A 57671-nucleotide genomic window follows, 5' to 3' on the forward strand; every position below is an offset into this window, starting at 1 on the left:
TTACCCGCAGTCCCCTCGTCAACACCCGCGCCGCCCGTCGTTGCGCCGGTCACGACGCCCATGGTGGTTTGCGCGCCCAAGATCGGAATAGACATAGAGGCGTCAATCGAATGGGATCTCGTCGTGGTCACATTGTTTTCATCTCCCCCGGCTTCGCCGTCTTTTTCATCATTTTTGTCGACTCCGTCATCGCCTTTGCACATGCCATACATGTAGGGATAGCTACCGTCATCACCGGTGCCCCAACATGTGCCCGCACGGACATCGCTCATCAGTCCGCACCCCCATACACCCAGCGCAGACAGGATCGCCAGTCGCAGCGCACTCTGGCGCATCAACGGAAAGGTCACGCGGCGGGCAGAGAACGACGTGGATGGTTTCTTCATGATGAGGGCAATCTGAATAAAAAGGAGGCTTCCTTTCCGCGCACCGCTCCACATGCAGAAAGGTCTGGATACGAGATTCTGCGTTTTCATTGCAGCAGCGCAATATTTTTTCGACGAAACCCAGGTTTTTATCGATGAAATGCGGCGTACCGTTCAACGAAACAACATGGCGAATTCTTTTTTCGACAGTTGGGATGTTTTGTGCTTGCGCCAAAGTACGAGCCGGCAGTCTTGACACGACAATATCGTTAGATATATCGTACGATATATGAAAGATACTCAGAAACGCACGACACGCCCTACGCACCCTGACGATCTGCATCGATCAGGCTCGCGCCATACCTCGCCCACTCAGAATGCCGACGGCCACCATGGCCGACACGGTGGCCACGGCAAAATGCGCGGTAGCCACGGCATGGGGGGTGACGGCATGATGCGGGGCGGTCATGGCATGGGTGGTGACGGCATGATGCGCGGCCGCAAATTCAGCGCCGAAGACCTGCAATTGATGCTCTTGGCCTTGATCGAAGAGCAAGCCCGCCATGGCTATGAACTGATCAAGGAAATAGAGGCTCGTACCAACGGCTACTACACGCCCAGCCCCGGCGTGGTCTACCCTGCTCTCACCTATCTCGAGGAACTCGACTACACCACTGTCGAGACGCACGGCACTCGCAAACGCTATCACCTGGCCGATGCTGGCCGCGCCCATCTGGACAGCCAACGCGACCGAGTCGAACTGCTGCTCGCAGGCCTGCAACATGTGGCGCGCAAGATGGCCTGGATGAAACAAGCCTGGCAAGGCGATCCCGGCGCGCAAGAAGCCGTCCAGGCCAGTGGCTGGCTGCGGGAATACGTCGAGGCTCGCCGCGCCCTGCGCGAGGCTCTGGTACGCCGCTCTGATGCTGATGAGGCCGAACAGCGCCGCATCATCGTCATCCTGCAACGCGCCACGGCGGACATTCTGAGCCAGGCAGCAAGATCCTGTGATCCCGTCGCTGACTGACGCCACTGATACAAGGATATTTATGGACACCGCATCCACCGAACGCTATGCCGTACAAAAAGTCCGGCATCCTCTGAAGTCCCGCATGCTGCAAGTCAGCCGCGTGCAGCCGCTGAGTGCACACATGGTGCGCATCACGCTGACCGGCAATGATCTCGAGGGCTTTGTTTCCGCTTCGTTTGACGATCACGTCAAAGTCTTTCTGCCCGAGGGCGATGCCCTGCCCATCATCCCCACCATCGGCCCCAACGGGCCGGAATTCCCCGCTGGCGTCGCGCGTCCTCAGGCGCGTGATTACACGCCGCGCCGCTATCGTCCCGATACCAAAGAGCTCGATGTCGATTTCGTGCTGCACGACCACGGCCCTGCCGGTACCTGGGCAGCGCAAGCGCAACCTGGCCAACATTTAGGCGTTGCCGGGCCGCGCGGTTCATTTGTCATCCCGCATGATTTTGATTGGCACCTGTTGATCGGCGATGAAACGGCATTGCCCGCTATCGCGCGGCGCCTGGAAGAGCTCCCCGCAGGCAAACGCGTCCTGGCGGTCATCGAAACCCGCGGTCCCGATGCCCGCATCGACTTACCTACACAAGCCGACGCGACGGTGCAGTGGATAAATGGCGGCACCGATGCCGAGGGCTCCGAATCCGTGTTGGAACGCGTGATTCGCCGTCTGCAACTGCCCGAGGGCGAAGGCTATATCTGGGCCGCTGGCGAGTCCGCCGCGATCCGCGGTGTGCGGCAGTATCTGGTCCACGAACGCGGCATCGACAAAGCCCGCATTCGCGCATCCGCCTATTGGCGGCGAGGCAACCAAGGCGCGCACGAAGTGCTGGAAGATTAAGCCGCGGTGGCAAAGCGCCGTCGATACGGCGCCTGCCACACCGTTCAATTGATCAGCGTCACTCTCGTCTGCACATTGGTGTATTCCTGCAGCCCCTCCATGGCGTTCTCCACACCGATTCCAGACTGCTTCTGTCCGCCGAATGGCGCGTTCGGCGACATCACATGTATGTGATTGACCCAGACCATTCCTGTTTGCAGACGCCCCGCGATCTCGTAGGCCAAGTTTTGATCCCGGCTCCAGACGGAACCTCCCAAACCATAATCGCTATCGTTGGCGCGACGCACCACCTCATCAATGTCGCGGTATTTCAATAGCGGCAACACGGGGCCGAATGCCTCCTCTATCACGGACCGTGAGTCATCCGGCGGATTATCCAGAATGCACACCGGGATGAAGTATCCCTTGCCCTCGGGCACACTGCCTCCCAGCAAAAACTTCACACCGGTGCGGTGCGCATCTGCGATCAGATCTTTTACCCGTTCATACTGCATGCGATTCTGAATCGGGCCCAAACCAACGCCAGGCGCGGCACCGTTGCCCATTTCGACGGTACGCGCGTAGGCCACAAGCTCGCGGCTGAAATCGTCGTAGATGCTTTCATGCACATACATGCGTTTCGTCGCCAGGCAATACTGCGAGCTATTGCGAAATGCGCCCCAGAACAAAGCGCGTGCGGTCTGCGCCACATCGACATCCGGCAAGACGATGGCTGCGTCATTTCCGCCGAGCTCCAGGGTAATTCTCTTGAGCCTGCTGGATGCGCTTTGCATAACGCGGCGCCCGGTAGCGGTCGACCCCGTAAAGCCTATTTTGTCGATGCCAGGATGCTCGGTCAGCCATGGCCCCAAACGATCGGAGCCACTGACTACGTTCAACACACCGGGCGGCAACACATCGCGAAACAGCTCACCCATTTTGAGCGATGTCAGCGGTGTGAATGGCGAGGGTTTCAATACCACGGTATTGCCTGCCAATAACGCGGGCGCGACCTTCCAGATGGCCAGCGTCATGGGAAAGTTCCACGGTGCGATGGCGGCCACCACACCGATGGGAACATGGTGCGTCTCAAAAAGATGTCCCGCACCGTCATCATGCCGCGACACAGGTAAGGTTCGTTTCGCGTATTCGCGCAGCCAATGCACGCAGCGGCCCACTTCGGCCTTGGCATCGGCGTGAGGCTTGCCCTGTTCACGCGTCAACAGACGCATGAAGTCGTCCGTATGCGATGCCAGCAAATCGGCCATCGCATCCAGCGAGTGCTGCCGCCGGGCTAGCGGCAGCGCTGCCCATGAGGCTTGTGCCCGCCGCGCTGCGGCGACTGCGTCATTCAGTTGATCCAGCGAGGCATCCGGTACACGCGCGATGCACTCTTCTGTTGCAGGATTCAGCACATCCATGCTTTCTGATGACAGCGTCGCGCGGCCATCAATGGTCATGGTGTAATTCGAATCGAAACTCAGGGTCATGATGCTACCGTCGCTGAATCATTCATGGTGGGGCAAAGAATCAAACGTCCCACCACGCGCCCTTGCGACAAGTCCTGCAACGCACTGGCCGCGTCGTCCAGGCAACGGCAGGATGTCGGAATCAAGGTCGGCTGTTGCTCCCGCACCAGACGCATCAACGACTGCAGTTCGCCCAGATTGCCGATATAGGAACCTTGGACCGTCGCCGCGCGCATGGGCAGCAAGGCCGACGACAGCGTCAGTTCGCCGCCAAACAATCCCACGACAATCAACTGGCCGCCTTTGGCCAGCAGATCCAGCCCCTGTTGCACCGTCGTGCCGTGGCCAACGCAATCAATCACAGCCCATACGGGACCGCCTGCAGCGGCGCGTATCTGGTCCAACGCATCCGGCGCTCCGGCATCCACTGCACATGTCGCGCCTGCGGCGAGTGCCGCGCCGCGCCGTTTACCGTCTGGCTCCAGCACAATCACACTGGTGCAGCCCATCGCACGCAGCAAGGTGACGCACATCAATCCGAGCCCGCCAGCACCGATCACCAGCACCGCCTCTTGCGCCAGCACGTCGCGATCGATTTTGTTGATGGCACTGTAGGTCGTCAAACCCGAACATGCATACGGCGCGGCCTGCTCGGGGGTCAATGTGCCGATATCCACGAGATAACGCGAGTGCGGCACCAGCAGATGATCGCTGTAGCCGCCGGCCCGGAATATGCCTAGAAAACGCGGTTGCGTGCACAGGTTTTCTCGGCCCCGCAAACATACCCGGCATTGTCCGCAACCTATCCACGGATAGACCAGCCGGCGATCGCCCGGCCGGACATCGGTCACATCGGGTCCAACGGCGACCACCTCACCCACCGTCTCGTGGCCCAGCGTCAACGGTAGACCAACGCCACGATCGGCCATGCTCAACCGCTTGCCGCCACCGAGATCGTAAGAACCTTCCCATGTGTGAATATCGGTATGGCAGACGCCGGCGGCCAACACGCGCAACAGCACCTCATTGCCCTGCGGTTGCGGCGTCGCGCGCTCAATGCGCTGCAACGGTTGTCCAAAGGCCACCACATCCTGGCTGATCATGTCTGTCCTCCTGTTATTTCGCCAACGGGCAAGCGCCCTGATTCAGCGGTCGAAACGCCACATCCCCGGGAATCACACCGATCTGCTTGTACAGATCCCATTCATTTTTCGACTCGGCAGGCGTTTTCACCTGGAACAAGTACATATCGCGCACCACGCGTCCGTCAGTGCGCAGCTTGCCGTCACGCGTCATGAAATCATTGATGGGTGTCTCGCGCATCTTGGCCATCACGGCGTCGGAATCCTTGGTCCCGGCGGCCTGGACAGCCTTGAGATAATGCATCACTGCACCATACGTGCCAGCCTGTGTCATCGTCGGCTTACGTCCGACTTTATCCTGAAAACGTTGGGACCATTGGCGCGTCGCATCGCTCTGATCCCAGTAGAAGGCCTCGGTCAAGAGCAGGCCCTGTCCCAATTCCAACCCGATCGATTTCACGTCCGAGAAAAACGCCAGCAACGCCACCAGCCGCTGCTTGCTGTCGCCACGTCCAACGCCGAACTCGGCGGCCTGCTTGATCGCATTGATCAGATCCCCGCCTCCTAGTGCCAGCCCCACAATGCCTGCGTTCGAAGCCTGCGCCTGCAACAGATAGGAACTGAAATCCGGCGAGTTCAACGGCGAACGCACGGCGCCTACCACTTTGCCTCCACCCCGTTCAATCACCGCGCTGGCGTCGGCCTGCAGGGCATTCCCAAACGCATAATCGGCGGTGATGAAATACCACTGTTTACCGCCTTGGCGAGTGACCTCTGCGCCCGTGCCGCTGGCCAAGGCATAGGTATCGTATGTCCAGTGCACGGTATAGGGCGAACATGCTTTGCCCGTCAGATCCGAGGTGGACGCACTGGTGACCATGATGATTTTCTTTTTCTCGCGCCCGACCTCGCTGACGGCCAAGGCGGTCGCCGACGTAGGCAGATCGGTGATCATGTCCACGCCATCCTGATCGAACCAGCGGCGCGCCGCCGCGCTGGAGACGTCCACCTTGTTCTGGCCGTCGATGTAGACCAGCTCGATAGGCTTGCCCAGCACTTGGCCGCCAAAATCCGCGACCGCCATGCGCGCGGCCTCGACCAGGCCGCTGCCGCCGATATTCGAATATACCGAACTCATGTCGGTCAATACGCCGATTTTGACCGGCGCCTGTGCGGGCGCAGACCAGGCCGCAGCGCAGTAGAACATCAGGCCGGACAACGCCAGCATCGCCTTGGAAGTTTTCACGAGTTGTCTCCGATCATTATTTTTTCAGGCGCAATGCGGGTACACGCCATTGCCCTGTACAGGTTCTTTTTGTATCTTAGGGACCCGTTTTGCGTCTTCGTCCGAACGGGTGATTTTTCGGCAAGACCCGGGTTTACCCGATCCCTATCCTCACGTCTTCGTTTCCAATACAGGTCGTTATGCAGTTACCCGCCACGCTGCAGACCACCTTGGTCAGCGGCAAACTGAATGCCCCTGTGGTGTCTGCTCATCACGTGACGCGGCATGCGTTGCGCGAACAGATATGTCAGCACGCACCGGGGAAAGTGGTGTTGCTGCGCGGCCCGGCAGGGTATGGCAAGACCTCATTGCTGGCGCAATGCCGCGACCAGATGCTGAGCGCATCGACGTCCGTCACCTGGTTGACCCTGGACAGCGCGGACAACGATGCAGTTCGTTTTTTGCACTGCCTGGGCATGGCCCTGCAAAAGCTGGCGCCACCCCAGGATCAGACATCGATGAAGACGGGTGTGCCGGCGCGCGGCCCAGCAACGGATGTGAGGAATTTTTCTCGTCCTCCGCATACCGACATCCTTGAACTGGCTCTCGCCGTCAAAGCGCACATTGCCTCGCTGGCGCATCCATTCGCCTTGTTTCTGGATGATTTTGAATCCATTACCGAACGCAGCGTGCTGGACCTGGTTCAGGATCTGATCGCGGATTTGCCGCATCATGGCAGCCTGCTCATCGGCACGCGGCATGTGCCCGCGCTCCATCTTGGCCGACTGCGCAGCCGCGGCAAACTGCTGGAGATCAACGCGGCACAATTGTGTTTTTCACACGAGGAGACGGCCAGTCTGTTCGCCGGCATGCAGCAGCCCTTGCTCCCCGCGGATATTGATCAGCTGCATCGCAAAACAGAGGGCTGGATTGCCGCGCTATGGCTGGTGTCCTTGTCGCTGCCCCGGCATGCAGACCCTAGCGCCTTTGTCGCGCGATTTTCCGGTACCGAGCAATCCATCGCAGAATACCTGGCACAGGACGTCCTGGCAGGGCTGCCTGAAGAAGCACGCCATTTCCTGCTGCGCACCAGCATCCTGAAGCGATTGAACGCACCGCTGTGCCGAGCCCTGCTGCCAGACCTGCCATGCGAAACCTTGCTTGCGCAGTTGGAAAGCACGCATTTGCTGCTGGGCAGCGATGCTCTCGATGACCACAGTTATCGCTATCACAGCCTATTTGCCGCGTATTTACAGGCGCAATTGCGCGCCGCAGCTCCCACGGAGATCACCACGCTGCATCGGCGCGCATCGGCCTGGTTTTTACAGCAGAATCGCCCCGTCCCTGCTATCGATCATGCCATCGACGGCGGAGATTTCCAGCTCGCGATCGACCTTTTGCAAACCCATGCGGCCCGCCTCGCAGCGGAGGGCCGTATGGGCCTGCTGGCCCGCTGGTTCAATCAGATTCCACCGACCGCGCTTGCCACGCAACCTGTTCTGCAGGCCCTGCAGATCTGGGCCACGTGCATGACGCGCGGGCCGAGCGAAGCCAGCCTGCTGATGACCGAACTGAAACTCGCTGACCACAACGATCCCGCGGTGCAACGGCATGTGCGCACGCTGCGTCCGCTGCTGCTGTCCATGATGGACTGTCATGAACAAGCCTACGAGATCGGCATGCCCAGCATTGCAGCCTTGCAAGACAAGCTCTCCTTTGCGGAAACCGCCTTGCTCAACGCGATGGCCAATGTTGCAGCCGTACTCGGACGCTATCAGGAAGCCCGCCGTTGGCTGGACACGGCACGGCGTGCCCAGGGCGTTGCCGCCAGCCGTTTCAATCACATGTATTCCGAAGCCGTCGAGGGCATCATCGATCTGCAGGAAGGACGCCTGCGCCAGGCAGGCGCGCGTTTTCTGACTGCGGTGCATGCCACGCATCGCGACATGCCAGGCCCGGTCGGCGGCAACGCATGGGCGGGCGTGCTGTATGCCGCCTGGGTCTACGAAACAGGAGACCTCGCGCAAGCCTCACGTTTGCTGGCCGTCTATGTTCCCTTGGGCCGAGACGTTGCCCTGCCCGATCACATGATCCTGGGCTACGTCATGCTATCGCGCATCGCATTCCTGAATGGAGATACTGACCGCACGTTTTACCTGTTGGGCGAACTGGAATACCTCGGACACCAAAGGCGCCTGCCGCGCATCGCGGCCAGCGCTCGAGTTGAACGGGCGCGGTTCCTGCTGCTGCAAGGCCACAGCAGCGCCGCACGCGATGAACTGCTGCGCGCCGAGGATGATGACCTGTGGCAACGCGTAGAACGCCTACGCCTGCCCGCCAATGATCTGCTTTATCCGCGGCTGGGAAAACTGCGCTGGGCCTGTTATGCCGGCAATCATAGCGACCTGCAGTGGGCGATCGCCGAGCTGGAACGCGACACTGCCGCTGCGATTGAGGCTCGCAGATATCGCCGGGCGTTCAAGATGCGCCTGCTGACAGCGGTCGCCTACGAAAGACTGGGACAAGACAGCAAAGCCTACACCTTGCTGACGCAAGTTTTGCAAATCGCCGTCAACGAGGATCTGTGCCGTGTCATCGCCGACGAAAGAGCCGCCGTCGCTGAACTGCTCACACGATTTCACGCTGCACCGGCAGGCCAGCGCTGGCTGACGGAGGAGCCAGGAGCAGGAGCGTGGCTGCAGAAATACCAACAGCGAACCGGCCTGAGCCTTGCTCCTCAGGCGGCAACGACGCCCGTCGTTCTGGCAGACCCGCTAACCACCAAAGAAACGCGTGTGCTGGAACTGCTGGCCGAAGGCCACTCCAATATTTCCATCGCGCGCAAGCTGTTCGTGTCGGAAAATACCGTGCGCACGCACCTGCGTAATTTGAACATCAAGCTGCAGGCGGCCAATCGCACTCAGGCCGTGGCACAGGCGCGCAAGGCTGGACTGCTATAGGCACCATGCATCAAATGCGATAGCGCAACGCGCGCGCCATAGGAGTCATGGGCACGTGACCGGCAAACGGGTCACGCGCCCGCCAGGAACCGTTCGAACAGATCTTCCGTGCCCATTTGCCCGCCTTTGAGCATGACCTCCATGCCCTCGAATTCAGGCACGTCGCTGTGCAAGCGACATAGCGCCACGCCTGGCTGGACACGGGCGATGTGGGACAGGCCCCATGCATCGAGAGCCTGCATTGCAAGGCTGGAGCTGTCGCCACCTGCTACGCCCAGACGCTTTACAGGCGCACGGCGCAACACCGCATCCAGCAAGCGGCCGCCCGCAGTGGCCAGGGCCTGGCTTTGTACGCCGGCGGTCCGCTGGCCGTGAGCATTGTCCATCCAGGCCAGGACATGCTGGCCTTCGCGCAGCAGGTTGGCGAGTTCGGCCACGACGGCGGCTTGATAAACGGCGTCCTCACTGGCCAGCCGCAGCGGGTCCAAACGGATCTTTCGATACGAGGTGGCAGCCTGGACTTGTCTGGCCGTCATGGGCGATAAGCTGCCTGCCAATAACAGCACGGGCCCTTGCGCGGCAGCAAAAGAATCGTGCGCGGTATGTTGCCCGGCACCGCCCCATTGCGTCCCGAGGGCTTCGACCACACTGCTGGCGCCAACCGCCAACAAGGACTCAGTCGCAGAGGCCTGCGCCAACACGGTGCCGATGGCCGTCAGATGTTGAGGTTCTGCGACATCGAACAGCATCGCATCAGCGCCGTTATCCCATGCGGAGAACAGACGGGCAGCGATGGCATCGACGCCTTGCGCATACGTGCGCATGTCCACGCTCTCTACGCGCCCGGCTCCCAACGTTGCGAAATGACGCCGCAGATCAGCCTCATGCATGGGCGTGACAGGATGCTGGCTCATCGTCGGGTGACGGTCAATGCGATAAACCTCGCCATCCGCTGCCGCGTAGAGCTGCCCAAACACGCAATAGCGGCCCAGGCTGGGCTGGCCGCCGATGATGAACGGCTTGCTCTGATCGACGGCCTGACCCAATGTTTCCATGGCGACGGCGATGTTGCCGACAGCCGAGGCGCTATCGAACGTCGAGCACACTTTGTAGTGCACGACACGCGGCTTTAGCGTTTGGAAAAACTCGGCGACCGGCTGCAGTTCCGCACGCATGGCATCCGGCGCCATTGCACGCGTAGCGCCCGCGATGCCTAGGCAATCCAGTGGACCGACGCGTTGCAGTTGCGCCGCAGTCGGCACACCAAAGAACAACAGACTGCGTAACCCCATCCGCGTCGCCGTCGCCAGCGCGTCGGTAGCCCCCGTGAAATCATCGCCGTAATACGCCAGGCGAGGCGAGATGACGCTCATTTTGATCCGAAGAACGCCAGGGCTCTGGCGAGTTCGGGAGCCTGGCGCGCATAGTCCGCCAGGTCCTCGCCCGCACGCACGGCCTGCCAGGCCTGACGAATGCTCGTCACACCCGCAGCGGGGCCGTCGGGATGCGCCAGGATGCCGCCGCCTGCCATGAACAACAAGTCATCGCGTCCAATCGCAGCCCAGGTCGCCGGCACGGTGCCTGCCCACTGCCCCGAAGAAAACGCCGGCATCACGACATCGTCTTGCTTCAATCGCTCTGCCAACGGGGTATAGCTATCGCGCGCGCCCGAGATGACCTCCTCGTCCGCCTGCGAGAATTTTCCCTGCAAGCCGTGCACATGCATGTGATCGACGCCCGCCAGACGCCACAGCGTCTGATAAGCCTGATAGCCTATGCCCAGCAACGGATGCCGCGACAAGGCGCCAAATCCATTGCGATGGCCATGCAGTGCCAATGGCGTATGACGACGCAGGCTTTGAATAGCGGAATACCCGCAGGCATTCAAACTCGCCATCACGCAGGTGCCGCCCTCGCGCTCGACCAGATCGGCGTGACGGCGCATCGCATCGGTTTCGTCGGTGATGTTGAACGCCACCATGACTTTCTTGCCAGTGCGCTCGGCATGCTCGCGCACGACCCGCATCACGGCCGGCACGCGTTGCGCCAATGGCGCATGCTCCGGGTCCGCACAAACCTCATCATCCTTGATGAAATCGACGCCTGCCGCGCACAACTGCGCAACCAGCTCCGCAATCTGCGGCGCAGTCAGCCCCACGTTGGGCTTGATGATCGTACCGACCAGCGCGCCTTGCGGCACGCCAGTTGCACGGCGCGTACCGGCAATGCCAACACGCGGAAAATCGAACCGCTCTCGATACGAGGCCGGGACATGCAGTGTCTCCAGCCGCAGGCCGGTGACCTCGCCCAAGTCATACAGATTGCCCGCGACCGTACTGGCCAGTGTGGGCAGGTTGGCGCCGATATTCGCCGGAGGAAAGGCGATATCGATACGCGCGCGCCGCCACGGCCCCGGCTGACGGCGACGCTCCAGCCACGCATTGGGCAGACTGGGCGCATCGACCTCGTCCAGCATCTGCACCGACGTGACAGTCGCGCGAGCACGCGCGCGCAGATCGTCCGTCTCGCCCGCGACACGCGTAAACGTGCCGCTGGACTGTTCGCCCGCCATCACCTCGGCAACCGCCGCGGGATCCAGCGGTGTCTCGATGACGTAGCTGGCCAGGATGCGGTCACCGCTCATTGGGCCCCCAGATTGGGAAACGGACGCACGGGATCGCTACCATCCCAGCCATCCGCAGCCTCGCGGATCTGTTGGAACATGCGGCCTTTGGGGCCGGCGACTTCAGACAGCTCGATCACCGTGCCCGGATGGTATTCGGTGTCGAAGTAAATAAAGCGGCCGCGCTCACCGACCTCGCCGCTCATCTTGGGCTTGAAGCCCTGGCGCAGCAGGCGTTCCAGATCGGCGTCGTAGTCTTCCGTCCAGTATGCGACGTGCTGCAGACCGGTGCGGCCGGCTTGCAGAAAATCACGATACATCGACGGCACGTCGTTACGCGTCTGGATCAACTCTACCTGCACAAAACCCGAGTTCGCCAGGGCCACAGAGTTATGCGGCTCGTACGGCTTGCCATCGTAGTGGTAATTCACAATGGGCACGCGCGGGTTGTAATACCAGGGGCCGACGCCCAGCGTCTTGCTCCAGTACTCCATAGCGGCCTCGATGTCAGGCACCACATAGCCCAACTGGCGGATCTGGCCGAGGAATCGGCTCATGACAATGCTCCCGTGCGAAATTGCGAAAGAAAGAAATGATCGGATTTACAGAAAACCGATAGAAATCCAGGGGATTGCGGCCACGAGCACCAGGCCCACCAACAGCGCTGCCATATAGCCCCAGATCGGCCCGATCCCTTCGTTGGGATCGACTTTGCCCACCGCGCAGGCCCCGTAATAGCCCACGCCGAACGGCGGAGCGAACAGGCCCACGCCCATGGCCAAGATGACCACCATGGCGTACTGGACCTCATGGATTCCCAGTTCGCGTGCGATCGGGAACATCAACGGCCCGAACAGCACGATGGCCGGAATGCCCTCCAGAACGCTGCCCAGGACGATGAACGCCACCAGCGACACCGCCATGAAAGTGAATTTTCCGCCTGGCAGATTGCCCATCGCCAACGCCAGATCATGCGCAAAACCCGATTGCGTCAACGCCCAGGCCATCGCCGTGGCACAGCCGATGATGAACAGAATCGCGCCCGACAACGTTGCCGTTTCGATCAATATGCCCGGCAAGCGCCTGAAATCAAACTGGCGGTACAGCAGCAATCCGGCGACCACCGCGTAAGCGATGCCGATCGTCGATACCTCGGTCGCCGTCGCGACGCCTTCGACCACGGCGGCACGAATAACAAATGGCAGCGCCAACGCAGGCAGTGCGACGACGAATGTCTTGCCGATCAGTTTGCGAGACGCGCGCGGCACGGCGCTCAAGTCCTCATGGCGATAACGCCACCACACAATCACGCACAGCGCCAGACCCAGTACCAGTCCAGGCAACAACCCGCCCGTAAACAAAGCCGCGATCGATACGCCAGTGACAGAGCCAATCGTGATCAACACAATCGACGGAGGGATGGTTTCCGTCTGCGCACCCGTGGTCGACAACAGCGCGATCAAATCGCCTGGCTTGGCGCCACGCTTTTTCATTTCGGGCAACAACACCGGCGCGATAGCGGCCATATCGGCGGTTTTGGAACCCGAGATTCCCGACACCAGATACATGCCGCCAATCAGCACATAGTTCAATCCGCCCCGCACATGGCCGAGCAGGCTCGACAGGAACTGCACCATTGCACGCGCCATGCCGGTCATTTCGATCAGCATGCCGAGCAGTACAAAGAGCGGCACCGCCAGCAGGATAAGGTGGGACATACCCTCGTCCAGACGGCCCACCATCACCACCATCGGAGTGCGTGTCGTCAAGGCGAGAAACCCGAATGTCGCCAGCGCAAAAGAGAACGCGATCGGCACACCGGCAAAGACGCAAAAACCCACCACGCCGGCAAAGAAGATCAACAGATTCAACTTGCCCAAGGTCATCAACCATGGCCCTGCCAGCCAGAACACCGTCGCGATCGCCACTGCCGCCACGACAGCAGGAACGACTTGCTTGGTGTGCTCCGTGCGCAATAAACGTACGATGCAAACGAGCAGCATCAGCAACGTGCCGGTAGGCAGCGCACTGGCACGCCACGCGTTGCTGATCTCCATCGCCGGCGTGACGATGATCATTTCTTCGACGGCGTATTCCCACGCATGCGGCATCAGCAAGACGAGAAAGACCAACGAGGCAGCCAACGCGAATACTTCCAGAAACGCGCGCTTTCCGGGACTGCATTTGCTGACCAGCGCCGTCATGCGCATGTGCGCGCCACGGCGCAGCGCAATCACAGCGCCCAGCATCGACAGCCACAGGAACATGATCGACGCGAGCTCGTCGGTCCACACGATGGGCTCGTGCAACACATAACGGGCCACGACGCCCGACAGCAACACGACGACCTCGAGCACAACCAGCAAGGCCGCCGGCCACTCGGACACGACGCCCAAAGCGCTATCCAGCCAGGCCAATAGACCATTGCCTCGCCGCACAGAGGCCGGCGCGGCAGCCACTCCGGCGGCCGCAATCGGTGTTGCCGCTGGGGGATTTACGCCCCATACGGCCTTAGTATCGTGGCCCGCTTGCATCAGGACACCTTGCCGACGGAGGCTTCCAACAACGCCCATGCCTCATCACCGAACTTCTTCTTCCACTCGGCGTAGAAGCCGGCTTTACGCAATTGCTCACGGAAACTGTCGGCCTCAGTAGTGTTGAACACCATGCCTTTTGCAGCCAGGTCGGCTTGCAAGGTCTGGTTCAATTGCGCCAGGTCGGCGCGCTGCTGCAAGCCCGCGTCGTTGAATGCGTTGGTGTAAATCGCCTTCAGATCGTCGGGCAGACCACGCCAGGCACGGCCGTTGATCACGAGATGGTAACCATCCCAGCTATGGTTGGTCAGCGAGCAATACTTCTGCACTTCGTACAGTTTTGCCGTCTGCAGAATAACCAAGGGGTTTTCCTGGGCATCCACGACCTTGGTCTGCAAGGCGGAATAGACTTCGCTGAACTGCAGGCTGGTAGGAGCGGCTTGCAGCGCCTTGAACATCGAAATCGCCATCGGACTCACCGGCACGCGGATCTTGATGCCATCCAGATCGGCCGCCGTTTTGATGGGGCCGGCGCTGCTGGTCATCTGGCGGAATCCGTTGTCCCACATCTTGTCCAGCGTGTGCAGGCCGACCTTGGCAAAGGCAGCGCGCACGTGATTGCCGAGTTGACCGTCAACGGTCTTCCAGACATCCTGATCATTGGCGAAGGCAAACCCCATGGCCGTGATGGCGCTGATCGGCGTCAGGGTAGCAATGACCATCGTGCCCGCGTTGAACATCTCGATGCCGCCGCTGCGCACCTGCGCCAGCATATCGGTGTCGCCGCCCAACTGGTTGTTGGGGAACACGCGGACTTCCAGACGGCCGTTGCTTTCCTTGGCGATGCGGGCGGCGGCTTCCTGAGAGCGGATGTTCAGCGGATGACTGACCGGCAAGTTGTTGCCGTACTTGAATACGTATTCTGCCTGTGCGCTGCTGGCCAGGCGCGGCATGCTGACCATGGCCGCCAGCGGCAAGCCCGCCAGGGTACGCAACGCGCTGCGGCGCGTGAAAGACCTGTTATTCGTCATGACACTGTCTCCTGTGTACAAGCTTGCCGGCGTTACCGACGATGTTGGAAATCTCCAGACCGGCTGTCCCGCGGCGGGGCCGGCGCCATTTATGTTCGTTATCTACGAGTGCGCGCTCTGCGGCGCCGCTATCGATAGGGTCGTAAGAATAGAAGCCCGCCTGCAAAATCCCAAGCACATTTTTTGATGGGTTTTGAGGTACTCATCAAGAATGCGTGTAAGGTATACCCCCTGTGTCCAGGCAGAAACGGAGAAACCCGGTGCCGCAGGCTTTACCCACCGTGATTGATATTGCGCGACTGGCGGGCGTATCCCCCGCCACGGTCGATCGCGCCCTGCATCATCGACCTGGCGTACGCCAGGCGACCCTGCAACGTGTTCTGAAGGCCGCCGCAGAGCTTAAATACCTGCCTCAGGCAGAGCTCTATGCCGCCATGGCGCCACCGCCCATGCGCTTGCTCTTTGTGCTGCCCAGCCGCAGCAGCCGGTTTTTGTGGATGCTGGGGGAATGGGTCAAGCATTCGCACGAACACTGGGCGCCTTTCAACGTCAATTGCCGCGTAGCGCCCGTCGAGAGCTTCGATCCCGATGCTCTGACCCGTTTGTTGCTGCGCCGCGGCAAACAAAGCGACGGCGTCGCGTTTATGGCGCTCGAACACCCAAAGGTCCGCGAGGCAGTCGCGGAGTTAAGCGATCGGGGCATTCCCTGTGTCACGCTGGTTTCCGATCTGTCACACTCCAAACGCAGCGCCTACGTGGGTCTAGACAATCGCGCTGCGGGGCGCACGGCCGCCCATTTGATCGGGCGTTTTCTGAGTCCGGCGCAGGGCTCGGCCGGCAGCCCTCAGCGCCGCGCCAAAGTGGCGCTGATCGCCGGGTCGCTGAACTATCGCGCGCACGAGGAACGCGAGGCCGGGTTCCTGCATTTGTTCGCCGAGCAATATCCCGAGATGCGCGTCGTGGGGCTGCGCGAGGGCTATGACGATGCACAGCTGAACTATCGGCAGACGCAGGCGCTCTTGAAAGAGCATCCCGACCTGGCGGCCATCTACAACATCGGCAGCGGGGCCGAAGGCATAGGCCAGGCCCTGAAAGAAGCCGGCCGCCAACACGAAATCGTATTCATCGGCCATGGCCTGACCCCGGAAACGCGAGCGCTATTGATAGATGGCAGCATGGATGCGGTGATCAACCAGAGTCCGTTGACCACGATCCTGAACAGCATCCGGATTTTTACGAATCTGCGCGATCATCGCAGTGTATTGTCGGGTGTGGAGGCCACGCGTACGGATGTGATTTTCAGAGAGAATTTGCCCTAGAAACGGGAATGGCCAGGACAGCCTCCGATCCTGGTGCACCCGCATGTGCCGAGGCTAGAACGCAATCCACCCTCAGAGCGGGACGTATGCCAGGAGGGGCGCACACATGGGCACAACGGCAGCGAGAGCCCCTCAGCCCTCGCGCTGCGGCACATGCGGCAAGAAAGCCCCCGCCACCTCGAACGCGCATTCCCGCCGGGCGATGTCAATCACCGTCGCTACGACCGGATTGACCAGGCTTTTCTTGTATACCGCATAGTAATTGATGGTCGGCAAATCCGGCTGCACATCGAGTTGCCGCAACATGCCGCGCTCGACCAAGGGCGCAAAATACGCACCCGGCAGATAACTGATCCCCAGACCAAGCATCGTCAGCTGCGCCATCATGCCCAGACTGTTGCATGTCAACACGCGCTTCATCGACAGGCCCTGTTCCGCAAACCACGCATCGTACAAATGCGACAAAGCAGAGTTCGTCGGCTGGGAAATCACCGGATAGGGCGCCAGATCATGCGGCGTCAGCGGCGAGGCCGCCGCAATGTCCAACTGTGGGCTGGCCATCCAGACATTCGTCACCGCACCCAGGTGAACGCAATCGTACTGATAGCTCCAGAATGGGCCCGGCATAATGGCCAGGTCCAACTGGTCCCGCTCAAGGCGTTCATACAGGGTGATCCCGCCATCGATCTCGGGCATGAGCTGCACACGCGGATAGTGTTGCGTGATCTGGCTGATCAGCCGGGCCAGCCACGTCATGCCGACCAACTCAGTGACGCCCAAACGCACGACACCCTCGACGCTGGCGGTATCCGCCATACTTTGCACAATACGGCTGTTCAACTCCAGCATCTCGCTGGCCAGATCGAACAGCCGGCGGCCATGCTGCGTGAGCGATAGCCGCTTCGCGCGCCGCTCAAATAGAGGTGCGCCTGTGAACGACTCGAGCTCCCCCACCCGCTTGGCCACAGCCGACTGGGTAGTGTGCAGCTTTTTGGACGATGCGCTGAAGCTGCCAAGCTGCGCGCTCCAATAGAACGCCTCGAGTTGCTTCAGGGTATACATTGCAGTGGGAGCCAGGTATCGGGAAACCGACACCTTACCACCCACCTCGGGCGGCGTGCTCATCCGCGCGGATGCAAAATATCGCTGAGAAAGCGCTGCGCGCGCGGATGTTTCGGCGCGCTGAAGAACTGTTCCGGCGTTCCGCTCTCCAGGATCTCTCCGGCGTCCATGAAAATCACACGATCGCAGACATCACGGGCAAAGCCCATTTCGTGCGTCACGCACACCATGGTCATGCCGTCTTTGGCCAGCGATTTCATCACCTGCAGGACTTCGCCGACCATTTCCGGATCCAGCGCGCTGGTGGGTTCGTCGAACAACATCACCGGTGGTTGCAGCGCCAGCGCGCGGGCAATCGCCACACGCTGCTGCTGTCCGCCAGAGAGCGCGCCCGGATAGGCATCGATCTTGTGCGCCAGACCGACACGCTCCAACAACGCGTGCGCCAGTTCAGCTGCTTGCTTGCGCGGGCGTTTCTGGATATTCACGGGTGCAAACACCACGTTATCCAGCACGCTCATGTGCGGAAACAGATTGAACTGTTGGAACACGAAACCGATCTTTTGACGCAACTGATTGAGGTTGAGCCCCTTGGCATACACATCCTGGCCATCGACGCGGATGGTGCCCTTTTCGATGGGCTCCAATCGATTGACTGTACGGATCAGCGTCGACTTGCCAGAGCCGGACGGCCCGCATACGACCACAACCTCGCCGCGCGCCACCTCCAGGTCGACGTCTTTCAGCACATGGTGTGCGCCGTACCACTTGTTCACTTTTTCGAGCTTAATCATGAAAACGCCTTCAATACGTTAGGCCATCGCGCGTGCGCGACGCACTCGCCGGTCGAACCAATTCACACCGCGGCTCAGGCTGAAACACACCAGGAAGTACATGATCGCCAGAATGCCGAACACCTGCAGCGGCTTGGTCAGGACCAGGTTGTTCACCTGATTGGCCGCAAAGGTCAACTCATTCACGCTGATCACATAACCGAGCGAAGTCTCCTTGATGGTCGAGACAAATTGGCTCGTCATGCTGGGCAGGACGTTCACCAGTGCCTGAGGCAAGACGACCTTGCGCATCGTGGTCCAGTAGCCTACGCCCAGGGAACGGGATGCTTCGGTCTGCCCACGCGGGATCGCCTCGATTCCCGAACGCACGACCTCGGAGAGATATGCGCTCTCGTATAGCACCAGCGCACACAGCAGCGTCCAGAAACCGCTGACGACTTCGCCAGTCAATTTCGGAATGACAAAATAGGCCCAGAAAATCAGCATCAGCAGCGGCATGCCGCGCACCACGTTGACCAGCACGGCGCTGATGCGGCGCAGCCAGGCAAACGGGCTGACACGCGCCAACGCGATCAGCAGCGCCAACGGCAACGAAGCCGCCAAACCGCACACTGCGAGAATCAACGTCAGGGCCAACCCACCCAGCGGTCCGTTCGGATATTGCCCGACGAGAAACATCGGCCAATATTGTGCAATCACCTCAAGCATGCCGGCTCCTGCGGCCCGGCACGTAGCGGGCGTAAATATGTGAACCAATGAACATGATGCAGAACGAACCCAACAGATACATCGCCGTCGCGATCCCGAAGGTCGTAAACGTGCGATAGGTTTCGTTCTCGATCTCACGAGCCTGATAGGTCAGTTCGACCACGCCGATCGCCATCGCCACACTGGTGTTCTTGAACAGCAGCAGCGCACGCCCGATCAACGGTGGAATCGCTGCACGCAGGGCTTGCGGCACGATCACGAACCGCATGCACTGCAGATAGCTGCAGCCCAGCGCCCGCGCCGACTCGAACTGCGTGCCCGGTATAGAACGCAAACCGCTGCGGATGTCTTCGGCAATGTAGGCTGCCGACCCCAGCGCCAGGGCGATGGCCGCCAGCGACAACTCGGCGTTATGCTCATACAGCCAATCGCGGAATCCCTCAGGCAATAATTCCGGCATACCGAAATACCAGAACAGCACCTGCACCAGCAGCGGCACGTTGCGGTGATATTCGACATAGGCATCGACGAACCAGCGGCATGGGGCCCAGTCGGTAGTCCGGATCACCACCAGCAGCACGGCGATCGTAAACGCCATCACCCAGGCAACCAGGAACAACTGCACGGTGATCAGCATGCCATCGAGCAATTGATGTAGATAAATCGGTTCGAGAAAATCCATAAAACACTCTCTCAATGGAGTGCCAAGCGATCCATGAAGGGACCACATGGCGCTCGCATGGACGCAGGCGCGGGCCGCACATGATGTGCGGCCCGCTCATTGCAAAACGGCGGATCAGCCTGCGATGGGGCCGATCTTGAAATCGCGTTTGAGCTTGTACGGCGTTTCCGGCCCGAACCATTTATCGAACAGCTTGGCAGCTTCGCCCGAGGCCTCGGCGTCGTTCAGTGCCTGATTCACCGCCTCCAGCAAACGCGTCTCGGATTTTTTGATGCCGAGACCCCACGATTCGCTGAACACCGGTTTTTCGATCACACGCACCGGCGATGTCGGCGGGCTCTGCAGGACCAGGCGCGCCAACACCAATTCCGACGCAAACTGCGCATCGACTTTCTTTTGCTGCAAAGCCAGGTACGCGGCCGAGCTATCGCTAAAGCCCAGGACTTTGGATTTCTCCATGATGCGCTTGATCTCGCGTTCCGAACTGGAACCCTTGGTCGCGGCGATGCGGCGGCCATTGACAGACTCAATCGTGTCGTAGTCCGAGTCGGCGCGGACCAACAGTTTTTGCGGGCTGACGTAATAGGCGTTGCTGAAAGCAATCTGTTCAGCGCGCTCAGGGGAATAACCCAGATTGGCCGCCAGGATATCGACTCGGCCCTCGCTCAGCTCGGGCACGCGTGCGGCAACCGACAACAGCTTGTATTGCACCTTCACGCCCAGCTTGTCGGCGACCAGCTTGCAGACATCCACGTCGTAGCCGACCAGTTGACGCGTCGAGACGTCCTGGAAACTGAACGGCTGCGACGTGCCCAACGTACCGCACAAGAGCTCGCCCTTGGCCTTGATATCGTCGAGCTGATCGGCCTGTGCCGAGACGCCGGCCAGGGTAGCGCATGCCAGGCATGCGGCCATAATGGTTTTACGTATCATCGATTGCCCCTTTTGGTCATTTAGTCGTGGTGAAAAATTCCGATATGGATGAATGCCCGAATGCTGCGTGGTTTGATGCCTCGACTTCCACGCAGCGCTCGAGCGCCATCTCCCGGTTCAAGCAAGCTTTTCGCAGGCGGTGCGAATTGCCGAGCAGCCCTCGCGGATATCATCCAGCGACGCCGCAAAAGACAGGCGGAAAGTGCCCGGTGCGCCGTAGGCATTGCCGTCGATCACCGCAACACCGGCCTCGCGCAGCAAATAGTGCGTCAGATCGGTATCGGTGTTGATCACCTCGCCAGACGGCGTGCGTTTGCCCAGCAGTCCCTGGCAATCCGGAAAGACATAGAACGCTCCTTGCGGCTCGACGATCTGCAAGCCCGATGTCCCGCGCAGCGCCGCCATGGCCGTATCGCGGCGTTCGCGAAACACCTTTGCGAACTCGGCGACGCAATCCTGCGGACCAGCCAACGCCTCCAGTGCAGCGGCCTGGCTGACTGACGATGCGCCCGAGGTGCTTTGCGACTGCAGAATCGCCATCGCCTTGATCAACTCATCGGGCCCCGCACCATAACCGATGCGCCAGCCGGTCATCGCGTAGGCCTTGGACACGCCATTGACAACCAGGGTGCGATCGACGAGCTCCGGCGCGACTTGCAGCGGATGTACAGTGGCCTCGCCGGAGAAATTCAGCCGGGCATAGATATCGTCCGTCATCAGCCACACGTGCGGATGCCGCACCAGCACGTCAGCCAGGGCTCGCAACTCATCAGCGCGATACACAGCGCCGGTCGGGTTACTCGGCGCATTCATCATCAGCCATTTGGTGCGTGGCGTGATGGCGCGCGCCAGGGCGTCGGGCGTCAGTTTGTAATCGGTTTGCGGCGTCGTCGGCACGGCGACCGGCACACCGCCGTTGACCAGCACCATATCCGGGTATGACACCCAGAACGGCGCGGGGATGATGACCTCGTCACCGTCGTTCAAGGTAGCCGCCAGCCCGTTGAAAATCACTTGCTTGGCGCCCGTGCTGACGATGATGCGTGAGGCGGGATATTCCACGCCCGTTTCTTCCTGCAGGCGTATGCTGGCGGCCTTGCGCAGTGCGACCGTGCCTTGAGCGGGCGGGTATTTGGTTTCACCGCGATTCATCGCGGCTGTCGCTGCCTGGCGAATGTGCTCCGGCGTCATGAAATCCGGCTCGCCCACCGTCAGGTCAATAACGCGGCGGCCTTGTTCGCGCAGCTCGGCAATGATGGCGCGGGCCGCCACGCTGGGCGAGAGTTTGATGCGTTTGATCTTGTCGGCGATGATGCTCATTACGCATCTCCCGACTTCTGCGCGATGATGCGGTCGACCCACGGCTTGGTGTAGGTGCCGGCGTTCAGTTTTTCCTTGATGGCGGCCTCGTCGGCCTCTTTTTTCAGTGCCAGGGCCAGGACAGCCTCGGCGTGCCCGGCCGGGATCACGACTACGCCATCGGCATCGCCCACCACCACGTCGCCGGGGAATACCACCTGGCCGCCTACCGACACAGGCACATTGATCTCGCCGGGGCCTTCTTTGTAGGGCCCGCGGTGCGTCACGCCGCGCGCAAAGCAGCCGAAATCCTCTTGCGCGAACACATCGGCATCCCGCACCGCGCCGTCAATCACAAAGCCCACCACGCCGCGCATGCGGGCGTCCATCATCATCAATTCGCCCACCAACGCGTTGTTGGTATCGCCACCGCCGTCAACCACGATCACTTCGCCGGCCTCGGCGAGCGAAATCGCCTTGTGGATCATCAGGTTGTCGCCCGGGCGAGCCTTGACCGTCAACGCACGTCCCACGATGCGGCGCGCTTGTGCATGCAAGGGGCGCAGCCCCGTCACGCCGTACAAGCGATTCATGCAATCACTGATCTGCGCCGAGCCGACAGTCGCAAAACCGGCCAGAACGGTAGAGGAAACGGCCGACTCAGGCCGGGGAAGAACGCGATATCCGATAAGACTCATGGGCTTGGGCAATGAATGCGTAAAAAACTGGAAGAAAACCAGCCCGCATTACAAACCCTAGGCTTCCAATCCTCAAAACGATATAAATTCGGCCAAATTCACGAAAAAAATTCGTGCATCGGATTATGGCCAGTCGCCCCCTGCGGAGCCTCGGATGCTCGCCCCTAGACACCGCGGCAATTCGACCTGCCACAACGCGAACCGTCAGGGTTTCGCGCCCGCGTCCATCAAGATGCGCGCGATATCGTCGTATCCATGTTGGCGAGCATGCGCCAACGGCGTCACGCCACGGCCGTCCGGCAGATTCACATCCGCGCCCGCCTGCACCAGCGCTTGCACAATCTGCACATGCCGAGACCCGCCGTCGCCCAGGATGATGGCTTCGAGCAATGCGGTCCAGCCCAGGCGATTGACGTGGTCCACGTCCACGCCGGCCTCAATCAATCGACGCACAGTCTGGACATGGCCGCGCTCGGCCGCTGGGATCAGCGCCGTGCCGCCATACCGGTTCGTGCTTTTCAGGTCTGCGCCATGTGCGAGGGTCATCTCCAGGATCTCGTTCAGGCCGCGTGCGCCGGCGTACAAATACGCACTATCCTGAATCGCATCCTTGGCATTGACGTCCGCGCCGGCATCGATCAATGCCTGGGCCGCCGCGACGTTGTTCTCGTGGGTAGCGACGAGCAAGGCGGTGCGCCCTCTTTCATCCCGCGCCTCCAGCACCGCACCCTGGTCAAGCAAGGCCCGGATATCAGCTGCATTTCCAGATGCAGCCGTGTGCAGTAATTCGCGATTCAAGGGGCTCTCCTCTGCAAAACTGCCCGTACTCATCCACGTTGCCATGAAACAAGCGACGTAAATTGCAAAACGTTTGAACAGCATTGTTTATCTCCATCGACATGAAAAGCCGATAACAGCCAGGTTGTCCTGACACCGCGTCCATAGTTGCCAGGCTTTCCATGGCCATGATAAAAGCCAATCATCACATTAAAAAATTAAATATTTAAATGCCAGCCAGTCTGAAATCGAATAACGTGCTTTTCGAACTGGATTTGCTGAAAGCCATGGTCGCCGTCGTCGAATGCGGAAGTTTCACGACAGCAGCGACACGGCTGCACTCCACGCAATCCACGGTCAGCCAAAAAATACGCCGCCTGGAGGACCTGGCCGGCCATACCCTGCTCGATCGCGGCAATCGCGAGGTGCGTCCGACCGAGGCGGGGCATGTATTGTTGCGATACGCCCGCCAGATGTTGGCCGCCAACGAGCAATTGGCCGAAGCCTTGTCCGGCGCAATGGTGGCGGTCACCGTAAGGCTCGGCTTGCCGGAGGATTTCGCCACCGGTCCGATCACCAAGGCCTTTTCCGCCTTTACCCAGCACCACCCTCACGTCAAGCTGGAAGTCACCAGCGGCCTGAGCCGCGATTTGTATCACGGCTACGAGCAAGGTGAATTGGATCTCGTGCTGGTGAAACAACGGCGTCATAGCCGCGCGGCAGTCACGTGCCGTCCGGAAAAGCTGGTATGGATCGACAGTGCGCGGCACCCCTGCCTGAAACAGGATCCTATTCCGCTGGTCACCTTTCCCCAGCGAGGGCTGTATCGCGACGAGATGATCCAGGCATTAGAGGCCATCGGACGGCGCTGGCGCATCAGCTTTACCAGTTCGAGCCTGGCCGGCATTCAGGAGGCCGTCGCCAACGGGATGGGTATCAGCCTGCTGCCGCATCGAGCAACATCCAAGAATCACCAGATACTGACCCGGCGCAGCGGCTTACCCGAGATTGACGCCTACGAACTGGGCATTTTTTATCGCCCCTCCGCGAATCAGGAAACTCGCGAACTGGCCGATGTGCTGGTTCAGTTGCTGGACCGTTCCGAAACCAGATCCTGAACACGGCCTTTGCGTATCAGGCGCCGCTCGGCGGGCGCGCTCGCTACGGCAGCCGCCGCGTTAGGCGCCTTGACCGCCACGAAGGTCGCCTCGTTTCCGACTGCCAATCCATAGCCGCTCAAGCCCAGCACTGCCGCCCCCGCCGAGGAAACTAGGTGCAGTGCGGTGTGCAACGACTCGTCGGTATAGAACCCCGAGCGATATCCGACCAGCATGGCCCGCTGCAACATGTCGCCCGTGCCATAGGGCCACCAGGCATCCTGAATGTTGTCATTGCCGGAGAACACATTCACCCCCGCCTCACGCAAGCGTAGCACCGGCGGAAACGCCCGGTTGCCCGGCGCGTTCGTCATGATGGCGACACCGGCCTGGGCCAATGCCGCTGCAATGCGATCCAGGACATCCGGCGTCACATCGCCCAGGCTATAAGCATGGCTGACCGCGACACGGCCACCCAGCCCTGCTGCGCGCGTGCGGGCTGCAATGCGGTGAAGTTGCTCTACGCCCTGCAATCCTGGCTCATGCAAATGGATGTCAATTTTTACGCTATGTTTTTCGGCGATCCCGAATACCGCGTCCAACTGACTATCGGCATCGCCATCCAGCGTCGTGGGGTCGATGCCGCCGACGACATCGACGCCCGCACGCGCGGCGGCCTCGAGAATCTGCACCGTACCGGGACAGGACATCACACCAGCCTGCGGAAACGCCACCAGCTCAATATGCATGCGGCCGCGCCATTGGTCCCGCACCTGCATGATAGTGTGCAGATTTTCCAGCCCTGTCGTCGCATCTACGTCCACATGGCTGCGCATGGCAACCGTACCAAACGCCGCGGCCTGTGCAAGTAGTGCCTGCGCACGATCGGCCATCGGTTTTGCTTGCGCCAACGCCTGCTTTTCGACCGCCAGACGCTCACGCAGACTGTTCGCCGGCTGATGCGGATGCCAGACGTCGCCGACAAAACTCTTGTCCAGGTGAATGTGGCCATCAACAAACCCCGGCAGCACCACCCAGCCTTGCAGATCGACAACGTCTGCGCCCGGCACCACCGGGACATCCGGCCCCATGCTGACGATCTTGCCATCGGCTACGGCGATACAAAGCGGGCTGCCATCGGCGGCGGCGGCATTAATGAATAGACGTTCTATCATTGCAAAATCCTGATGGGTGAGCAGACGCGAGGCTTTTAATTATTGAATGCCTCAAGCACATCAAGGTGTCACGATAGCGCTATCCGCAAGGCATCGACAAGTTAAATGTCTGAATGGCCGCCATTCGATTTATGAATAGCGTGGCTGGAGTGAGCAGGATGCACCAGGATGGCCGCACACCTTGTTGAATAGCAGGATGGCAGAAAGCATAGAGCCGATGTCCTCACATGGCGGACATCGGCTCAAGATTTTGGATGAGTACCGGGCTCAACCCATCAGCCCGGCATCCATCAAACCACTACTATCGCGAGATAGCTTGGTTTACTTCTTGCTGGCGTCAATACGAGCCTGCATGCGTGCCGCGCGATCCGGCGAGGACGGGTGCGAGCTGAACATGCTGCTCTCGCCGCCATCGAGCTTGGCCAGTTTCTGGAACGCCGTCACCAGGCCTTCGCGCTTCATCTTTTTCTCGGTCAGCAGATCGAACGAGTAATCGTCGGCATCCGACTCTTGCGATTGCGAGAATTGCGCATTGATGAACGACTCGGTCAAGTCGCCCAACTGCGAGGAGTTCAATGCGGTGGCGATGTTGTTGCCCGAAGCGTTGGCGGCATCACGCGCAGCAGCGACAGCGTAGGCAGTCTGCATGGCTTTCTTCGAATGGCCCAAGGCGACGTGGCCCATTTCGTGGCCAATCACGCCACGCAGTTCGTCGTCGGTCATCAAGTCCATCAGGCCGCTGTACACACGCACGCAGCCATTGCCCATTGCCCAGGCGTTGACGTCTTCGGTCAGATAGACCTTGTAGTTGACCTTTTGGCCGTTCAAGGTCATGTTGCCAAAGCCCTTCATGATTTTGGTCAGACGCTTGCTGTACTTGTTGCCAGCCGGGGCGACTTTGGAGGTCTGATCGCTCTCTTTGCACGAGGCATCGGACAACTGCACGATCTGCGCGTCGGTCAGGGTGGCAGCCGAGTACAGGTTAGAGCCGGCCGACATCGCGCTGTCGAGATTCATGCCGCTGCAACCGGCCAAAAACACGCTGGCAGCCAGCGCCGTCGCTATCAATTTGGTTTTGCTTTTCATTGTTCGAGATCCTCTTCTCACTGGGCACATTGTGTGGGACGTCATTGCTTTCTCTCGGTACGCCGCTCTCCCGTCCCTTGGCGCATACGCGTGCCGGCATCTGCCAGCCTGGACCGATTAAAAATTCGCAGGCTCGACTGTAATGACAAGTGTCTGATCGTTAGGTGTTATACGTTTTCGAATTGCAACTAAAAACTTAACGTTATATGGCATGAGGTGACAAAAAACGGCCGGTTTCTCCTGTCATGAGCGGCGTAATGGTGGCGAATTCCCTGTAGATTCATAGGCATGCTCGCTGGTCTGCCGCCGGTCGAAGGTAAACAGCTCTTGAAAAACCTCGTGCAGCCATCCAACACAAAATGCAACCAAACATGCCAGTATTGCGCGTTGATGCACAATACCCATGGACTTAATATTCGTTCACAAAGGCTCGCACCGTGCGTCTGCGTCTTCGCGTTCTCGTTCCTATAGCCCTGCTGCTCGCCGCAGGCGGTTTTGCCTATACCAAGGTCATGGCCAGAGTCGCTACCGTCACCCCGCCTGATCTGGTCGCCAAAGCGCAACAGGCGGACAGGATCGTCGTCTCCAAGACCGACAAGATGATGTATTTATTCCGCGGCGATACCATCCTGAAAAGCTATCGCATCAGCATGGGCAGCCATTGGGATCAGGGCCATAAAGAGCGCGAGGGCGACGAGCGCACGCCTGAAGGCAGCTATCTGATCGATTGGCGCAATCCAAAGTCGTCTGCTTATCTGAGCCTGCATATTTCCTATCCGAACGCCGACGACACCGAGCGCGCGCGGCAGAGTAATGTCAGCCCTGGTGGGAATGTGATGATTCACGGACTGCCCAATGGCTGGGGTGCCCTGGGAACACTGCATCGACTCCTTGACTGGACCGATGGCTGCGTTGGCGTGACCAATGAAGAAATGCGAGAGATCTGGTCGCTGACGCCGAATGGCACGCCGATCGCGATTCATGCGAGGTGGGAGCCTTAGAATTTTTCGTGTGCGGACGATCAAATGATTTCCTCCGCACTTCGATGACACTGCTATCGTTACTGGTCGAGTCGTTTCAGAACTGCCGCCACAATAGCCTCTGGCCTATCCTCCTGAACGAGGTGTCCTGAATCAGATACGCAAATGCATTCGGCGTCAGAGATCGCTGCCGCGAGGGCCACTCCCTTTTCAAAGGGTATCCACTCATCGTTCCGCCCCCACAGGACGGTCACCGGACATTCCATCCGCGCGTATCGTTGCTCGATCTCGTCGGTGAATTTCTGATCCATCTGCGCAATTTGACGATAGAACGCGGGCTGGCCAACGGGCCCAAGCCATGGCGCACTGTAGATTTCCAGCGCCTGCTCGGACAGCGGATTGTAGGCGGCGGTCTGTAAATAGGCTCTCAGCAGCGCCCGGTGCATATAGTCTGGCATCCCGGAGAAGGCTATTTCATGCTTGCGCACATGCTGGACCAGCGGGGATCCCCACGGGGCGAGAGCGACGGCGTCAAAGATCGTCAGGGATCTGTAGCGCAAACCGTTCAGATAGTAGGCACGCAGCGCCGTGGCTCCACCGAAATCATGCGCAAGCACGTCCGGACAGTCGAGGTTCCACTCCGAGAACAGGGCGGCAAGGACCTTGTTCTGTACGGCCAGTGACACGTCCTGCCCCTCTCGCATCTCCGACAATCCATAGCCGACCAGATCAAAATAGTAGATGGTCCGGCGGTCAGCGAGCTGCGGCACGATCCGGCGCCAGACCTGCGAGGAAAAGGGTGTGCCGTGAATCGCTACCAGCGGCGGCCCGCTGCCGACCTTGCCCCAGCGGACGGCGTTTCCTTCGATGATCGCGGTATTGGGTAGATCCAACATGGCATCACTCACATTGTCGTTTAGCTATATGACAATATATAATCCAGGCCATGGATAGATCAACCCAAATCAAGGCGATGGCGAGCGAGCAGCGGTTAACCGTCCTTCGACTGTTGGCGGAACCGCAAAAGCATTTCGGGCATCAGTGGTCCGCCGATCCGATCGAGTTCGGGGTGTGCATGACCTTGATTGCCGAGGCGCTGGCGGTTGCACAGCCTACGGCCAGCCGGCATTTGGATATTCTCAAGCAAGCCGGCTTTATCACCGTGCGCAAGCACCTGAAATGGTCGTATTGCAAGCGGGATGAGGCGGCGATCAGAGACTATCTGGATTGGCTCGCGGCCGAGCTTTCGTCGACCGTTGAGGGGAAGGTCGTGGGACGAGTTTAGAGGCGATTAATTGGGGTATTTTCGAAAAAAATACCCCATTGAAACCGCTCGATTACCCTATTCCGATCAGTCATCCCGGTCGGCAGCCGGTGCTATCTGGAGGCACTGGCGAGTTCTGGACGAACCGTCAGACGTTGATCACACATTAAACAAGAAATTCATCACATCGCCATCCTGCACGATGTATTCCTTGCCTTCTGCGCGCATCTTGCCTGCCTCTTTGGCGCCGCTTTCACCCTTGTAGGTGATGTAGTCGTCAAACGAGATCGTCTGCGCGCGGATGAAGCCGCGTTCGAAATCGGTGTGAATGACGCCTGCAGCTTGAGGGGCGGTGGCGCCGACCTTGACAGTCCAGGCGCGGACTTCTTTTACGCCAGCGGTGAAATAGGTTTGCAGGCCAAGCAGGCTGTAGCCCGCACGGATCAGACGGTCCAGGCCGGGTTCTTGCATGCCCATGTCGGCCAGGAAAGCGACTTTATCGGCATCGTCCAACTCGGCGATCTCGGCCTCGATGGCCGCGCAGATTGCCACCACGGGCGCGTTTTGCGCCTTGGCGTATTCGGTCAGGCGGTCCAGCAACGGATTGTTTTCAAAACCATCGTCACTGACGTTGGCCACGAACATCGCCGGTTTCGCGGTGATGAAACCGAACGACTTCAGTGAGAACATTTCCTCGGCATCCAGACCCAGCGCGCGAATCGGCTGGCCAGCGTCCAGCTGTTTCTGGCAACGCTCGAGCAATGCGACCAGTTTGGCGGCCTCTTTGTCGCCCGAACGCGCCAGCTTGTTGTTGCGGTGAACGGCTTTTTCAACAGTTTGCAGGTCGGCCAAGGCCAGCTCGGTGGAGATGACCTCGATGTCGGCGATGGGGTCGACTTTGCCTGCGACGTGGATCACGTTGGTGTCTTCGAAGCAGCGCACCACGTTGACGATGGCATCAGTCTCGCGGATGTGCGACAAGAACTGGTTGCCCAGGCCTTCGCCCTGGCTGGCGCCAGCCACCAGACCTGCGATATCCACGAACTCGACCACGGCGGGGACCACGCGCTCAGGTTTGACGATCTCGGCCAACTGGGCCAAACGCGGATCGGGCACTTCGACTACGCCCACGTTGGGCTCGATGGTGCAGAAGGGATAGTTTTCCGCAGCGATGCCAGCCTTGGTCAGCGCATTGAAAAGAGTCGATTTGCCGACGTTGGGCAGGCCAACGATGCCGCATTGCAGAGCCATGGAAATCCTTGATTATTCAGCATGATGCGCCTAACGCGGGGATGGTGGAGATTCGGCTCAATTGCCGCACTGCCCAGCCCCGCGCCGCCCCATGGTCGGGGTTTCCAGGGCGCTTTTTATGCCTGACTTGTCCAAAATTATGTCGATTGTAGCCTTGTCCACACCCTGACGTTCGTGGCATCAAGCGGCATGCGATTCGCGAGACTTGGCAGCGTCGTAGCAGACGAACGCCAACTTATTTCCGTCAGGATCGCGGACGTAGGCAGCATAGAAGCCTTCCCCATAGTGGGGACGCAGTCCGGGCGCTCCCTCGGATGCTGCGCCGTTGCGCAGCGCGAGCGCATAGAGCTCGTCTATGAGTTCGACATCACACTGAAACGCGGTCATCACCCCGTTGCCCACGTTGGCAGGCTGATCGTCGAACGGGTAGCCCGTGATAAACCGGGGGAAAGACTCGTCGTCGCTCTTGCCCCATGATGCACACCGCTCATCGAGCCAGCACTGCTCCAAGCCCATCGCCGCAAAAATCGGGTCGTAAAAACGTACCGCGCGCGCCAAATCCTGGGTTCCGACCATCGTATAGGCAATTCCTGCCCTTGCTTGCTTTGCCATGCCTCACCTCGTTCAGTATTACGTAGCGGTGTCCTGATTACAGGATATAGACCCGCGAATGTGGAATTCGTCCCGTTCGGTTTGGAATTTCAGAAAATGGAAAACCAAATCGGCGCAGTTTGGCGTCGACTGATATTCAGCACGCCTGGTCCGGATTAACGGCTATTAACAGAATTCGTTCGCAGAAGTCAGATCGTCAGCAAATTACGGCTGCGATTCAAAATATTCCAATCTCAGGTCAAGCCCCGGCGATATGAATTGGATTTTGGATTAACCAAATAATCCCACGATATATGTGATTAAACCCGTTCCCTCATAGGGAGATCGGCGCCTTTTGTCAGCCAAGAACCTCGCGTTTCCGAGATGGCCAAAGACGCCCGCCTTATTTCTTTTCAGATTAATTAAATTAAAGAAATAACACAATTTCCTATATTTATTAATAGCAATTTAGAGCCGTCCGATATTTCGCCCGTGTAATGAATGTAATTGTTTACGGTGCCTCAGAGGGTTTATTACAACGGCCCTGACGCACTTTCACAGCAATCATAATTTTTTGAAAGAATTAGGTTGTTTGTCCACTCTACGATTCACCGGCTCGCTGCTCGGCACATGCCATTGAGTATCGATACGTAACCATTCTTCAGGAATGGCCTACGGAATCCGGGAATCTATCTGGACGCTGCACCGCTGCCTACCCCACTCCGTTGGCCATCTGCCCGTGATGAAAACAGTGAGGTCCCCCGTGGTAAAGAGAATCGCAGTGTGTGGCCTTGGATATGTAGGCCTGCCCGTAGCCGTCGCATTTTCCAAGCGCTTCGATGTCATCGGTTTCGATGTAGACAAACGGCGAATCGCAAGGCTGAAACAGGGAGACGACTGGACCGGAGAGATCGAGCGTGAGGCGCTGCTGGCATCCCCCATGGTGTTCACCGATCAGGTGACGGAACTGAAAGGCCGCGATTTCTTTGTCGTTGCGGTTCCGACGCCTGTCGATGAAAGGAATAATCCCGATTTTTCCTTGCTGGTCAAAGCTTGCCAGTCGATAGGCCCCGTGCTGAGCCCCGGCTGCATCGTCGTATTCGAATCCACCGTCCATCCTGGCGCGACCGAGGAAATTTGCGGACCAGAATTGGAGAAAGCGTCGGGCCTGCGCTGCGGGGTCGACTTCAAACTGGGCTACAGCCCCGAACGAATTAATCCCGGCGACAAGGAGCATCCGCTGGAGAAAATCGTCAAGATTGTGTCCGGCCAGGATGAGGAATCGCTGGAAATCATCGCCGGTGTGTACGAAAAAATCATCGACGCAGGTGTGCATCGCGCCTCCTCCATCAAGGTGGCCGAAGCCGCGAAGGTGTTGGAGAACACGCAGCGCGACATCAATATCGCGCTGATGAACGAGATGTCGAAGATCTGCGATCTGGTCGGCATTCGCACCTCGGAGGTCCTGACTGCCGCAGGGACCAAGTGGAATTTCCTGAAATTCAGCCCCGGCCTGGTGGGTGGCCACTGCATCGGCGTCGATCCGTATTACCTGACTTCCAAAGCACAGGAACTCGGCTATCACCCTGAGGTCATCCTATCCGGTCGCCGGATCAACGACGGCATGGCGGCCCACGTTGCATCCCGCGTCGTCCAGACGCTGGCCCGCAATGGCCGCCTCAATGCATCGATCCGCGTGGGCATTCTGGGCATGACGTTCAAGGAAAACGTGCCCGATATCCGCAATTCGAAAGTGGTCGACCTCTACAACGCGCTCGGCGACTACGGCATTACTCCGCTGGCGTGCGACCCGATGGTCGACGCAGAGCAAATGGAACACGAATACGGCATCAAGCTCGTAAACCGTGACGAATTCCGAGATATGGACGTGCTGATTCTGGCCGTCCCGCACCGTAAAACCATGGAGTCCATCTGGGACGACCTGCCGAATCTGGTCAAGAGCGGCGGCATGGTGTGCGACTTGAAATCTGTACTCGACAGCAAGCGGCTTCAGCCCGACCTCTTGTACTGGACTCTTTAAGTTCAGGCTCAGCTCAATATTTGCCTCTAGAGGAGAGACCCTGAATGGCAGCTTTTACGATCGCTCCAATTGGAACCTGCCGCATCCACACGCCGCTGCGCGACGCGGTAGGACGCTACCCTATCAAGCTGCAGCTCGGCCGCAATTATGGGTTCGTGCATACCAGCACCGAAGCGCTACAGCAGGTGCGCTTCATGTTGGGCAACTATGAGATTCCCTCCGACGTCCAGCGCGTGCTCTTTCGTCCGTCCAATGGCGAGCAGGCTCGCCTCGCGACGCACAAGCCCGCCGATCTGTACATGGTCGAACTGTCGTCGCGCAAACTGCTGACTATCGATGGCTACGCCATCCAGTCGAACTACCTCGTACGCTATTTCAGCGAGTTCTTCGCCGATCGCGCGCGCACCCGCAAGTTCTGGTCGCAAGCCCATCCCGACCGTCTGGCCGAACGGCGCGCCTGGCTAGATCAGGACCCGGTCTTTAACGGCCTCTCATCGGATGATCGAGAGCTGCTGGCCCGCATCGTAAAGCGCGATCTGACGGACGAGGAGATCGAGCAGGAAATGCGCCAGATCGTTGACCTGCTGGGTCAGGACAAGGTGGTTTTCGTCACGCACGTCAACGCGTTGACGCCGGACAACGTACCGATCGAACAACGCGAGCAGTTGATTGCCGCTGTCAACGCCGGTGCACAGCACATCGGCGTACCTTGCTACGATCCCACGCCGCAGATGAACAAGATTGGGCAAGCCGAGGCGATGGAGGACGGCGGGCTCGACCTGACTCACTACACGCCCTTGTTTGCCGAGCGCCTGGCGGCGGATTGGTACAAGAACTACATGCGTCCAAAAATGGGGGCATCCACCGTACAGCCCACTGTGCCCAAGCTGGCCGCAGAAGAAAGCGCCGATAGTATTGAAAAGCTCTGGGATTCGGGCGATCTGCGCGAAGCATCGCGCCGTGTGCGCGATGTGCTGCGCCGCCACCCTGGCCTGCCCGACCAAGCGTTGTTGCTTGCCAGAATCCAGGAAGAACTGGGCGATTACGAAGGCTCGATTGCGCTGCTGAGCGACGCGGACGGCACCCTGGCATCCGGCAGCAAAGCCGAACAGATCCTGATGCGCAACCACTTCAAGCTGGGACGCCACGATGTCGCGTACTCGCTCGCGTCTGGTCTGCTGGGCGATGAGATCGAGACACCAGAGATCGTCCGTATTGCGGCGGTGTCAGGCGGACAGCTGGGTTTTGCGGACGAGGCGCTGGGCAACTGGAAACGCCTGTTCCGCATTTCTGCTCCGCAAGATGCATGGGCGCTGGAGGCGGCCGACACGGTGTTGGCACAACTGCAGTCCAGCGGCGACATGGATGCCGCCATTCGCTGGGTGCATGAAGTCCGCGCGGTGATTCCTGCCTATGGCCGAGGCTTTGCCGTGCTGTGGCGCGACCGGCTGGTGGCGAGGGATCGCTCGGGCTTGCGCGCCTTGGCGTCAGAGTCACCCGCGCTCGACGACATGGCGGCCTTCGAGCTCGTCAAGGAAGCCTCATGGCGAGGTTTCATCATGGCAGCCGCTGCGCTGGCGGTGTCGTGCGGCCTGGCGAACAGCGAGCAGGAAGAAATCCGTGCATGGCTTCTGTCGCAAAGCGCGGCATGGACCGAAGAAGGCACCCGTGCGCTCGAAGAAGGGCGCCTGCGCGACGCGGCCGAGCGGATCTCTGCCCACCGGTTGCTCAACCCCGATGCGTTGGCAGGCGTCCGTGCACAACGCGCCTTTGCGCGTTCGATGCGCCTGGGCGTGCGTGCTGCGCTGTTGGCAGGCAATTACCAGGAAGTCATCGACCTCACGGACATCGCGCTCGATACTCAGGTTGAATTCCCTGAGCTCGACGCCATGCGCGGCCGCGCGGCAGATGCCTTGGGCGACAAGCAGACGGCCAAGCAGCATCTTGAACAGGCTGCGGCTGCCGAAGCTGCGCCATTGAGCACGCGCCTGCACTTTGCGCGCGTGGCGTTCAACGGAGGCTGGTTCGGTGAAGCCATCGACGCCTATGAGGCTATCCTCGCCCATCCGTCAGCCGACCAGAACGCAAAAGAAGAAGCCGAACGTCAGCTCGGCAGGCTCGGTTCCCGCGCGATCCGCGGCGCCCGCGAGATTCTGTCCGCCGGCGATCCGCGCGCGGCCTGGAATCTGCTGGAGCGTGTGGCACAGTCGTGGCCGCAGATGACTGAGGTGGATCACGAGAAACGGCGCATCCTGGCTGTCCTGTATGCCGAAGCACGCGCGCTCGATTCGTCGAGCACCACCGAGCGCCTGGCGCTGGGAGAAAAAATCCTGCAACTCGTCCCGGACGATCCCGTCGGCCTGCGCTTGGCTGCCGTGGGCGCCATGCGCCTGCATCGCTTTGAGCAAGCCCTGCCCTACTGGCGCATGCTCAAGGAACGGTCGGAAAATCCGGCGCAGTTCGATCACTATATCGAGCGCTGCCTGATCTGGATCGAAAAGCTCAATAGCAGGAAAGCAGCATGAACGACGACGTCCTGATTGCCGAGCAAGAGCAGGTCTCGTCCGAGCTGCAACGGATTCACGCCGAACTCGAGGAAATCGTCACCGCGTCAAATCGGGTCCAGGTGGCGCAAGCCAACCTGGATCGCGCGAATGCATTGGCACGCGATCACCTGTCGGACCCAAAGGTACGCTTTCTTTTGCTGAAGCTAAAGGAAGCGGCCGGATTGAACGAGGGCATGTCCGAACAATGGGCGGCGTTGCTGCAAGAGTGTCCAGATGACCTCGAGATTGTCCGCTACCGCGCCACTCGCCTCGTGAAAGAGCGACACATCGATGACGCTCTGGCGCTGGTCGATCGTCATCTGCCCGAGTCGGCGAAGCATCCCGACAGGCTGTTCGCCAGAGCCCGACTGCTGAGCGACATCCGCGCGCATGAGCAGTCGGACGCGTTGTTTCGCCGCCTGATCTCGCAATACCCGGATCGCAATAAGACGGTGGAGTTCGCCAAGCGTCTACGCAAACGCGGCTTGGTGGCCGAGGCATTTGAAACGATCGCGCCCGTCGCCGAACAACTGGCTCCCGGCAGCAAGGCGGCAGAACTTGCCGATGAACTGGCCCGCGACTTTGCGTTCTACCAAGCGCTGGAGCCTCAAGGCAGCCTGGTCGGCAAGGACATCAAGATCGTGTCGATGAAGCATGCAATCCTGCATTTTCGCGATCGGCATATTCCGGAAAGAACCCCCGACAAGCCGATCTCGGTCGCGCTGGTGACGGGCAGCCTTGGACCTGGCGGCGCAGAGCGGCAGCTCACCCGGCTCGCCAGCGAACTGACCCGCATGGCAAATGCGCCTGAGCAGAGGCTGCCCACCGTGGTCGTACGGCCGAAGAAAGTCGAGGTGCTGGTGAAGCAACACAGCGAACCTGCCGGCTCCAGCAAGAAACAGGGCCTTGATTTCTTCCTGCCCGTTCTGACCAAGGCGCAGATTCCGGTTACGGAAATTAATCATCTACCAGCTGTTTCGGTAGCGCATCAACCGGTGTCCGATGACAAGCTGAGCCGCTTGCTGGAACAACTGCCGCCGCCTGTGCACTACGGTGTGACGCGTCTCGCTCCAGTATTGCGAGAAAATTCCTTTGACGTGGTGAGCCTGTGGCAAGATGGTACTTGTCTCTTCGGCGCATTGGCAGCGCTGCTGGCTGGAGCGCCAGTCATACACCTGGTGTTTCGCGGGCTGCCACCCAACATCCGCAAGGACCGCTTTCGCGAAGAGTATCCCGAGCTGTACCAGGCGCTGGCGCAAGTGCCTGGCGTACAGTTCATGAGCAATAGCCGCAAGGCGGCCGAAGCCTATGCGGAATGGCTCGGCATTCCCATCGTGCGTTTTCACGTGCTCTATAACGGTGTACCAGATCTGTCGACCGACGCCTCGATCGCCGATGAGCAGAAGTGGGAGGCTTTCCAGGAAAACACGGCCGACGCTACCGAAACCATCGGAGGCGTATTCCGGCTGGAGCCGGACAAGCGGCCACAGCTCTGGATCAAACTAGCAGCGCTCTACCTGAAGCAGCGCCCGCAGGCGCGTTTCGTCATCGTCGGCGACGGACGATTGCACGACAATATCGTGGCGTTGGCAGAGGAGCTGCATGTGTCGGACCGATTGCTGCTCGTCGGCCTGTCGAATCACGTAGGCTTCTGGTATTCGCGTATGGACGTGAGCGTACTGCTGTCGCGCTATGAGGGCCTGCCTAACGTACTGATCGAAGCCCAGCTGCTAGGCGTACCTGTGGTCTCGACACCCGCCGGTGGCGCGGGAGAGTGCTTCGAGGAAGACGTGACGGGCCACCTCCTGAGCGATGTGGAGCATCCGGACATGCACGAGGCGTGCGAGAAAGTCGTCTCGATGGTGGACAAGGTGCGCAATGACGAAGCGTTGAGAGAGCAGAGCCGCCACCGCGCGCAAAGGCTGTTTTCTCTGGATGCAATGCTGACCAAGTTCCTCGGCTTGTGCGCACCGCCCGTCATGCCCATGCCGGAGAACGATGAGTGCGTCAACATCGAACCGATGCAACGCAAACTGGCCTGATTGCACACTCGTTTTTCTGCGTTTCTGAAGAGAAAAATTTCTATGCGAATGAACGCCCCGCCCTTGGGCCCGCGGCGCAAGGCGGCCATTGTCACCGTGCTGTTTGCCGCAGTGTTACTTACTGGCTGCCAACTGCCTCGTTCCGGCCCGATGTTGAGCGAGATGACGGATGCTCACGAGGCCAAGGACATTGTGGTGATGCCCGCCACGCACGAACTCGCGATGGCGAGCAGAGTGCCCGACGCCGCCAATTTTCCCGCGCACTACCGTGATCTGACGCAGGCTGGATTCGACCGTCTGGTCCCTGGTGACGGCATCAACGTGAAAGTATGGGAACGTGACGGACTGGGTGTTTTCGCGGCGGACCCGTCCGGCGTGAGCGACTTGGGTATTCAGGAAATTGACCGGGCGGGGAATGTGAATTTCCCTATCCTGGGCAAGTTCCGCGCTGCGGGCTTGACGCTGGCGCAACTGCATGACGCCGTCGTTGCGCGACTGAGCAAGCTCGTACTAGGCGCCGACGTCAGCGTGACACGCGCTCCCAACGCACGTGGGCAGGTGGTGACCGTACAGGGCAACTTGACCAAACCGGGCATCTATCCTATCACTCAGACGTCGCAACGTCTCAGTAGCGCGCTGGCGCAAGCCGCGCCTGTGCAGACGAACCCAGACCAGCTCATCATCAGTCTGCGCCGAGATAACCAAGTCGCCTCTGTGCGGCTGTCGGATATCTACCGCAACCAGGACAATGACGTCATGCTGCGGCCTGGCGATGTGATTACCGCCTATGACGCACGCCAGTTCCTGACCGTATTGGGCGCTGCCGGCAATCAAGGGCGCGTCACCATCAGCAAGCGTAACTACAGCGTGCTGGACGCGCTGGCGGACTCCAGAGGGCTGGACGACAAGCTTGCGGACCCGCGTTCCGTGTTCCTGTTTACGCCTGCTCAAGCCGGTGTAGATGGCCAGCCGGATAAGCTGCCGGTGGTCTACCAGTTCGACCTCACGCGTCCGGAACAGGTGGCGCTGGCTCGTGAATTTACAGTGCATGAGGGCCAGGCCATCTATATATCGGATGCGCCATTCACCCAGGTACAGAAGGTTCTATCCGCGTTCCGCGTCACCATGAGCGCTGGCTTTAGCGCCACGCGGGCCATCGACGGCGGCTCTGGCAGTTCACCCACGGTGATTCCATAGCGTGTCGATGAACAACGAGGATAGGATCAAGAGCTGGCGCGCACGCCGCAAAGACAGCGCTTATACAGTAGGGGCCGGCGTCGCAGACTGGCGTCTGGACCCTGCCAAGCTGTTCGAGGCAAAAGCCCCGCCGGCCGTCTTGCTCAAACCCCTGGTCGCACGCCTGCAGGGTGAGCCACACGACTCTGTCGCCGCCCGGCGGGCAGTGTACGAGGTCGTGCAGACGGAGCTGGATGGGGAAATCTCGCGCAGCGCCGTCGACGAAACGCTCGCTGATTTCTCGCGGCGGCGACTGCGGCTCATCGTGCGCCTGCTGGAGCTGGATATCCGTGCCGGCCTCGATGTTTTCGCGCCCGGATATATGCCCGCCAAGCTGGTGCAAGAAGACGAACGGCTGGCCGCGGCACATACGCGGCGCGCAGAGCGGCGCAAGCAGGAGGAGGCACGCGAGGCACGCCGACATGCTTCGCGCAACGACATCGCGCTGGAAATCGAGATGTCCAAGGGCGAGGCGGGCGATCTCTCGATACTGCGTGAACGATTGAAATTCCTGCACGGTGAAAATCACCCGCCCCATGATGAACGACACCGGCCGATCGGACGCATCCTGATGGCGATGTTCGTTCATCAGTTACACGTCATGCATGGCGAAAGCCGGATTGCATTGGTGTGGGCTCTGGTAGGTCCGGTCGTGCTGCTGACGCTGATCTCGTCGCTGTACATCCTGATGGGCACGCATTACATCCTGGGCATGGACGTACAGACGTTCTCCCTGTTGGGTGCGACGACATGGATCATGTTCCGGCAGATCATTTTCAGGAGCAGCGCCGCGTACATTTCGTCTCGCGGCTTGCTGAATTTCCAGGGCGTGACGCCGTTGATGTGCGCGCTGGTTCAGGCATTCATCTACCTGTCGGTGTATCTCATTGTGTTTGCGGTGTTGATCACGGCCGGTCACGCGCTGGATCTCATCACGCTGCCGCAAAGCTGGTCCGGGCTTGCGCTCTATGTCGTACTGATGGGAGGCTGCGCCGCGGCGGTAGGCGTGCTGTTCGGCGCAATTGCGACCTTCTGGCGTTTCTTTTTGCGGCTGGCGCCTGTGATCGAGCGCTTTCTTCAGATTTTCTCGGGCGTCTTCTTTGTCTCGGAACAGTTGCCGGAACAGCTGCGCCCCTGGATGTTGTGGTCACCGTTCGCGCACGGCATGCAGCTGATGCGCTCCGTGTATTTCGAGGCCTATACCTCGACAGACGCGAGCCTGACTTATTTCCTGACTTCCCTGGTTTTCCTGATGGTGGTCGCCCTGGCAGCCGAGCGCCTTGCCCGGCCCAATGTCCAGCCGATGTGAGGACAGACATGATCCATCTCAATGGGGTCTCCGACGAACCGTATGCCTTTGGCGACCGGCAGCCGCTACTGGCGAATGTCACGCTCGACATTCCTGTCGGACGCTACGCCCTGCTGTCGCATTCGCCTGAAATGCATCGTCAGATCATCGATCTGCTGTGCAAATTGCGTCCGCCGCGCCGGGGCTTTGTCAAGCATGACGGCAACGTGTCGTGGGCCATAGGCCGGCAAGGCTTCATCCGCGGCAAGGCGACAGGCCACAGCATGATCGAGTTCGTGAGCGAGATGTACGAGCTCGACGCTGACACGACTTACGAACTGGTCGCAGACCTGGTGAGCGAACCTCAAAGCCTGGCCAAGCCGATGGAGCACTGGCCGCTTTATGTGCGACAGGAGTTCTCGTTCGCGCTGGCGCTGGCGCCGGCCTTCGATGTCTATGTGATCGAAGGATCTATTCCGTTCGAGCCCTGCCGCTTCACTCGCCTCTGGCTGGCCCTGTTCGAAGAGAGGCTGGTCGGCCGGACACTTATTTTTTCCAGTTACCGCCACAACCAGATGGCGGACTATTGCTTCAAAGGCTTAATTTATGAACGAAGCACGCTCAACATCGAAGACGACCTCGACGAGTGCATCCGCAGATTCCCCGCTAGACGATCAAGGAGCGAATCCGGCAGCGCAGGCGATGACGTCTTCGGAGGCGGCCTCGAGGAAGGGCAACTTGGCTTCTGAGGGCGGCTCCGAGATCGAGCGCCGCCACCGTGAGCGGCGTGCAGCGCTGCGCGAACGCCGTCGCCACCGCTGGATCAACGCGTTCATCGTCGTGACGCCCGTCGCGATTGCCCTGGCCTATGCGCTGTTGATCGCCACGCCACGCTACGAAGCGGATTCGCGGTTTTTCGTGCAGTCGGCTTCCGGCCAGCAGTCCGCCATGAGCGGCGCAGCGGGCCTGCTCACCACAGGCAACTCGGGCGGCATGCTGGGCGGGTTCGTGGACGGGTGGGCCGTCAACGACTTTCTGCAATCACGCGACTGTATGCAGCAGCTCGACAAGAAGGTCGACCTGCGCCGTTACCTGACGCAGCCTGGCCCCGACCCGCTCAACCATCTCGCCGAGAATTCGAGCGAGGATGAACTCTACCGCGCCTATCGGGCAGCGGTACACGTGTCCTTCAATCCGCTGGAACAGATCGACGTGCTGCGTGTAAGCGCGTTTTCACCGGAGGACGCCGCGACCCTGTCAAAGGCGCTTATCGAACTGGCTGAAGAATTTGTCAGCTCGATGAACAAGAAAGGCGTAGCCGACAAGCTGAAGGTCAGCGAGGCATCGGTCAAACTCGCCGAACAAAAGGCGCTCGCAGCCCGCGATGAGTTGACGGCCTGGCGCACCACGCACGGCAATATCGATCCGACTGCCACGGTGTCCATGCTGCTGAACCTATCCAGCCAGCTCGAGGGAGAGCTCAGCACGGCACAGATCAACCTCGACAAAATCCGCGCACTCGGCAACAAGGACCATTTCATGCTGAAGCCTGCAGAGCTGCAGGTCGCTGCATTGAAGAAACGATTGGCGACAGTGCGCTATCGTCTGAGCGGCGAGGGCAATACGGAAGCGCAGCAGTTGAAGTCGTATGAGGCGCTCCGAAATGCGCAGGTCTTTGCCGATTCAAACCTCACGCTGGCGCAGCAATCGCACCAGCAGGCCGTGACCGACGCCCTGCGCTTGCAACGCTATCTGTCCATTATCGCGCAGCCGGTCCCCACCGACCGGCCCAGCAGCCCGCGCACAGCGCTGCTATTGCTGCAAGCACTGGCAGTAGGCTTCGTCCTCATGTTCGTCATTCGCGCGGCGATGGCATTGTTGAGAGGATTGCGTCATGGTTGATACAGCTATTGCACACCGAGCTGCCGGGGCTCATGCCACGACTCGGCTGCGCGAGGTCATCAAAGCTATTCTTGATGCGGACGATCCAGTACCTGCGATGACCGCACTCGAGCCCGCTCTGACGCAGGTGAGCGACGGCTGGCGTGATGGCCGCCGCTTGCTGGTCACGCCTCTGGTACGAGCCGGCAGGATCGTGCCGGCGATTGCCGCACTCGAGATACTCATCAAGGTTTATCCATCCCGCGCCGATGAGCGCCGGTTACTCGCCAGTCTTTTTGGCCGTACGGAGCAATGGGAACGCGCCATCGGCGAGGCGGATGCTGCCGCACGCATCGACCCGGAGGCTGCAGCACTGCACGCAGCGCGAATTCAGCTGCGCGTACAGGCCGGGCGTGTGACTGATGCCGCCGAGGTCGCTAGAACGACGATCGGCATGGCAAAGCGCTACCCTGACGAAGCGTACTGGTGGATGCTGGCCTTCGTGCGCAATGGCGATGTGGCCGAGGCGGCGAACCTCGCAGCAGACTTGACCGCGGACCAGTTGCCTAACGAACGCGTGGCCACGATGGCCGTGCGAGCCTTGCTCGAAGACGGCAGGGTCGAGGCCTCGATCCGGCTAGGTGACGCCGCATTGAACGCGGGACATGATTGTCCGCCCTTGCGCACGACCCTGGGCATGGCTCACCTGCGGCGCGGTCACGAGGACGACCGCAAAATACATGCTGTAGCGCATTTCGAGGCAGGACTGAAGGCAACGCCAGAGGATGTAAGGTTGCTGTCGCTCTATGGCGAGACCTTATTGCGTGCGGGACGCTATAAAGAATCGCTGACGCCTTTGAAGCAGGCCGTCGACCTGGCGCCAAAGTTGGAGCAGACGCGCGGCCTCTATGCCCGCGCGCTGCGCTATACGCTGCAATATGACGAAGCCGCCGATCAGTTGATGAAGTTACTTGAGCGATCGCCCGAGAAACCGATGTGGCAGCGGTCGGCCATCGGTGCGCTGTCCCAGGCGGGCCGCAAACAGGCGGCCGAAAAGCTGTTCGAACAGCATGTCGCACAACGCAGCGCGCAGCTCCCGGAAACATTCCAGGCGGCCATGACTCAGCTTGAGGCACGATTGGATAGCGCGCCCATACCGCAGTCACGACTCGACTGGGCCTGGGCAATGCGCGGCGACCTTACCGTCGATCGCGCGCAATGGGAACGCCGGGCACGCTGGGGCCACCTGGTCGACCATCTGCTACTCGATTGGCTCGAATGCCGCGAAGACAGCGCCGAAGAAGCCATGCATCTGCTGGGCGAGCTTGATACCGCCGAGCGCTTTTTCGCGCCGCTGCTGGCGGCTGGTCGGGGCGTCGTCGTCGCCACTGCGCACGTTGGCCCCATGTACGCCGGGCTCATGGCCCTGGAGCTGCTGGGCATTCCCTCGCGCTGGCTCGCGACAGCGCCCAGCGTTGCTCAGAGCAGCTATTCCAACGCCTTGATTTCCACCGCAGACCAAACCGAAGCGCAGGTCGCGAAGGCCTGCATGCGAGCGCTCGGATCCGGCTATGTGCTATGTCTGGCGATAGACGGCGCGGCAAACCCGGCCGCACCACGCACCCGTTTCGAAGGCCAAGACGTGACTTACTCCAGTTTCGCGTCTCACCTCGCCCATCGTCACCGCGTGCCGTCGGTCTTTTACACCCCGCGCTGGGAGAACGAACGGGTGACTTACACCCTGGAAATGCTGCCCGCCGTCGAACCCGGCGAGGATGCCGAGTCGTATTCGCAGCGATGGCAGAAGGCGTATTTCGAGCATCTCAGAGAACACCTGGCGGGACCACCGGAAAACCTGCGCCTGAGCGGAGGAATCTGGCGTCACGTGACTGCCGCGGATCGGTCCGCGCAGCCCTAGAGAACGACGTCGATGAAGTCGAGAATGACGATGCTGCGCTGGCTGCTCACCGCGCTCATGCTGTATGCCAGCGGGGCCGCCGCGCATGAGTCGTGCCAAACTCCGGCCGAGAGCTGCCCGTTTATCTCATCACTGCTGGAACATCGCGAAGGTTACGGGGCCAAGGCCACCGGGGGACTGAACGGAAAACTGATCGAGGTCACGTCCGACAAGAATGCGGGTCCCGGCACGCTGCGCGCGGCCCTGCAGCAAGCGAAGAAAGGCCCCGCCTGGATCCGCTTTGCATCCGACATGACCATCGTGTTGGAATCCCAGCTTCGTGTGCCGTCGAATACGACGATCGATGGACGCGGCAGGCAAGTTACCTTGCTTGACGACGGACTAGGGGTATACGGCAGCAAGAATGTCATTCTCACGAACCTGACTATCGACGGCCGCCTGACCAGGATCACACAGGCAGTCAATGTCGCCAACGGCAGCCGTGACGTATGGATCAACCACCTCGATCTCTCGCGTATGTCTGACCGCCTGCTCAACGTGAAGAATGGCTCTACCGATGTCACGGTCTCTTGGACGAAATTCCATAACTCAAACAAGGTCATGTTGCTCAACAACATTACCTCGAAGGACTTGTTCAAGAATTATGACCGGGACTCCGTCGCACGGGTGACGCTGCATCACAATTACTTTTTCAATACTGTCCAGCGCAATCCAAGAGCCCAATTCGGTAATTTCCACCTGTTCAACAACCTGCTGGAAAACTGGGATTTCTACGGCATGAGTTTCAGCCTGGAGGCCAAAGCTCTGGTTGAAGGCAACATATTCAGCAACGACGCGCAACGACAGTGCACGGAGCCTGAGTTTTTCCCGACGGTGGAAGGCATCAACGTAAACTACTGCCGCTATATACCCATCGCGCCCAAAAGAACTGCGCTGGAGAATGGCGAGTCCGATCGCGGGGCATACGAGAAGCGCAAGGCTGAACATGGCTACACGCGAGACTACAAGGCTTTCTTGCGATTGAAAGACAATCTGTATCTCGGCGATGCGGTGCCGGTGCTGGAGGACTACCGTCGCGAACTCGTACCGACGCCGCCGTATTGCTACAGTTATGAACCGCCAACGCCAGAATTAGCGGAAAGAATCCGCAAGTTCGCGGGAAATACCGCGGACGATACTCCGTTGTCGAAGTCCAGGATCGGATCAGATTGCTCCCGGTGAGTTCGGCCAACGGCACTGCACTGCTGTACCTCAGGCCAGTCACGATTGAAATGTGCACCCCGGCTTTCGTGGCGTGCATCGGCAGCCTGTACGATCAGTGCTGCCACTTGCAGCAGATTGCGCAGCTCGAGCAGATCGAGGCTGACACCTCGTGTCTGCCATAAGCGGTCTGCCTCTGATACCCATTCGGCGATGCGCTGCGCGGCGCTCGACAGCATGGCGTCGCTGCGCACGATGCCGACCTCGCGACTCATCAGCTCACGCAGCGCCCGCCGCACGTGCGCGATGTCAGCGTCAGCGCTGCCAGCGATCTGCACATGCCAGACGGGCGTCTCGGCACGACGCGGATCGGGCATTAGCGCGCCAGACGGAACCCGTAAGCCAGACGGCGCCAGGATAGTCTGCGCAGCCCCGCGTCCCATGACCACACATTCCAACAAGGAGTTGCTAGCCAATCGGTTGGCCCCATGCAGGCCCGTGCAGGCGGTCTCGCCGATCACATATAAGCCCGGCAATTCTGTACTGCCATCAACATCGGCAACGACACCTCCGCAGGTGTAGTGTGCAGCCGGAACAACCGGAATCGGTTGAACCGCCATATCGATGCCGATCGCCAAACAACGGGCATGAATGTTTGGGAAATGCGCCATCAAGAAATCACGTGGCCGATGGCTGATATCCAGATAGACGCAATCAAGCCCATGGCGTTTGATTTCCTGATCAATGGCGCGAGCCACCACGTCGCGCGGCGCCAGCTCGGCGCGCTCATCGTACGCAGGCATGAAACGCGTGCCATCCGGCAGGCGCAGCAAACCGCCTTCGCCACGCACCGCCTCGGAAATCAAAAACGTTTCGCTCGTCGGGTCATAAAGACTGGTGGGGTGGAATTGAATGAATTCCAGATTGGCGACGCGGCATCCGGCGCGCCAGGCCATGGCAATACCATCGCCCGTTGCGATCGAGGGCGTGGTGGTATGCGCATATACCTGCCCCGCGCCGCCCGTGGCCAGCACTACGTGCGCCGCTGCTAAAGTCGCGACTTGATTACGCCGCAGATCCAGTACATGCAAACCCTGGCACCCTGCTTCCGGAGTCCAGACCAGATCAATCGCGCAATGCTGTTCGAGCAAAGTGATGTTCGGATGGCTGCGCACTTGCGCACCGAGCGCGGCAATGATCGCGCGGCCCGTCGCGTCATCAACGTGCGCGATGCGGCGGCGGCCGTGTCCGCCTTCCCGCGTCAGATGCAGTTCACGCTGTCCTGCCGAGACCGGCGTAAACGCCACGCCCTGGCGTTGCAGCCAATCAATGGCATCGGGCGCGCTGGCCGCAATCCGGCGTGTGGCCTCAACGTCGCACAACCCTGCTCCTGCGACCAGGGTGTCCTGTACATGTTCAGCCACACTGTCTTCGGGATCCAACGCGGCGGCGATACCGCCTTGGGCGCGATTGCTGGCGCTGTGGTCGATGGCCCCCTTGGCGATCAATGCCACGCGTCGATGCGGTGCCAGTTCCAACGCCGCCGACAGGCCGGCCAGACCGGTGCCGATGATGAGTACGTCGTAGTCCATGTGATTGCGCTCCTGCCCGTCAGGCCGGGCCTACGTTGGCATACAACGTCGTGTCGCGCGCCATGTCGCCACTGGCGCGCACGCGTTGTTTGCGCTCGTCGGCAAACGCCAGCATGCGATCAATCGGTTTTTTGGCCAGCCTGCCTAGCTCAGGATCGAGGGTGATAGCGTTGCGCCCGTGTTCCAACACATCGGCCAGGTTGGACAAAGCATTCATGGCCATCCACGGACAATGGGCGCAACTTTTGCAGGTGGCGCTATTGCCTGCGGTTGGCGCGGCGATAAAAGTCTTGCCGGGCGCGGCCTCGCGCATCTTGTACAAGATACCCTGATCGGTGGCGACGATGAATGATGCGGCATCGAGCTTGCGTGCGGCGTCGATCAGTTGTGTGGTGGAGCCGATCACGTCAGCCTGCGCCAGCACCGGCTGTGGCGACTCGGGATGCGCCAGCACTTTGGCCTGCGGGTAATCGGTGCGCAGCAGTTCGAGCTCGGTGCCCTTGAATTCGTCATGCACGATGCAAGCGCCCTGCCACAGCAGCATGTCAGCACCCGTCTGGCGCTGCACATAATCGCCCAGATGCCGGTCGGGCGCCCACAGAATGCGCTCGCCGCGCGCGTGCAGATCCGCCACGACATCCAGTGCGATAGAAGACGTCACAACCCAATCGGCTCTCGCCTTGACCGCAGCACTGGTGTTGGCATAGACGACCACGGTACGGCCCGGATGCGCGTCGCACCAGGCGCTGAAGGCGTCCGGCGAACACCCCAAGTCGAGCGAGCAGGTGGCCTCTAGATCGGGCATCAGGATACGTTTGCGCGGGCTCAGGATCTTGGCGGTCTCGCCCATGAAACGCACACCGGCCACGACCAGCGTGTCGGCCGGATGGTCGCGTCCAAAGCGGGCCATTTCCAGAGAGTCTCCGACACAGCCGCCCGTGGCCTCGGCCAGCTCCTGCAAATCAGCATCGACATAGTAGTGAGCCACCAGTACCGCGCGTTCGCGCCGCAACAGTTCGCGAATACGTTCGACTAATGCGGCCTTTTGCGCTGCCTGTAGCGGCTCTGGCACCTGAGTCCAGGCCTGCGCTACAGGCGTGAGGCCGACAGCAGATTGAGCGGGTAAATCACATTCGACCGTTCCAGGGGCAAGGGTTTCCATCGCGAAGTCTCCGTTGGGCGCTGTCTGGGCAGCATGCTTATATGCTCAACATGAGCATATACTGATCAAAAAAAGAGCACAGGCACTTATGCTACCTTTGAGCATAAGTGCCTGTAAAGCCCTATTTGTCCGCCGGGTTTCACTCTACTGTCACGTCCCCCTTTTAGGCTTGCATCGGCTTGACGCTCCTCGCGTCGAGCCGTTTTTTATCCTTCGCAAACCTCGGACCTATGCCCACCCTCTCCTCTATACGCCTATTGGCCGCGTCTATGGCGCTGGCCGTTCTGCTGGCAGCTTGTGGCAGCGGCGATGACGACGACTCATCGCCCGCGCCCAGCGAGCCCGGCACCGAACAGCCCGCGCAACCCCAGTTGCGCTGCGCGCCCTGATGCCTGCCATCCGCCAACGACTGCCTCACACACCCATGACCTCTCGCCGCCAATTCCTGCAAACTACCACGGGCGCAGGCCTCGCCGCCGCCGTCCTCGCGACATTCCCACCCAGCATCCGCAAAGCACTGGCCATCCCCGCCAACAACAAAACGGGCACCATCAAGGATGTCGAACACGTCGTCATCCTGATGCAAGAAAACCGTTCGTTCGATCATTATTTCGGAACGCTCAAAGGCGTACGCGGTTTTGGCGACCGGTTCACAATCCCCATGATCAACAACCGCAAGGTCTGGCAGCAGGAACGCCAAAACGGCGCGCTCTTGACGCCGTATCATCTGGACAGCACGGCCAATAATGCCCAACGCGTGTCAGGCACGAACCACACGTGGGTCGACAGCCAGGAGGCCTGGGACAATGGCCGTATGACCCAATGGCCCCGCTACAAGCAAGACCAATCCATGGGGTATTACAAGGAACGGGAAGTCCCCTTTCAGTTCGCACTGGCCAATGCCTTCACGCTCTGTGATGCCTATCACTGCAGCATGCACACGGGCACGGATGCCAACCGCTCGTTCCACCTGACCGGCACCAACGGCCCCACCGCGCAGAACGTCGCCTACGTGAACAACGAATGGGACTGGATCGCCGGTACGGCGGGCAATGATGAAACCGGCTACACCTGGAAGACCTATGCGGAGAATCTGGAGGATGCAGGCGTCAGTTGGATCTGCTACCAGAACATGCCCGACGAATGGGGCGACAACATGCTGGGCGCCTTCCGTCAGTTCCGTGCAGCCAATCTGGCGTCGGGCTTTCCGGTTTCCAGTGGCGGCGAGCCGAATGCGCCGTATGCCGATACGGGCCAAGCGCTGCCGTATCACGCCTACGACGCAGCCACGGACAATCCCGGCAACCCGCTATACAAAGGCATCGCCAATACTTTGCCCGGCACTACACCCGACACGTATCTGGATGCGTTCCGGCGCGATGTGATCGCAGGCAAGCTGCCGCAAGTCTCTTGGGTCAATGCGCCCTCGATCTATTGCGAACATCCCGGCCCCTCCAGTCCGGTGCAAGGCGGCTGGTTCATCCAGGAAATTCTGGATGCGCTCACCGCCAACCCGGAGGTCTGGAGCAAGACAGTCCTGCTGATCAACTTCGACGAGAACGATGGTTTCTTTGACCATGTGCCCTCACCGTCCGCCCCCTCGCGCAATGCCGACGGCAGCCTGGCGGGCAAGACCACGCTGTCAGAGGGCGATATGGCGTATGAATACTATACGCAGCCCTCACCCGAAGGCAGTTCAGGCCAGCCCCCGGCTGACGGACGTGTGTTTGGCCCCGGCCCGCGCGTCCCGCTGTATGTGATTTCCCCCTGGAGCCGCGGCGGCTGGGTCAACTCGCAGGTTTTCGATCACACGTCTGTACTGCGCTTCCTGGAGGCGCGTTTCGGTGTACAGGCGCCGCACATCAGCCCATTTCGCCGTGCTGTATGTGGCGATCTGACCAGCGCATTCAATTTCGCCACGCCAAACGAAGAAGTGCTGCCTGCGCTGAATGGCCGTCTCACGCGCGCCGACGCCGATCAATTGCGCGATGCTCAGGCTGCCTTGCCTCAAGTACCGCTACCTACCGATTTGCAGATGCCCCTGCAGGCCAGCGGCACGCGTCCATCGCGCGCGCTGCCCTATGAACTGCACACCAGCGCACGGGCTGCCGCCGACGGGCAGGTTCAACTGCTGTTCTCCAACACGGGCGCACAGGCCGCCGTGTTTCACGTCTATGACCGCCATCATCTGGACCGCACTCCGCGCCGCTACACATTAGAGGCCGGCACGACGCTGGACGACACGTGGAATGCGGGCTTGGACAACCTGGGACGCTACGATCTGTGGGTGCTGGGCCCCAATGGCTACCACCGTCACTTTGCTGGCGATACCGCCCGCATTGCCGACAGCGGCGCCCAACCGGAAATCCGGGTCTGTTACGACGTCGCGAACGGCAATGTCTATGCAGAACTGATGAATGGCGGGTCCGCGGATTGCACATTCACGATCACGCCTGTGGCTTATCGCGAGGATGGCCCATGGACTGTCACTGTCGCAGCGGGCGCGCAGGAGTCCTTGCATTGGGAACTGGCGGACAGCGGCCGTTGGTACGATTTCCAGGTGAAATGCAGCAGCGATGCTGCATTCGTGCGCCGTTTTGCGGGGCGTGTAGAGACCGGTGAACACTCGGTCAGCGATCCGGCAATGGGCACGGAATCTCAAAGCTAACGCCACAAACAACAACGCCAACTCCGAAGAGTTGGCGTTGTTTTGCATCTGGTGGTGGGCCCTGCGAGACTCGAACTCGCGACCAACGGATTAAAAGTCCGCTGCTCTACCGACTGAGCTAAAGGCCCGACCGAAGCCCAAGATTATGACGGAACTGATTCAGCCTGTCAAATCTAAAATTACGTTCTTGCTCAAAATACTGTCAACGGCAACGCGGTTGCCATCGACTGATGCTGTCCCACATTACCAGGCGGCAACCACCGCGCCCTTGAATTTCTCAGCGATAAAGGCCTTGGTAGCGGCACTCTGGTAGATGCTGGCCAGTTTTTTCAGGTCAGCGCGGTCTTTGTCCTGCTCGCGCACGACCAGCACGTTGGCGTAGGGTGACTCGGAAGACTCGCGCACGATCGCATCCTTGTTGGGATCCAGGCCCGCTTCCATGGCGAAATTGGTGTTTACGGCAGAGGCATCGACATCATCCAGCGAACGCGGCAGTTGTGCGGCGTCCAATTCCACAAAACGCAGCTTGCGCGGGTTTTCCGTGATGTCGATCGGGGTCGCTTTCAGGCCCGCATCCGGGTTCAGCTTGATCAGTCCCTGTTGTTGCAACAGCAGCAAGGCCCGCCCACCGTTGGTCGGATCATTGGGGATACCGATCTGCGCGCCCTCTTTCAGCTCGTTCAGGTTCTTGACCCTTTTGCTGTAGATGCCGATGGGGAAAATCACTGTCTTGCCGATGCTGACCAGTTTGTAGCCGCGGTCCGCATTGGCCGAATCCAGGTAGGGCTGATGCTGGTAGCTGTTCATATCCAGGTCGGCCGCGGACAGCGCAGCGTTGGGCTGCACGTAGTCGCTGAACTCGATGATCTGCACTTGCAGGCCTTGTTTGGCAGCCTCTGCCTTGACCACGTCAAAGATCTGCGCGTGCGGGCCGGCCGTCACGCCTACCTTGAGCGGTTTGTCTTGAGCGAGCGCCGGCTGGGCCACGACTGCCGCACCCAGGGCCAATGCGGCCAATGATTTGAAAAACTTGATGCTCATGAAATACCTTCCTGATTAGCGATGCGACATCCGGCGCACGAGCCAATCGCCCATGCCCTGGACAAACTGCACCAGAACGACCAGCACGACCACGACGGCCAGCATGACTTCCGGTTGAAAACGTTGGTAGCCGTAGCGGATGCCCACGTCGCCCAAGCCACCGCCGCCGATGGCGCCGGCCATGGCGGAATAGCCGATCAGGCTGATGATGGTCACGATCGTGGCGGCCACCAGCCCCGGCAAGGATTCCGGCAACAGGACTTTGACAATGATCTGCAATGGACTCGCGCCCATGGCGCGCGCCGCGGTCAACAACCCAGAGTCGACCTCGCGCATGGCGTTTTCAGCGATGCGGGCCATGAATGGAATGGCTGCGACAGACAGAGGCACAATCGCCGCCGTAGTGCCGATCGAGGTCTGGGCGATAAACCGCGTGAACGGAATGATGGCCACCATCAAAATGATGAAGGGCACGGAACGGGTGATGTTGACGATGGCCCCCAACACACGGTTGACGGTCAGGTTTTGCAGCATCGCGCCGCGTGCGGTCACCACCAGGATGACACCCAGCGGAATACCGATGATGACAGCAATCAGGCTGGGCACGCCCACCAGCAGCAGGGTTTCCAGCAGCGAGGTGACGAGCAAGTCGATCAGTTGGGAACTCATGGGGCGATGTCTTCTACGGAAATATCTAATGCGGCCAAGGTGGCCAACGCCTGGCTGACGGCGTCAGGCGTGCCTTGTACCAATACAAACAAGGTGCCGACGGCAACCCCCTGGATGTCTTCGACGCGAGCCTGAACCAGGCTGACATCCAGCGCGTGCTGACGCGTCAGGTCGGATAACAGCGTGCCAGCCGACGCGCCGCCTGCCAGACGAATACGCAGCAGACGCGCCTGCGTCCCTGGCCGTGCGGCCGCCATTTCCGCCATGCGCGCATGTGTAGCCGCCAAGGTGGCGTCGGTCAGGTCGGAGGCAGTCGCAGCCGATACCATCGCGCTGGTCACCTCGTGCTTGGGTGAGGCAAAAATGTCCTGTGTTCTGCCGGACTCGACCACTTGGCCATGCGACAACACCGCCACGCGGTCGCAAATCTCGCGCACGACCTCCATCTGGTGCGTGATCATGACCACGGTCACGCCCGTTTTCTGGTTGATATCCCGCAGCAAAGCCAAAATATTGTGCGTGGTTTCCGGATCCAGCGCCGAGGTCGCCTCGTCGCTCAGCAGCACATCGGGGTCGTTGGCCAGGGCTCGCGCAATCCCCACGCGCTGTTTCTGTCCGCCACTGATCTGGCTGGGGTAGCGATCGCGCAGATGTTCCAACCCGACCAGCGCCAGCAGGCGCTCGACTTTGGCCGGAATCTGATCGCGCGGCACGCCTGCGATCTCCAGAGGCAAGGCCACGTTGCCGTACACCGTACGGCGGGCCAGCAAGTTAAAGCCTTGAAAGACCATGCCAATACGGCGGCGTTGGTTGCGCAGTTCGGTCTCGTCCAGGCAGGTCAGCTCGGTACCGCCGATGGAGATCTGGCCGCTGTCGGGACGCTCCAGCAAATTAATGCACTGGACCAGCGTGCTTTTTCCCGCCCCGCTGGGGCCGATGATGCCGAAGACCTCGCCCTGTTCGATCTGCAGGCTGATGTCGCGCAGCGCCTCAAAGCGGCCGTGCGGCGTCGCGTAAGTCTTCGATAGATGTTGGATGTGAATCATGGCGTTGCGATTGTGGAGGATCGCGTTTCTAAAGAGAACGACTGTTTCGTCTCTTTTTAATAACTTTTAGAAATATAAACGCCCCAATTACGAACTTGTCCCCCACCGGCAAGCAGAGGTCATGGACGAATCACTGGGAACAGCAGGATCGGCGTCCATCAGCGTTTGCCGCCAATGGACGCCGTGAGACGCGGATTATCGAGCGCGCGAGATGCGGACTTCGGCGCCGCGGCGTTTGACTTCCAACCCCTCGGAGGGCAGGATGCGCAGGCCTTCGAGGCCCTTGATATAGCTGGACCCCTGCATTTGCATGACACGGATCTTGTTACGCATCACCACGGGGTTGTGTACCGGCATGCCAAACATCCAGACCTCGTCCAGAATGCGTGCCGAGTTGAACTCGCCCGCATGCTGCGCCACAGGGCCCAGACACAACATATGCCCTTCGCGGCCAAAGACGGGGTATTTATCCGTTCCCCACTCCACGGCCAAGGTGGTGCCGCCCTCGTAGCGATAGCCGGTGTTCAAATCCCACCAGGCATCGCCCTTGGGCAGATACACGTTCACGCTATTGCCCGGCTGCATCACCGGAGCTACCAGCAAGGCTGGCCCCAACAAATACTGCAGGTCCCAATTGTGAGCCTCGGGGTCATGCGGAAAGCTCAACGCCATCGAGCGCTGCACCGGCAGCCCGGTGCGCGCCGAGTCTTCGATCGCGCCCAGGACATACGGGACCAGCCGGTAACGCCATTGCAGCCAGGTGCGAGCCTGCTCAAGCGCCTCGTCGCCAAACGCCCAGGGCATCAAGCCAGGAACGCCTTGGAAGCAGAAATTTGCGGAAAATACGCCAACGGTCAGCCAGCGCAGATAAAGCTCGGCGCTCATGTCATCGAGCGGCGCTTTGGCCGAACCGATGTTGTGCACCTGCACCGGCACCCCGCTCGCCCCAATGGACAACGCGGTGCGCAAGGTCTGCTCCAGCCCGGCCCAGTCGTTGGTGACCTGCGGGCCGAGCTGCCACGGCAGGCGCTGGGCCGCCGGGAACAAATCGGTGCTGGGCACGACTCCCTCGGGAGGTACCTTGTGGCCAGCGACAGCTTCGAACAAGGCGCGCCGTGCCAGCAACGGATATTGGGAACGCAGGATCGCGCCGCTGTCGCCATTGCGTGCGCTGACATCATCAGGAATGGCGATCTGCGCATCACAGACAGGAGCGTCCAGGCCGTCCTCGATCAATTGGCGATGGCGCTCGATCCACAGGTTATAGACGTCGCGATAGGTCAGGTCCAGCAAGCCATAGGGCCGGCCGGCTGTGGCTTCGTTGCCGTCGAAAACCTGGGCACTGCCGTCATCGCGGGTCAGTAGCCAGCCACGATCCTCGAGTTCCTCGAACAGGGGGCTGGACTGGATGACGCCAGGGAAACCGGTTGCGGCAACGTGAACGTGGTGCTTGTGAAACAGCGCCAGCATCTGTTTGGCATCCGGGAAACGCTGAGCGTCCCATTCGAAGACAGCCTTGTCGGACTGGAATCCCCAGGCCGAGGGAGCGGCCAGTTTGACGGCATCCAGCGGCAACTGCAGCTCGCGCATCCGCTCGACCAATGCGGCGGTCTCGGTGGGCATCTCGCCCTCGGCCTGCTGCAGCCAAGCGCCCATCGCCCACAGCACGGGTTGGCCGGCACGGCCGGTCAACGCGGTGTATTGGTTCAGGATCTCGGCAGGGTCACCGACGAACAGGAACATGTCCAGCACGGTGTCTTCGACACTGAGCGTATAAGCAGATACCGTCGGCGCAACCCCCAGATCGTGGTGCACGCGATGCATCGTATTGACATAGATCCCCCATCCGCGCGGGCTCCAGGCCAGCGGCAGCGCACGATGATCCGGGTCGTCGGAAACGATGGCTTCTTCGCGGCGATTCAGGTCGCCGGAGGTCTCGCCCAAACCATAGAGGCGTTCATCGGCCTGCAGGGCGAATGCCGCGCTCCAGACGGCGTCATCCGCCTCATCCAGCGCATCGTGGCCAAAAGCGGGCTCGTGCTCGGAGATATCCGAGGCGAGCACCTGCGACTCGCCACGATACAAGGCGATCCGCACCGGATCGGTCTGAATATCGAGCGAGATCTCGCCCTGAGCGATACGCCAGCCCTTGCCGTCGTCTTGGGGCGTGACAGTACACTCGCCTACGGCTTCTTGGCGAGCCAGCAACATTTCCGCAACGGCGCGTACGCGCGCGCTGGGTTTTTCTTCATTCAGGACACTCGCCTGGCCGCAGCGCAGGCGAAAGACACCAGGCGCATGCGCCTCGACTACCAGGTGCAACCCGTCACCCGCGTCAAAATCGATGCGGCTCGGGCGTGACGACAGCAACTCGACGGACTCGAGCTGGGTAGTATGGGCAAAGTCGAACTTGGGCGGCACAGAGCATCCCCCGGCTTAAGCCAAAAAACCGTTAAAAAACGCTATTTTGACGGATTTGGCCCACGAAATAAAATCGCTTTCGTTTTTCGGGTCGAATCGCCTGCCCGGACAGCCTGAAAATTCGAACACAAACCGTGGAAATCGGGGTGATTTTCAGTATTTTTGCCGCGCGGATTCATCCGTTTTATCGAGGCTTCTGGCGCTAACAGCCGCGATCGTGACGTCAACGCGGCGCAACGGTGGCCAGCAGGTCTGCTTCTAAGGGCAGCGGTTCTCCGCATAGCGCACTGGCGATCAGGTCCCCGCTCAATGCCGACCAACTGAGACCCCGCGACGCATAACCCGCCGCTATCCACACCCCAGGCGCATGCGACAACGGACCAATCGCCGGCAAGCGCCCGGGCAATACGGCCCGCCACCCCGCCCATCCCGGCAGTTCGCCAGGCGTCAACGACGCCCAGGCCGACGGCAGGCCTCCCAAGAGTCCCGCTACCTTGTCCAGGTTGGTTTGCTGGCCTGCTGTGCTGATGTCCGAGGTCAGGGCGCCATGCTCATAGGTACTGCCCGCCACGCACTGTCCCTGTATTGCAGGCAGGAGATACCCCTCACCGCCGACGATACAGCGCGGGCCGGCAGCTCCCGCGCAAGTCCCGCCCGTCTGGCTCCCCTCAGAGGCAGGTAACAAACTGACTTGCCCAGCCAGCCGATGCATTTGCCCCAACCTCGGCAATGGGTCCAGTAATCCGCTCTCTCGCAGCAATGCCTGCGCCCCAAACGCATTGGCCAGCACGACGGTCGCAGCCTGAGCCAGCACTTGGCCATCGGCAGCTCGAACCTGCCAACCTGAGCCGACACGCTGCAACGCGAATGCACATCCCGACACACACCGCACACCAGTCGTATGCAACAAGGCGGGGATCAATGCCGCAGGCCGCACCAATAACCCATCTGCGAGAAACATGCCCCCTCTCGCAACCGACATGCCAGCCAGCGCCGACGCCTCATCACGATCGACGGCGCGCACCCAATCGGCGGGAAACTGCAGTTGCCGCAACGTGTCGTCCAATGCCGCGGCTCGGCCTGCATCGCGCTCGAGCTGCACCGTGCCGCAGCGCAGCGGGACAGCGTCCGGCGCCAGCCCGGCCCAGCGGGCTTGGGCTCTGAAACTACCCGCTCGGGACAGCCGCGCGCGGGCATTATCATCACGGGCAATGACTGGCGTCAGGGCCGCCGCGACGTGGCCGGCATGCGCCATGTCGTCCGCCGAATTCGCGGGATCAATCACCACCACCGACCGGCCGCGTAGCGCCAATGCCTGTGCGATGCCGGCTCCTGCCAGACCTGCGCCGATAATGACGATCTCGTCCGTACCGAGACCGTCTGCGTCACGTGCCAGGGACCACGCCTGATCTAATGCAGCGATCTTGTCGCCGAACGGCGCGGCGCCTTTCGCGTGCCCCGGTTGCTCCGTTGGCGCGGACGGCTGCGTTTGCGCCACCCGCACGCCCACTGTCATGTGCAATTTACCCGCATATCCTGGCTGCTTGCGGACCTCGAACCCCGCGTCGCTCAAGGCCCGACGCACCGCGCCCGCGCTGGCCCAGGTGGCCAGTGTGGCATCAGGCGCAGCCAGGCACGCCAAATCGTGCATCAATGCGGGTTGCCATAAATCGGGATTGCGCTTTGGCGCAAAGCCGTCCAAGAAATACGCATCGACGCGGGCACGTAATTGCGGCACGACGGTCTCCGCGCGGCCAAAAGCCAATGTCAGGGTGACGGCTCCCCGTTCGAACTCCAGGCGATGCAGCCCCGGCAGACAGGCCGGCCATTGGGCCACCAGTTGAGCAGCCAATGCACGCACCGGTTCGGGCGCCAACCGCCGCAACACCTGGGCCAGCGTATCGCGCGCAAACGGATGCGCTTCGACCGAAAGCATATGCAGCCGCGCACAGCGAGCAGGATCTTTGCGCCATGCGTCCCACAACGCCAGAAAATTCAATCCTAGTCCAAAACCCGTTTCGCACACGGTAAACGTGCGTCGCCCGCGCCACCGCTCAGGCAAACC

The 57671-nt window shown here is 60.3% G+C and carries 46 protein-coding genes, 1 tRNA gene and 1 pseudogene (2 of these 48 only partly in view); 18 read left to right on the top strand and 30 right to left on the bottom strand.

Annotated elements, in window-relative coordinates:
- Positions 1-386 carry the beginning of an autotransporter outer membrane beta-barrel domain-containing protein gene (locus CAL20_RS21035; protein WP_094838895.1) on the bottom strand. 6364 nt of this gene lie to the left of the window's left edge, so 386 of the gene's 6750 nt are visible here — the first part of the coding sequence; it begins with the start codon at positions 384-386; its stop codon lies off the left edge, out of view.
- A 268-nt stretch (positions 387-654) separates the two neighbouring features.
- Here CAL20_RS21035 and CAL20_RS21045 point away from each other — a divergent pair, with 268 nt between their 5' ends.
- Positions 655-1392, top strand: a complete 738-nt coding sequence (locus CAL20_RS21045) for a PadR family transcriptional regulator (RefSeq protein WP_094838897.1) — start codon at positions 655-657, stop codon at positions 1390-1392.
- Between the two features lie 22 nt (positions 1393-1414).
- Positions 1415-2236, top strand: a complete 822-nt coding sequence (locus CAL20_RS21050) for a siderophore-interacting protein (protein WP_094838898.1) — start codon at positions 1415-1417, stop codon at positions 2234-2236.
- 44 nt (positions 2237-2280) lie between these two features.
- Here the strand turns inward: CAL20_RS21050 and CAL20_RS21055 are convergent, their stop codons facing one another.
- The 3 genes from CAL20_RS21055 to CAL20_RS21065 are packed head-to-tail and all read right to left on the bottom strand — an operon-like array spanning position 2281 to position 6012.
- Entirely contained in the window at positions 2281-3705 is a 1425-nt protein-coding gene (locus CAL20_RS21055; RefSeq protein WP_179266715.1) for an aldehyde dehydrogenase family protein, read from the bottom strand.
- Positions 3702-4787, bottom strand: coding sequence for an alcohol dehydrogenase (locus CAL20_RS21060; protein WP_094838899.1), 1086 nt, complete (start codon positions 4785-4787; stop codon positions 3702-3704). The genes CAL20_RS21055 and CAL20_RS21060 overlap by 4 nt, the downstream gene beginning before the upstream one ends.
- A gap of 13 nt (positions 4788-4800) precedes the next feature.
- Positions 4801-6012 carry an ABC transporter substrate-binding protein gene (locus CAL20_RS21065; RefSeq protein ID WP_256981669.1) on the bottom strand — a complete coding sequence of 404 codons (1212 nt, stop codon included), beginning with the start codon at positions 6010-6012 and terminating at the stop codon, positions 4801-4803.
- 179 nt (positions 6013-6191) lie between these two features.
- Between CAL20_RS21065 and CAL20_RS21070 the strand changes: the two genes are divergently transcribed.
- Positions 6192-8951, top strand: a complete 2760-nt coding sequence (locus CAL20_RS21070) for a LuxR C-terminal-related transcriptional regulator (protein ID WP_094838900.1) — start codon at positions 6192-6194, stop codon at positions 8949-8951.
- Positions 8952-9022: 71 nt separating this feature from the next.
- Here CAL20_RS21070 and CAL20_RS21075 read toward each other — a convergent pair whose 3' ends face one another.
- The 5 genes from CAL20_RS21075 to CAL20_RS21095 are packed head-to-tail and all read right to left on the bottom strand — an operon-like array spanning position 9023 to position 15139.
- Positions 9023-10324, bottom strand: a complete 1302-nt coding sequence (locus CAL20_RS21075) for a four-carbon acid sugar kinase family protein (RefSeq protein WP_094838901.1) — start codon at positions 10322-10324, stop codon at positions 9023-9025.
- The gene (locus CAL20_RS21080) at positions 10321-11595 is read right to left on the bottom strand and encodes a ribulose-bisphosphate carboxylase large subunit family protein (RefSeq protein WP_094838902.1); all 1275 of its coding nucleotides are present in this window, start codon (positions 11593-11595) and stop codon (positions 10321-10323) included. The genes CAL20_RS21075 and CAL20_RS21080 overlap by 4 nt, the downstream gene beginning before the upstream one ends.
- Entirely contained in the window at positions 11592-12131 is a 540-nt protein-coding gene (locus CAL20_RS21085) for a VOC family protein (RefSeq protein ID WP_094823030.1), read from the bottom strand. The genes CAL20_RS21080 and CAL20_RS21085 overlap by 4 nt, the downstream gene beginning before the upstream one ends.
- Before the next feature lie 45 nt (positions 12132-12176).
- On the bottom strand, positions 12177-14108 hold the full coding sequence (locus CAL20_RS21090; RefSeq protein WP_094838903.1) for a TRAP transporter large permease: 1932 nt from the start codon (positions 14106-14108) through the stop codon (positions 12177-12179).
- Positions 14108-15139 carry a TRAP transporter substrate-binding protein gene (locus tag CAL20_RS21095; protein WP_094823032.1) on the bottom strand — a complete coding sequence of 344 codons (1032 nt, stop codon included), beginning with the start codon at positions 15137-15139 and terminating at the stop codon, positions 14108-14110. The genes CAL20_RS21090 and CAL20_RS21095 overlap by 1 nt, the downstream gene beginning before the upstream one ends.
- Before the next feature lie 260 nt (positions 15140-15399).
- Here CAL20_RS21095 and CAL20_RS21105 point away from each other — a divergent pair, with 260 nt between their 5' ends.
- On the top strand, positions 15400-16458 hold the full coding sequence (locus CAL20_RS21105) for a LacI family DNA-binding transcriptional regulator (protein WP_094838904.1): 1059 nt from the start codon (positions 15400-15402) through the stop codon (positions 16456-16458).
- 132 nt (positions 16459-16590) lie between these two features.
- On the opposite strand, the gene CAL20_RS21110 is transcribed toward CAL20_RS21105, so the two are convergent.
- From CAL20_RS21110 to CAL20_RS21145, 8 genes are all read right to left on the bottom strand, one after another.
- Positions 16591-17520 (bottom strand): LysR family transcriptional regulator, encoded by a 930-nt coding sequence (locus CAL20_RS21110; protein ID WP_179266719.1) that lies wholly within the window; start codon positions 17518-17520, stop codon positions 16591-16593.
- Between the two features lie 59 nt (positions 17521-17579).
- Positions 17580-18314, bottom strand: a complete 735-nt coding sequence (locus CAL20_RS21115; protein WP_094838906.1) for an amino acid ABC transporter ATP-binding protein — start codon at positions 18312-18314, stop codon at positions 17580-17582.
- A gap of 18 nt (positions 18315-18332) precedes the next feature.
- Positions 18333-19022, bottom strand: coding sequence for an amino acid ABC transporter permease (locus CAL20_RS21120; RefSeq protein ID WP_094838907.1), 690 nt, complete (start codon positions 19020-19022; stop codon positions 18333-18335).
- Positions 19015-19704: an amino acid ABC transporter permease gene (locus tag CAL20_RS21125; protein WP_094838908.1), complete on the bottom strand. Its 690-nt coding sequence runs from the start codon at positions 19702-19704 to the stop codon at positions 19015-19017. The genes CAL20_RS21120 and CAL20_RS21125 overlap by 8 nt, the downstream gene beginning before the upstream one ends.
- Positions 19705-19818: 114 nt before the next feature.
- Positions 19819-20637, bottom strand: a complete 819-nt coding sequence (locus CAL20_RS21130; RefSeq protein WP_094838909.1) for an ABC transporter substrate-binding protein — start codon at positions 20635-20637, stop codon at positions 19819-19821.
- A 117-nt stretch (positions 20638-20754) separates the two neighbouring features.
- On the bottom strand, positions 20755-21957 hold the full coding sequence (locus CAL20_RS21135) for an aminotransferase class I/II-fold pyridoxal phosphate-dependent enzyme (protein ID WP_094838910.1): 1203 nt from the start codon (positions 21955-21957) through the stop codon (positions 20755-20757).
- Positions 21957-22634: an RraA family protein gene (locus CAL20_RS21140; protein ID WP_094838911.1), complete on the bottom strand. Its 678-nt coding sequence runs from the start codon at positions 22632-22634 to the stop codon at positions 21957-21959. The genes CAL20_RS21135 and CAL20_RS21140 overlap by 1 nt, the downstream gene beginning before the upstream one ends.
- A gap of 204 nt (positions 22635-22838) precedes the next feature.
- Positions 22839-23516, bottom strand: a complete 678-nt coding sequence (locus CAL20_RS21145) for an ankyrin repeat domain-containing protein (RefSeq protein ID WP_094823042.1) — start codon at positions 23514-23516, stop codon at positions 22839-22841.
- 125 nt (positions 23517-23641) lie between these two features.
- On the opposite strand from CAL20_RS21145, the gene CAL20_RS21150 reads away from it, so the two are divergent.
- Positions 23642-24529, top strand: a complete 888-nt coding sequence (locus CAL20_RS21150) for a LysR family transcriptional regulator (protein ID WP_094838912.1) — start codon at positions 23642-23644, stop codon at positions 24527-24529.
- On the opposite strand, the gene CAL20_RS21155 is transcribed toward CAL20_RS21150, so the two are convergent.
- Together CAL20_RS21155 and CAL20_RS21160 are read right to left on the bottom strand one after the other, a co-directional pair.
- Entirely contained in the window at positions 24496-25683 is a 1188-nt protein-coding gene (locus CAL20_RS21155) for an amidohydrolase family protein (protein WP_094838913.1), read from the bottom strand. The two genes, CAL20_RS21150 and CAL20_RS21155, sit on opposite strands and share 34 nt — an antisense overlap.
- A gap of 321 nt (positions 25684-26004) precedes the next feature.
- Entirely contained in the window at positions 26005-26769 is a 765-nt protein-coding gene (locus CAL20_RS21160; RefSeq protein WP_094838914.1) for a M48 family metalloprotease, read from the bottom strand.
- Positions 26770-27206: 437 nt separating this feature from the next.
- On the opposite strand from CAL20_RS21160, the gene CAL20_RS21165 reads away from it, so the two are divergent.
- Complete coding sequence (locus CAL20_RS21165) at positions 27207-27770, top strand: L,D-transpeptidase family protein (RefSeq protein ID WP_218830722.1); 564 nt, start codon at positions 27207-27209, stop codon at positions 27768-27770.
- A 59-nt stretch (positions 27771-27829) separates the two neighbouring features.
- Here CAL20_RS21165 and CAL20_RS21170 read toward each other — a convergent pair whose 3' ends face one another.
- Positions 27830-28645: an alpha/beta fold hydrolase gene (locus CAL20_RS21170; RefSeq protein ID WP_094823046.1), complete on the bottom strand. Its 816-nt coding sequence runs from the start codon at positions 28643-28645 to the stop codon at positions 27830-27832.
- Positions 28646-28695: 50 nt separating this feature from the next.
- Here CAL20_RS21170 and CAL20_RS21175 point away from each other — a divergent pair, with 50 nt between their 5' ends.
- Positions 28696-29034: an ArsR/SmtB family transcription factor gene (locus tag CAL20_RS21175; protein ID WP_094838915.1), complete on the top strand. Its 339-nt coding sequence runs from the start codon at positions 28696-28698 to the stop codon at positions 29032-29034.
- A 138-nt stretch (positions 29035-29172) separates the two neighbouring features.
- Here CAL20_RS21175 and ychF read toward each other — a convergent pair whose 3' ends face one another.
- Both ychF and CAL20_RS21185 read right to left on the bottom strand, forming a co-directional pair.
- Complete coding sequence (ychF, locus tag CAL20_RS21180) at positions 29173-30264, bottom strand: redox-regulated ATPase YchF (RefSeq protein WP_094838916.1); 1092 nt, start codon at positions 30262-30264, stop codon at positions 29173-29175.
- A gap of 180 nt (positions 30265-30444) precedes the next feature.
- On the bottom strand, positions 30445-30876 hold the full coding sequence (locus CAL20_RS21185) for a VOC family protein (RefSeq protein WP_094838917.1): 432 nt from the start codon (positions 30874-30876) through the stop codon (positions 30445-30447).
- Positions 30877-31636: 760 nt separating this feature from the next.
- On the opposite strand from CAL20_RS21185, the gene CAL20_RS21190 reads away from it, so the two are divergent.
- From CAL20_RS21190 to CAL20_RS21230, 9 genes are read left to right on the top strand one after another with little or no spacing between them, the layout of a single operon-like run.
- Positions 31637-32896 (top strand): nucleotide sugar dehydrogenase, encoded by a 1260-nt coding sequence (locus CAL20_RS21190; RefSeq protein WP_094838918.1) that lies wholly within the window; start codon positions 31637-31639, stop codon positions 32894-32896.
- A 44-nt stretch (positions 32897-32940) separates the two neighbouring features.
- Positions 32941-35421: a hypothetical protein gene (locus CAL20_RS21195; protein ID WP_094838919.1), complete on the top strand. Its 2481-nt coding sequence runs from the start codon at positions 32941-32943 to the stop codon at positions 35419-35421.
- Positions 35418-37484, top strand: a complete 2067-nt coding sequence (locus CAL20_RS21200) for a glycosyltransferase (protein ID WP_094838920.1) — start codon at positions 35418-35420, stop codon at positions 37482-37484. The genes CAL20_RS21195 and CAL20_RS21200 overlap by 4 nt, the downstream gene beginning before the upstream one ends.
- A 42-nt stretch (positions 37485-37526) precedes the next feature.
- Positions 37527-38681: a polysaccharide biosynthesis/export family protein gene (locus CAL20_RS21205; protein WP_094838921.1), complete on the top strand. Its 1155-nt coding sequence runs from the start codon at positions 37527-37529 to the stop codon at positions 38679-38681.
- Between the two features lie 7 nt (positions 38682-38688).
- The gene (locus tag CAL20_RS21210) at positions 38689-40029 is read left to right on the top strand and encodes an ABC transporter permease (protein ID WP_094838922.1); all 1341 of its coding nucleotides are present in this window, start codon (positions 38689-38691) and stop codon (positions 40027-40029) included.
- A gap of 8 nt (positions 40030-40037) precedes the next feature.
- Positions 40038-40757 carry an ATPase gene (locus CAL20_RS21215; protein WP_094838923.1) on the top strand — a complete coding sequence of 240 codons (720 nt, stop codon included), beginning with the start codon at positions 40038-40040 and terminating at the stop codon, positions 40755-40757.
- Positions 40711-41910 (top strand): sugar ABC transporter, encoded by a 1200-nt coding sequence (locus CAL20_RS21220; RefSeq protein ID WP_143277090.1) that lies wholly within the window; start codon positions 40711-40713, stop codon positions 41908-41910. Before CAL20_RS21215 ends, CAL20_RS21220 begins: the two co-directional genes overlap by 47 nt.
- The gene (locus CAL20_RS21225; RefSeq protein ID WP_094838924.1) at positions 41903-43807 is read left to right on the top strand and encodes a tetratricopeptide repeat protein; all 1905 of its coding nucleotides are present in this window, start codon (positions 41903-41905) and stop codon (positions 43805-43807) included. Before CAL20_RS21220 ends, CAL20_RS21225 begins: the two co-directional genes overlap by 8 nt.
- A 24-nt stretch (positions 43808-43831) precedes the next feature.
- Positions 43832-45028: a pectate lyase family protein gene (locus CAL20_RS21230; RefSeq protein WP_256981676.1), complete on the top strand. Its 1197-nt coding sequence runs from the start codon at positions 43832-43834 to the stop codon at positions 45026-45028.
- On the opposite strand, the gene nadB is transcribed toward CAL20_RS21230, so the two are convergent.
- Both nadB and nadA read right to left on the bottom strand, forming a co-directional pair.
- A complete protein-coding gene (gene nadB, locus CAL20_RS21235; protein WP_094838926.1) occupies positions 44917-46599 on the bottom strand; it encodes an L-aspartate oxidase in 1683 nt (560 codons plus the stop codon). The genes CAL20_RS21230 and nadB overlap by 112 nt on opposite strands.
- Before the next feature lie 19 nt (positions 46600-46618).
- Positions 46619-47761, bottom strand: a complete 1143-nt coding sequence (gene nadA / locus CAL20_RS21240) for a quinolinate synthase NadA (RefSeq protein WP_094838927.1) — start codon at positions 47759-47761, stop codon at positions 46619-46621.
- A 230-nt stretch (positions 47762-47991) separates the two neighbouring features.
- Here nadA and CAL20_RS25675 point away from each other — a divergent pair, with 230 nt between their 5' ends.
- Positions 47992-48150, top strand: coding sequence for a hypothetical protein (locus CAL20_RS25675; RefSeq protein ID WP_179266716.1), 159 nt, complete (start codon positions 47992-47994; stop codon positions 48148-48150).
- A 35-nt stretch (positions 48151-48185) separates the two neighbouring features.
- A complete protein-coding gene (locus CAL20_RS21245) occupies positions 48186-50429 on the top strand; it encodes a phosphocholine-specific phospholipase C (RefSeq protein WP_094838956.1) in 2244 nt (747 codons plus the stop codon).
- 52 nt (positions 50430-50481) lie between these two features.
- Here CAL20_RS21245 and CAL20_RS21250 read toward each other — a convergent pair.
- The 6 genes and pseudogenes from CAL20_RS21250 to mnmC all read right to left on the bottom strand — a co-directional run.
- A tRNA-Lys gene (locus tag CAL20_RS21250) sits at positions 50482-50557 on the bottom strand.
- A gap of 115 nt (positions 50558-50672) precedes the next feature.
- Positions 50673-51470 carry a MetQ/NlpA family ABC transporter substrate-binding protein gene (locus CAL20_RS21255; RefSeq protein ID WP_094838928.1) on the bottom strand — a complete coding sequence of 266 codons (798 nt, stop codon included), beginning with the start codon at positions 51468-51470 and terminating at the stop codon, positions 50673-50675.
- A 15-nt stretch (positions 51471-51485) separates the two neighbouring features.
- Positions 51486-52139, bottom strand: a complete 654-nt coding sequence (locus tag CAL20_RS21260; RefSeq protein ID WP_094823069.1) for a methionine ABC transporter permease — start codon at positions 52137-52139, stop codon at positions 51486-51488.
- Positions 52099-53185: pseudogene (locus CAL20_RS21265) on the bottom strand (methionine ABC transporter ATP-binding protein); the annotation flags it as partial. The pseudogene CAL20_RS21265 and the gene CAL20_RS21260, both read right to left, overlap by 41 nt.
- 195 nt (positions 53186-53380) lie before the next feature.
- Positions 53381-55606, bottom strand: a complete 2226-nt coding sequence (locus tag CAL20_RS21270; RefSeq protein ID WP_094823071.1) for a glycoside hydrolase family 31 protein — start codon at positions 55604-55606, stop codon at positions 53381-53383.
- 223 nt (positions 55607-55829) lie between these two features.
- Positions 55830-57671, bottom strand: partial view of an FAD-dependent 5-carboxymethylaminomethyl-2-thiouridine(34) oxidoreductase MnmC gene (mnmC, locus tag CAL20_RS21275; protein WP_094838929.1) — the 3' portion only. Its footprint extends 141 nt past the window's final position; only the last 1842 of its 1983 coding nucleotides appear in the window; the start codon falls outside the window, past its right edge; its stop codon occupies positions 55830-55832.

The organism is Bordetella genomosp. 4 (assembly GCF_002261185.1).
In the GTDB taxonomy this organism is placed as follows: Bacteria; Pseudomonadota; Gammaproteobacteria; order Burkholderiales; family Burkholderiaceae_B; genus Bordetella_A.

What these genes read in the sequence shown, in the direction of transcription:
- CAL20_RS21120 (WP_094838907.1), bottom strand. Translation starts at nt 19,022, where the DNA reads ATGCTTGAGGTGATTGCACAATATTGGCCGATGTTTCTCGTCGGGCAA.
- CAL20_RS21220 (WP_143277090.1), top strand. Translation starts at nt 40,711, where the DNA reads ATGACGTCTTCGGAGGCGGCCTCGAGGAAGGGCAACTTGGCTTCTGAG.
- CAL20_RS21135 (WP_094838910.1), bottom strand. Translation starts at nt 21,957, where the DNA reads ATGAGCATCATCGCCGACAAGATCAAACGCATCAAACTCTCGCCCAGC.
- CAL20_RS21145 (WP_094823042.1), bottom strand. Translation starts at nt 23,516, where the DNA reads ATGCTGTTCAAACGTTTTGCAATTTACGTCGCTTGTTTCATGGCAACG.
- CAL20_RS21070 (WP_094838900.1), top strand. Translation starts at nt 6,192, where the DNA reads ATGCAGTTACCCGCCACGCTGCAGACCACCTTGGTCAGCGGCAAACTG.
- CAL20_RS21125 (WP_094838908.1), bottom strand. Translation starts at nt 19,704, where the DNA reads ATGGATTTTCTCGAACCGATTTATCTACATCAATTGCTCGATGGCATG.
- CAL20_RS21155 (WP_094838913.1), bottom strand. Translation starts at nt 25,683, where the DNA reads ATGATAGAACGTCTATTCATTAATGCCGCCGCCGCCGATGGCAGCCCG.
- CAL20_RS21185 (WP_094838917.1), bottom strand. Translation starts at nt 30,876, where the DNA reads ATGGCAAAGCAAGCAAGGGCAGGAATTGCCTATACGATGGTCGGAACC.
- CAL20_RS21160 (WP_094838914.1), bottom strand. Translation starts at nt 26,769, where the DNA reads ATGAAAAGCAAAACCAAATTGATAGCGACGGCGCTGGCTGCCAGCGTG.
- CAL20_RS21115 (WP_094838906.1), bottom strand. Translation starts at nt 18,314, where the DNA reads ATGATTAAGCTCGAAAAAGTGAACAAGTGGTACGGCGCACACCATGTG.
- CAL20_RS21140 (WP_094838911.1), bottom strand. Translation starts at nt 22,634, where the DNA reads ATGAGTCTTATCGGATATCGCGTTCTTCCCCGGCCTGAGTCGGCCGTT.
- nadB (WP_094838926.1), bottom strand. Translation starts at nt 46,599, where the DNA reads ATGGACTACGACGTACTCATCATCGGCACCGGTCTGGCCGGCCTGTCG.
- CAL20_RS21050 (WP_094838898.1), top strand. Translation starts at nt 1,415, where the DNA reads ATGGACACCGCATCCACCGAACGCTATGCCGTACAAAAAGTCCGGCAT.
- CAL20_RS21210 (WP_094838922.1), top strand. Translation starts at nt 38,689, where the DNA reads ATGAACAACGAGGATAGGATCAAGAGCTGGCGCGCACGCCGCAAAGAC.
- CAL20_RS21175 (WP_094838915.1), top strand. Translation starts at nt 28,696, where the DNA reads ATGGATAGATCAACCCAAATCAAGGCGATGGCGAGCGAGCAGCGGTTA.
- CAL20_RS21205 (WP_094838921.1), top strand. Translation starts at nt 37,527, where the DNA reads ATGCGAATGAACGCCCCGCCCTTGGGCCCGCGGCGCAAGGCGGCCATT.
- CAL20_RS25675 (WP_179266716.1), top strand. Translation starts at nt 47,992, where the DNA reads ATGCCCACCCTCTCCTCTATACGCCTATTGGCCGCGTCTATGGCGCTG.
- CAL20_RS21195 (WP_094838919.1), top strand. Translation starts at nt 32,941, where the DNA reads ATGGCAGCTTTTACGATCGCTCCAATTGGAACCTGCCGCATCCACACG.
- CAL20_RS21090 (WP_094838903.1), bottom strand. Translation starts at nt 14,108, where the DNA reads ATGCAAGCGGGCCACGATACTAAGGCCGTATGGGGCGTAAATCCCCCA.
- CAL20_RS21110 (WP_179266719.1), bottom strand. Translation starts at nt 17,520, where the DNA reads ATGTATACCCTGAAGCAACTCGAGGCGTTCTATTGGAGCGCGCAGCTT.
- CAL20_RS21245 (WP_094838956.1), top strand. Translation starts at nt 48,186, where the DNA reads ATGACCTCTCGCCGCCAATTCCTGCAAACTACCACGGGCGCAGGCCTC.
- ychF (WP_094838916.1), bottom strand. Translation starts at nt 30,264, where the DNA reads ATGGCTCTGCAATGCGGCATCGTTGGCCTGCCCAACGTCGGCAAATCG.
- CAL20_RS21170 (WP_094823046.1), bottom strand. Translation starts at nt 28,645, where the DNA reads ATGTTGGATCTACCCAATACCGCGATCATCGAAGGAAACGCCGTCCGC.
- CAL20_RS21075 (WP_094838901.1), bottom strand. Translation starts at nt 10,324, where the DNA reads ATGAGCGTCATCTCGCCTCGCCTGGCGTATTACGGCGATGATTTCACG.
- CAL20_RS21055 (WP_179266715.1), bottom strand. Translation starts at nt 3,705, where the DNA reads ATGACCCTGAGTTTCGATTCGAATTACACCATGACCATTGATGGCCGC.
- CAL20_RS21230 (WP_256981676.1), top strand. Translation starts at nt 43,832, where the DNA reads ATGACGATGCTGCGCTGGCTGCTCACCGCGCTCATGCTGTATGCCAGC.
- CAL20_RS21255 (WP_094838928.1), bottom strand. Translation starts at nt 51,470, where the DNA reads ATGAGCATCAAGTTTTTCAAATCATTGGCCGCATTGGCCCTGGGTGCG.
- CAL20_RS21085 (WP_094823030.1), bottom strand. Translation starts at nt 12,131, where the DNA reads ATGAGCCGATTCCTCGGCCAGATCCGCCAGTTGGGCTATGTGGTGCCT.
- CAL20_RS21200 (WP_094838920.1), top strand. Translation starts at nt 35,418, where the DNA reads ATGAACGACGACGTCCTGATTGCCGAGCAAGAGCAGGTCTCGTCCGAG.
- CAL20_RS21060 (WP_094838899.1), bottom strand. Translation starts at nt 4,787, where the DNA reads ATGATCAGCCAGGATGTGGTGGCCTTTGGACAACCGTTGCAGCGCATT.
- CAL20_RS21045 (WP_094838897.1), top strand. Translation starts at nt 655, where the DNA reads ATGAAAGATACTCAGAAACGCACGACACGCCCTACGCACCCTGACGAT.
- CAL20_RS21130 (WP_094838909.1), bottom strand. Translation starts at nt 20,637, where the DNA reads ATGATACGTAAAACCATTATGGCCGCATGCCTGGCATGCGCTACCCTG.
- CAL20_RS21095 (WP_094823032.1), bottom strand. Translation starts at nt 15,139, where the DNA reads ATGACGAATAACAGGTCTTTCACGCGCCGCAGCGCGTTGCGTACCCTG.
- nadA (WP_094838927.1), bottom strand. Translation starts at nt 47,761, where the DNA reads ATGGAAACCCTTGCCCCTGGAACGGTCGAATGTGATTTACCCGCTCAA.
- CAL20_RS21215 (WP_094838923.1), top strand. Translation starts at nt 40,038, where the DNA reads ATGATCCATCTCAATGGGGTCTCCGACGAACCGTATGCCTTTGGCGAC.
- CAL20_RS21080 (WP_094838902.1), bottom strand. Translation starts at nt 11,595, where the DNA reads ATGAGCGGTGACCGCATCCTGGCCAGCTACGTCATCGAGACACCGCTG.
- CAL20_RS21260 (WP_094823069.1), bottom strand. Translation starts at nt 52,139, where the DNA reads ATGAGTTCCCAACTGATCGACTTGCTCGTCACCTCGCTGCTGGAAACC.
- CAL20_RS21150 (WP_094838912.1), top strand. Translation starts at nt 23,642, where the DNA reads ATGCCAGCCAGTCTGAAATCGAATAACGTGCTTTTCGAACTGGATTTG.
- CAL20_RS21225 (WP_094838924.1), top strand. Translation starts at nt 41,903, where the DNA reads ATGGTTGATACAGCTATTGCACACCGAGCTGCCGGGGCTCATGCCACG.